This window comes from Sphingomonas sp. P4_D12, from assembly GCF_056401895.1.
In genome coordinates, this window is the sequence record NZ_JBFUIL010000004.1 from 230,687 (window position 1) to 284,521 (window position 53,835).

The following is a 53,835-nucleotide window of genomic DNA, read 5'->3' on the forward strand; positions in this document are numbered from 1 at the left end:
ACCCAGACGGGCATCGTCGGTCGCTACTTCCGCGCGGGCGCGAACTTCAAGTTCTGATCCCGGCCGGTAGCCAAAACGATGGGGCCGCTCCAGCGATAGAGCGGCCCCTTTTTTGTCCGGTGATGGTGGGTCAGACGACCGTCAGCGTCAGCTTGCCGTCACCTTCATCGACCTTGACGGTCTGGCCGTCCTTGACTTCACCCGACAGGATCAGATCGGCGAGTGGGTCCTGCAGATAACGCTGGACCGCGCGTTTGAGCGGGCGGGCGCCATAGACCGGGTCGTAGCCCACGCGGCCGAGCCAGTCGCGCGCCGCCTGGGTCAGGTCGATCGCGATCTTGCGGTCGGCGAGCAGCTTGCCGACGCGCTCGACCTGGATGTCGACGATCGGCGCCATCTCGCTTTGCCCCAGCCGGTGGAACAGCACGATCTCGTCGAGCCGGTTGAGGAATTCCGGGCGGAAATGCCCGCGGACAATCTCCATCACTTGCGGCTCGACCGCCGACACGCTCTCGCCGTCGCCCAGGCTCGACAGATATTGGCTGCCGAGGTTGGAGGTCAGCACGATGATCGTGTTGGTGAAGTCGACCGTGCGGCCTTGGCCGTCGGTCAGGCGGCCGTCGTCGAGCACCTGGAGCAGGATGTTGAAGACATCGCCATGCGCCTTCTCGACCTCGTCGAACAGCACGACCTGATACGGCCGCCGGCGAACCGCTTCGGTTAGAACGCCGCCTTCCTCATAACCGACATAGCCCGGCGGTGCACCGATCAGGCGGGCGACCGAATGCTTCTCCATGAACTCGCTCATGTCGATCCGGACCATCGCCGCGCTGTCGTCGAACAGGAATTCGGCCAGCGCCTTGGTCAGCTCGGTTTTGCCCACGCCGGTCGGGCCGAGGAACAGGAAGCTGCCGAGCGGACGGTTGGGATCCTGCAACCCGGCGCGGGCACGGCGCACCGCGGTCGAGACGGCGCGCACGGCATCGGCCTGGCCGATCACACGTTTGCCGAGCTGCTGCTCCATCTGGAGCAACTTGGCGCGCTCGCCTTCCATCATCCGGTCGACCGGGATGCCGGTCCAGCGGCTGACGACGCCGGCAATGTCCTCGGCGGTGACTTCCTCGCGCAGCATCGCGCCGACGGTCGCGCCCTGCGCCGCCTCAAGCTGTTTTTCGAGCTGCGGGATGGTGCCGTAGGACAGCTCGCCCGCCTTGGCGAGATCGCCCGATCGCTGTGCCTGGTCGAGCGCGATGCGCGCGGCGTCGAGTTGCTCCTTGAGCTTGGCCTCGGCGCCGATCTTGTCCTTTTCGGCCTGCCAGCGCTGAGTCAGCTCGCTCGACTGCTGCTCGAGATTGGCGAGTTCGCCTTCGAGGTTGACGAGGCGATCCTTCGACGCCGCATCGGTCTCCTTCTTGAGCGCCTCACGCTCGATCTTGAGCTGGATGATACGGCGATCGAGCGTCTCGATCTCCTCCGGCTTGGACTCGACTTCCATGCGGATCCGGCTCGCCGCCTCGTCCATCAGGTCGATCGCCTTGTCGGGCAGGAAACGGTCGGTGATGTAGCGGTTGCTGAGCGTCGCCGCCGCGACCAGCGCGGCGTCGGTGATCCGCACGCCGTGGTGCAGCTCATATTTTTCCTTGAGCCCGCGCAGAATCGAGATCGTGTCCTCGACCGTCGGCTCGCCGACGAACACCGGCTGGAACCGCCGTTGCAGCGCCGGGTCCTTCTCGACATATTTGCGATATTCGTCGAGCGTGGTCGCCCCGACGCAATGCAGCTCGCCACGCGCCAGCGCCGGCTTCAACAGGTTCGACGCGTCCATTGCGCCATCGGTCTTGCCTGCGCCGATCAGCGTGTGCATCTCGTCGATGAACAGGATGATGTCGCCCTCGGCGCCCTTCACCTCGTCGAGCACGCCCTTCAGCCGCTCCTCGAACTCGCCGCGATATTTGGCGCCCGCGATCAGCGAGCCGAGATCGAGTGCCATCAGCCGCCGGTCCTTGAGCGTATCGGGCACGTCGCCATTAGCGATGCGCAGCGCCAGGCCCTCGGCGATCGCGGTCTTGCCGACGCCGGGCTCGCCGATCAGCGCTGGGTTGTTCTTGGTGCGGCGCGCCAGGATCTGGATCGTGCGGCGGATTTCCTCGTCGCGACCGATCACCGGGTCGAGCTTGCCGTCGCGCGCCGCTTGCGTCAGGTCGCGGGCGAATTTCTTGAGCGCGTCATAGCGGTCCTCGGCGCCTGCAGTATCGGCAGTGCGCCCGCCGCGTAGTTCGTTGATCGCCGCGTTGATGCCCTCAGGTGTCGCGCCGGACGCCTTGATCGCCTTGCCGGCAGCGGTGTTGAGGCTGAGCGCGAGCGCGACGAGCAGCCGCTCGACGGTGACGTAGCTGTCGCCCGCTTTCTGCGCGATCTGCTCGGCCTGATCGAGCACGCGCACCGCGTCGTTGTTGAGTCCCGGCTGACTCTGCGCCCCGGAGCCCGACACGGCGGGGATCTTGGCCAAAGCGAGATCGGTCTCGCTCGTCGCCTTTTTCGCGTCGCCGCCGGCTTTCTGAATCAAGCCCGCGGCAAGTCCCTGCTCGTCCTCCAGCAGCGCCTTCAACAGATGCTCGGGAGCGATCTGCTGATGGTTCATGCGGATCGCGACGGTGAGCGCGGATTGCAGGAATCCCTTGGCGCGGTCGGTAAATTTTTCGAGGTTCATTGGTGGTCCCTGATCGAATCTTGCCACGAATTTAGTGTTGCATCTTTGCAACACAAGACTGGCCGGCACAATTCGTAACTGCCCTGGCTTGCGATCGTCACGGGTCCGTCACGGACCTTTCTCCAGACTGCAACCCAAATGCCGCCATTGTGCAACGCAGCATGCCTAGGCGCGAGCCCAGTGGGAACGATCCACGTAGCCCAAAGGGAATGTCTCATGATCCGCATCGTATCCGCCTGTCTGCTGGCCGGCACCGCTTTGTCCTGGCCGCTCGCCGCCCAAGCCGCGGACAAGCCCGCCACCGACGACAAATCCGCGGCCGCGGCACCGGCGGCCGACGATAGCGCGCCTGCCGCAGCCGATGCGACCGACATCGTCGTCATCGGCCGCGGGGAATCGCGCCAGGTGCAGCGGATCGGCGCCGCGGATATCGACATCCTGGCCTCCGGCACCAGCCCGCTCAAGGCGATCTCGAAACTGCCCGGCGTGAATTTCCAGTCGGCCGACCCGTTCGGCGCTTATGAATGGTCGGAACGTGTCTCGATCCGGGGCTTCAACCAGAACCAATTGGGCTTCACGCTCGACGGCATCCCGCTCGGCGACGGCAGCTACGGCAACGTCAACGGCCTCCATATCAGCCGCGCGATCAGCTCGGAGAATATCGGCGAGACGCGGGTGTCGCAGGGCGCCGGGTCGATCGGGACGCAGGCGACCAACAATCTCGGCGGGACGGTCGAATTCTTCTCCTCCAACCCGACCGACACGTTCGGCGTCACGGCCAACGGCACTTATGGCAGCAACAATGCGGTTCGCGCCTTCTTCCGCCTCGACACCGGCACGCTGGGCGAAAACGGGCCGTCGGCCTATGTCTCCTACGCCTTTGCCGATACCGACAAGTGGAAGGGCTGGGGCTCGCAACGCCAGAGCCAGGTCAACGCCAAGTTCGTCGCGCCGGTCACGCCCGGCGTGCGGCTGGTCGGCACGTTCGATTTCTCGGCGCGGCGCGAGAATGACTATCAGGATATGTCGCTCGACATGATCCGCCGGTTGGGCTGGCGCTGGGACAATATCAGCAACGACTTCCCGCTGGCGGTCAAGGTCGCCGATGTCGGCGCGAACACCGGCTATACCGGCGCGCCCAAGCTCAATCCGGCGGCGGGAACGACCTGGCCGGCGCCGATCGCCAATGCCGACGATGCCTATTTCGACGCGGCGGGCCTGCGCAACGACTATCTCGCTTCGCTCGGCGCCGAAAGCAGCGGGGACTCGAAGATCAAGTGGAGCCTGAAGGGCTATTACCATTCGAACCACGGCCAGGGCATCTGGTTCACGCCGTACGTGCCCTCACCATCGGGTGTGCCGATCTCGGTCCGCACCACCGAATATGACATTCGGCGCAAGGGCGTGTTCGGCTCGGTCGGCGGCGATCTCGGCGCATTCGGCGAACTGACCGTCGGCGGCTGGTATGAGCGCAACGATTTCCGCCAGGCGCGCCGCTATTACGGGCTCGACAGCCTGACGGCCTCGACTCGCGACAGCCTGGATTTCCAGGATTACGCGTTCGCGACGCAATGGGATTTCCAATATCACACCGACACTGTGCAATATTATGTCGAGGACAAGCTGACGTTCGGCCGGCTGACGATCAATCTCGGTTGGAAGGGCTATGACGTTCGCGCCACCGCCACGCCGATCGTCGGGGGCGGACTGGCCCAGGGCAAGATCAAGACCACCGACTGGTTCCAGCCGCATGCCGGCTTCGTCTACAAGCTCGGCGGCCAGGCGGAAGTGTTCGGCGGCTTCACCGAAGTGACTCGCGCCTTCGTCGCCTCGGCCACCGGCGGTCCGTTCGCGACGACCCAAATCGGCTTCAACAATCTCGGCAATCTCAAGCCCGAGACATCGGACACCTATGAGCTTGGCGCGCGGGTGCGGTCGGGCCCGTTCACCGGATCGATCGCGGGCTATTATATCGATTTCCAGAACCGCCTGATCGCGTTCGCCAATGGCGCCGGGATCATTGGCAATCCGGCGATCCTGCAGAATGTCGGCTCGGTCCGCTCGTACGGCATCGAGGCGACGGGCCAGGTCAAGCTGCCCTACGGCTTCGGCCTGTTCGCGTCTTATGCGTATAACGACTCGACCTATCGCGATAACGTCTTCGACGCGAAGGGCGTGCTGGTCGCCAACACCGCGGACAAGACGGTGGTCGACGCGCCCAAGCACATCGCCTCGGGCGAGATCACCTATGACGGTCAGCTGTTCTTCGGGCGGATCGGCGCGAATTATATGTCGAAGCGCTACTTCACTTACGAGAACGATCAGTCGGTTCCCGGCCGCGTCCTGGTCGACGCGACGGTCGGCGTCCGCCTCAATATCGACGGCCGCAAGTTCGAATTGCAGGGCAATGCGACCAATCTGTTCGACAAGAAGTATATCGCCACGATCGGGTCGAACGGCTTCGGCAATCGCGCCGACAACCAGACGCTGTTGGTGGGGGCGCCGCAGCAATTTTTCGTCACGCTCAAGACCAAGTTCTGAACCTGGTTTTCGGGTGAAAAGGGGAGGGGCGCGTCCTTGTGGCGCGCCCTTTTTTTCTTCTAATTCCCTCTCCCATTGGGAGAGGGAGGGAGCCGCCGGAGGCGGCGGAAGGGTGAGGGCAGCCCATCCTTTATTTGCCCTCACCTTCCCACTCGGCTGCGCCGAGCGGGCCCCATCCTCTCCCAAAGGGAGAGGAATTTGTTCCCCGTGACAAACCCCGACGCTTCGCCCACATCTGCCGCACAACACCGGCGGGGAGCGCGGGGATTTGAGGATTCTGAAACGGATCGGTCTGGGTCTGGCCGTATTGCTCGTTCTAATCGCTATCGGCCTGGCGGGCTGGGAGCCACTGACAGCGGTCCGCGCCGAGGCGCCGCCGGCGCATCGTTACGACACGGTGATCGCGCGGGATAAGTTCGGCGTGCCGCACATCTTCGGGGCGACCGACCCCGATGTCGCTTACGGCATCGCTTATGCCCATGCCGAGGACGATTTCAGCACGCTGCAAGAGGTCGTCGCGATGGCGCGCGGGCGGCTCGGCGCGCTCGACGGCGCCGATGGGGCGAAGACCGATTACGTCCTCCACTTGCTCCATGCGCGCGAGACGGTCGACCGCGACTATCTGAAACAACCCGCCGACGTTCGCTTGCTGCTCGATGGTTATGCCTCGGGCCTCAATGCCTATGCCGCGCGGCATCCGGGTGAAGTGAAGCTGGCCAGGCTGTTCCCGGTCAATGGACAGGACATCGCCACCGGCTTCGTGATGCGATCGCCGTTCTTCTTCGGGCTCGATGCGACCTTGGGCGCATTGGTCGGCGATAAACCGCTGCCGAAGGAAAATGCGGGGCCGCAGCCGGACGCGCCGGACGTCACGCCGGTCGGTCCCGATGGCCGCGAGAACGGATCGAACGCCTTTGTCGTCGCGCCGAAAAGATCGTCGGACGGCTTCACCCGGCTCGTCTCCAATTCGCACCAGCCTTGGCGTGGCGCGGTCGCCTGGTACGAGCTCGTCGTCCATTCGAAGACCGGCTGGAATTTCGCCGGGGCGATGCTGCCGGGCGCGCCTTATCCGCTGCTCGGGCACAATGAGACTTTGGGCTGGACCAATACGGTCAATCGCCCGGACCTGATCGATACCTACAAACTCGTGCTCGACGGCGATGGCACGCATTACCGCTTCGACGGGCAGTGGCGGCCACTCGAGAAAGAGACGGTCTGGCTGCCGGTCAAACTGTGGGGACCGTTCGTTTTGCCGGTGCCCAAGGCGGTCTATCGCGCGGTGCAGGGACCGGTGGTCGAGACCAAATCGGGTGCCTATGCGATCCGTTATGCCGGTGCTGACCAGCTCAGGATGGTCGAGCAATATTACCGCCTCACGCGGGCCAAGACGTTCGACGACTGGCAACGCGCGATGGCGATCCAGGGCGTGCCGGCGACCAACTTCCTCTATGCCGACGCGGCCGGCAACATCGCTTATTTCTACAATGCCTCGTTCCTGAAGAGGAAACCGGGGTTCGATTATTCGAAAGTGCTGCCGGGCGACACCTCGGCCGATTACGCGCCGGGGACGGTCCCCTGGGCGATGGTGCCGCGCAACGTGAACCCGCGATCGGGTTTCCTGGTCAACGCCAATTCGACGCCGTTCCTGTCGGCGGGCGTGGGTTCAGAGATGAACCCGGCCGACTGGTCGCCGCTGCTGGGGATCGAGACCGACACGACCAACCGCGACAACCGCGCGCTCGAACTGATGAGCGCCAACTCCGCGATCAGCCAGGCCGATCTCGAGGCGATCAAGTTCGATACCGGGGTCAGCCATCGCGGCTGGACCGGCAAATGGTTCGCCGATCTGATCGCCGCCGATCCGAAAGGCGACAAGCAGGTGGCGGCGGCGCAGGCGTTGCTGCGGCAATGGGACTGGATGCTCGACGGCAAGGGACCGGCCGACGCGCTCGGTGCGCTGATGATGAAGGAGGGGCAGAAATGGCATTATAATCGCCAGCCCGAGGCCGATCCGCGCGCGACTTTGGTCGAGGCGACCGGCTATCTCCGCCGCGTGTTCGGCCGGCTCGACCCGCCGCTCGGCACGATGATACGGTTGCGCCAGGGCAAGGTCGACCTGCCGCTCGACGGCGGACCCGAAGTGTTGCGCGCCACCGCCAATTGGGACGAAGCGCCTGATGGCCGGCTCGCGGTCAAGCATGGCGACAGCTTCGTGATGTTCGTCCAATGGGACAAAGCCGGCCGCGTCTCGTCGCGATCGATCCAGCCGTTCGGGGCCGCGACGACACGACCCGACTCTCCGCATTATACCGACCAATCGGCCTTGTTCGTCGCGCACAAATTAAAACCAGTCTGGTTCTATCCGCGTGATCTCAAAGCAAATATCGAGCGTCTCTACCGCCCGTGACTTGCCAGTGACGCGAAGCCGACTTAGCCTCGCTTCATCCGATTTTCCTTTCCGATCGACCAGGGGCATCCATGACCATCAAGCTTTTCGCGCTTTCCGGCGTCGCGTTGCTCGCGATCGCCATTCCCGATCTTGCCGCCGCACAGACCAAGCCCGCCGCCGCCAAAGCCGCCAAGCGCGCCACGCTGCCGCCGGCCGCGCCAGTCAGCGTACTCGCCAAGTCGGTCGACATTCCCTTCACCGAGTTCACGCTCAAGAACGGTTTGCGCGTCATCGTCCATACCGATCGCAAGGCGCCGGTGGTGGCGGTCAGTGTGTGGTACAATGTCGGGTCGAAGATGGAGCCCGCCGGCAAGACCGGGTTCGCCCATCTGTTCGAGCATCTGATGTTCAACGGCAGCGAGAATGCGCCGGGCGATTTCTTCGTGCCCTTGAAGAATGTCGGCGCGACCGATTTCAACGGCACCACCTATTTCGACCGTACCAATTATTTCGAAACGGTGCCGACCCCGGCGCTCGAGCGCGCTTTGTTCCTCGAGAGCGATCGCATGGGCTATCTGACCGGCGCGATCACCCAGGCCGTGCTCGACGAGCAGCGTGGCGTCGTCCAGAACGAGAAGCGCCAGGGCGACAACGAGCCCTATGGCCTGTTCGAATATCGCCAGCTGACCGGCCTGTTTCCCAAGGGACACCCCTATGAGCATTCGACGATCGGCTCGATGGCCGATCTCGACAGCGCCAGCCTCGCCGACGTGAAGGGCTGGTTCAAGGAGCATTACGGCCCGAACAACGCCGTGCTGGTGCTTGCCGGCGATATCGATGCCGCTGCCGCCAGGCCGCTGGTCGAGAAATATTTCGGCGGCATCCCGGCGGGCCCCAAGACGGTGCTGCCCGATGCGCCGGTACCGACTTTGCCGACCGCGAAATACGAAGTGATGAAGGATCGCGTCGCGGCCACCCGGATCACCCGGTCCTGGGCGGTGCCCGGCCTCAACGACCCCGACAGCGTCGGGCTCGACGTCGCGGCGGGCGTGCTCGGCGGGGGCGGCAGCTCGCGGCTCTATGACGCGCTGGTGCGCAAGGAGAAGCTCGCGGTGCGGGTCAGCGCGGGCAATCAGAGCTTCAGCCAGGTCGGCATTTTCGAGATCAATGTCGATGTGCGCCCGGGCGTCGACGCCGCGGCGGTCGCCAAGCGGCTCGACGGGATCGTCGCCGATTTCCTGGCGACCGGCCCAACCGCTGACGAAGTGCAGCGCTTTCAAGTGCGCAGCATCGCCGGACGCGTGAAGGGGCTGGAATCGGTCGGCGGATTCGGCGGCAAGGCCGTCACCCTGGCCGAAGGCGCGCTCTATTCGGACGATCCCGCGCATTACAAAAAGGAGATGGCCGAGCTTGCCGTCGAGACTCCGGCCAAGGTCAAGGCTGTCGCCGGCAAATGGCTCCGCCGCCCGGTCTATGGCGTCGACATCGTGCCGGGCCCGCGCGATGCCTATGAAGAGGCGGCGGTGCCCAAGCCGGTCGCGGTCAAAGCCGCCGACGAACCCGCCGCCAAGGGCACGCGCGGCGCGCTGCCGGACGTCGGATCGATCGCCAACCTGACCTTCCCCAAGGTGGAGCGGGCCAAGCTGGCGAACGGCGTGACGCTGATTTACGCGCAGCGCACCGCGACCCCGGTGACGCGGATCATGGCCAATTTCGACGCCGGCGTCGCCGCCGACGTGCCGACCGCGCTCGGGACGCAGCAACTCACCCTGGCGGCGATGAGCTCGGGCACGACCAGCCTCGATTCGCTCGATTATGCCGAAGCGCAGGAGCGGCTGGGCGCCAACATCACTGCCGGGATCGACAGCGACAGCACGGCCTTTTCGATCGACATGCCCAGCCCCAACCTGAAGCCAGGGGTGGCCTTGTTCGCCGATGTGCTGCGCAACCCAGCGTTCGCGCCCGCCGAGATCGATCGCCTGCGCAACCAGCAGCTCGCCGGGATCGCATCGGAACTGACCAACGCTAATGCTCTGGCCGGCCGCGCCATGGGCCGCCTGATCTACGGCCCGCAATCGCCTTACGCCAAGTCGTTCGGTGGCGGCGACGCCAATGCGGTCGCCAAGCTGACTCGCGACGATTTGATCGCTTTCCGCCAGGCATGGCTGCGCCCCGACAAGGCGACCCTGTTCGTGATCAGCGACCGCCCGCTCGATGAGGTCAAGACGGCGCTCGATACGGCCCTTGGCGACTGGACCGTGGACGGCGCGGCCGGGACCAAGAACGATGTCGTCAAGGTCGCGCCCGCGGCGCCGAAAATCCTGCTGGTCGATCGCCCGGATTCTCCGCAATCGGTGATCTATGGCGGCATCCCGACCAGCCTGGTCGGGACCGATGAGCTGCTCCCGGTCAACACCGCCAATGACGGGTTGGGCGGCGGTTTCCTCGGCCGGATCAACATGGACCTGCGTGAAGACAAGCACTGGACCTATGGCGCCAGCGGCCGTTTCTCCCGCGCGCAGGGCGCGACGCCCTTCATCATTTCGGCGGGCGTCCAGGCGGATCGCACCGGTGATTCGATCGTCGCGGCGATGAGCGACGTCACCTCCTATGTCGGCGACAAGCCGATGACCCAGGAGGAATATGATCGCGCGATCGCCGGGGCGACTCGCTCGCTGTCGGGCAGCTTCGAGAGCTCGCGTGCGGTGATGGGCGCGATGGTGTCGAACTTTATCTACAAACGGCCGGACGATTATTACGCGACCATCGCCGACCGATATCGCGCGCTGACTTTGCCCCAACTCCGTAGCGTCATCACGCAGGCGATCGACCCCAAGAAGGTGGTCTGGGTCGTGGTCGGCGATGCCAAGACGGTCAGGCCCCAGCTTGACAAGGTCGGGCTGCCTGTCGAGGTCGTGCCTGCGGCGTCGCTGGGCGCGCGCTGACGGAATTCACGGGAGAGAATAGATGGCAGTCGATGGCGTGTACGAGACGGTCGTTAAGTCGCCGATGGGCGACCAGAAGGCGACGCTGACGGTCAAGGCGGACGGCGGCAGCTGGACCGGCACTCAGGTCGGCGCGATGGGCACCGCGGAGATCACCGACGGCGTGGTCGACGGCAACACGATCAAATGGTCGATGAACATCACCGTGCCGATGCCGATGACCTTGACCAACGAAGCGACGGTCGACGGCGACACGATCACCGGATCGGTTACCGCCGGCGCGTTCGGCAGCTTCCCGCTGACCGGCACGCGCGTGGGCTAATGGAGTTGGCCCACGGTCCGCGCAGCGGACGCGGGCCGGCGGCCGGCGCGGCTTAGCCGCGACCGACGACGCGGAATTAACTTCCGCGCCGCTGCCTGGATAGAAGGCCCGTCTCCGTGTGGGGGCGGGCCTTTTCGCTGCCGGGCCGTCTCGATTGTTGGCAAGGTAATGGCCGCATTCAGCCGTCTACCGAGACCCGCCGAATTCGCTTGAATCGCTTTGTGCCGATCTGACGATATCGTCGCTTTCCGGCCCCGCCCGGCGGCGGGGCCGGGCGATATTCAGCGTGCGGCCGATTCGGCCGCTCCAAGCTTCGCCGGCGCGAGGGGCATGCTGTAGGAGATATTGTAGGGGACATATGCGCCATCGACAGTGCCGGTTACTTTATTTCCGCGCACGATCAGTTCGAAGCGGTTTCCCGTCGGGAAACGGCCACGGAGGATCACCATGCCAGCCTTTTCGGTCTTGGTGTAGGTATAGGTTTCACCATCGCGCTGGAAGGTGATCTCGGTCGGCTTTTCGCCGGCGAAGGCGGGAGCGGCGGTGACAAGAAGCAACGCGGCCGAAGCGAAGAACGTTTTGGTCATGATCTTTCCTTTCGTATGTCGAAAGCCAGATCAGCATCCCCGCCACCGCCAGTCATATTGCAGTGCAGCAAAATGCCAATCGCAAAGATTGCGCGAACGGTTGCACAATATGAACGCGGGTATGCGTTGGTCGCGAAGCCGTGCGGAGCGCCAAGCCGTACCGCGCGCACGACGAGCGGCGCGCGCTTCATCGCAATTGGTTTGTCGGTCCTCCCGGCACACTGATATTCTTAACCCGAGTGTGGGAGGGAATAGCGTCATGAAGATTAGCCCGTTGATCTGCGGGGCCATCGTCGCCGCAATGGTGCCGGCCGCCGCCTTGGCCGACGATCCGCGCGATCCGGCGATGCGCAACGCGGAAGCACGGGCGCGCGACAGCGCGATAACCCGCCAGTTGAACCGCCAGGAAAATGCGCGAGTCCTCAAGCGCGGCGTGACATGGCGGGTGGTGCGTGGGGCCGGACGCGACGAGGCCGACGACGGCGACTATGCTGCCGCTGCGCAAGACCATGAGCGGGATATGTCGGAGTACCGCCGCAGCCGCGCCCGGTACGAGCGGGAGATGGCCGCATGGCGCCGGGCCGTGGCCGCGTGTGATGCGGGCGACTATGCCGCCTGCGACAATTGATATCTGATATCCGGGCGTGAGTGGCTGACTCTGCCCTCTAATGGCAGAACGTTAGAGGGCCGGGAAACCACCACGCATCGAGGAAGCGGCCTCAGTCAGCATAAGCAAGGTTGCGAACAGCGCTAAAGGCGCCAGGTGGGCGAATTCGCGATGACGCAACACGGTCAACACCGCAGCAGCGATGATGACGGCGCCGAAGACCAAGCCCGTCCCTCGAGTGGCAGGAAAGGCGATCAGGATCGCGACCACCATTTCCAACCCGCCGGTAACGCGGCACCACCATCGCGGGTAACCCCAACGGACGAAGCTTTTCTGCGTCGCGGGCAAGCCGATCGCATTGACTAAGCCGGCACCGAAGAACGCGATGACGGCCAGCCAGATCGAGAGAAGGTCGAGCATATCAGGCGGCTCCCATGATCAAGGGGATCGCCGCCAGGACCATCAGCGCAGCGGTTAGGCCGTGGATGCCAAGGGCCCTGTTAGTAGAGCCTTTCGCAGCAAGGATGAGCGCCATATCGCCTGCCGGGATCATCGCCTCGATCAACAAGACGATGCCGACCGTTTGGGGCGTGCACCATGCCATCATGGCCAGCACGACCAGCCCCGAAGCGACGTCGCGCGAACCTTTGAGGCGAAGCCACCACGCAACGTTCGTGCCCTGTTCGGGAAGCGGGAGGCCGAAGCTCTCTGTCGCGGCCCTGGGCCGGGCGAGATACATGATGCCGATCGCGATGATCCCGATCGCGACCAGCAACGCCACGCCATTTGAGAACCAATGCATCTGCGTCTCCTTGTGTATCGGTAGATAATCTAGCATTGCTAGTAAATCAAGCCATGCTATGACCATCGCCGCCGCACAGGAGGTTGAGTTGGGCATTTCGGAGAGAAAAGGCCGGGAACGGGTCGAGCGCGAGCAGCGCATCGTCGCGTCGGCACGCTCGATTGCCGAAGCCGAGGGATGGGCTGCCGTCACGATCCGCCGTCTCGCGGAGGAGGTCGAATACAGCCAACCGGTCCTCTACTCGCATTTCGAGAACAGGGACGCGATTGTGGCGGCAGTCGCCGTCGAGGGTTTCCGGGAAATGGCGATAGCGCTTCAACAAGCGGCGCGACGACCGGCCGGCCGTGGGGCCGCTTTGCGCGATGTAGCGATAGCCTATCTCGCCTTCGCTCGCGAGCATCCAGCCGTTTACGAAGCGATGTTTGCGATGCGAACCAACCTGCATTTCGCGGAGGCCGACACCAAATCGGAATTGAGGGACGGGTTTGCGGCGTTGATGGCCGTGGTCGCGCCGTCAAGCAGCGATGCCGAGATCGCCACCGAGACATTCTGGGCAGCCCTTCATGGGCTAGCCGAGCTCGAACGTTCGGGTCGTATCAGGCCAAGCGCACGTAGCGAGCGGATTACGCTCCTCTGCGGACTTTTCGAGCGCTGAGCCGAAGGCAGTCATCGGCGACCGCCGATCCGCATAACCAGCTCATCACGATTCAAAAGTTGCACGCGAAACGACTCCACGCCACGATCCTTGGGCATTTGGCGGGGGAAAGAAGCATGCGCTGGCGGCTGGCATTGACGATCGGGCTGGCGGCGCTCGCCGCTTCCGGCGGAACCGCCCAAACCTATGACGACCGCCCGACAAAGGCGGTCCCCGCAAACTACGGCTTCAACTACGATCGCCGCGTGGTCGAGATCCCGATGCGCGACGGGACCAAGCTGCACACCGTCATCCTGACGCCCAAGGGCGCGACCGATGCGCCTATCCTGCTGACCCGCACGCCGTACAGTGCCGAGGTGCTGACCACCAATCGCAAGAGCGGCGATCTCGCGACCACGCTCTACGGTTACGACAATGCGACCGACGTCATCGTCGATGGCGGCTATATCCGCGTCATCCAGGACATTCGCGGCAAATACGGCTCGGGCGGCACCTTCGTGATGAACCGCGCTTTGGTCGGCACGGCGGAGAATCCGACCAAGGTCGATGATGCGACCGATTGCTATGACACGATCGACTGGCTGGTGAAGAACCTGAAGGCGTCGAACGGCAAGGTCGGCATCCTCGGCATCAGCTATGACGGCTACGAGCCGCTCGCGGCATTGGTGAATCCGCATCCGGCGCTCAAGGTGTCGGTGCCGATGAACCCGATGGTCGACGGCTGGATGGGCGACGACTGGTTCCATAACGGCGCGTTCCGCCAGATGAACATGGACTATATCTGGGAGCAGGAAGCGACGCGCGACAACAGCTCGCCTTGGATAAGCTCGAGCGACGACATCTACGATTTCTACATGCGCGCGGGGTCGGCGGGCGAACTCGGCAAGCGCATGGGGCTGGAGCAGATCGGCTTCTGGAAAAGTATCCTGGCGCACCCCGCTTACGACAAGTTCTGGCAGGACCGCGCGATGGATGCGTACCTCGCCAGGCAGCCGCTCAAGGTGCCGGTGATGCTGGTCCATTCGTTATGGGATCAGGAGGATAGCTACGGCGCGCTGGCGGTCTATCGCGCGCTCGAGCCCAAGGACGCCAATAACGACATGGTCTATCTGTCGATGGGGCCGTGGCACCACGGGCAGGAGATCGAAGATGCCGACACGCTCGGTCAGATGCGCTGGGGACAGGATACCGGCACCTGGTGGCGCCGGAACGTGCTGGCGCCGTTCCTCGCGCATTACCTCAAAGGCGCACCGATGGACGTCGCGCCGGTCACCGCGTTCGAGAGCGGGACCAACGAATGGCGGCGCTTCCAGTCCTGGCCGAAGGACGCGGGGGAGGGCGATCGACTATATCTGAAGCCTGGAGCCGCCTTGGGCTTCGACGCGGCGGCAAGTGGCGAGGAAACCGCCGATTATGTCTCCGATCCGGCGCATCCGGTGCTGTTCCGCAACCGTCCGGTCCAGGCGGTGGGCTATGACAACAACCCCTGGCCCAATTGGCTCGCCGATGATCAGCGCGCGGTATCGAGCCGGCCCGACGTGCTGACCTTCACCAGCGAGGCGCTGACCCAGCCGCTCAAGATTTCGGGGCGGCCAATGGTCAAGCTGACCGCCTCGACCAGCGGCACCGATAGCGACTGGGTAGTCAAACTGATCGACGTCTGGCCCGACCAGGTGCCCGGACGGCCGGGGTTCGGCGGCTATCAATTCGCGGTCGGCATGGACATCTTCCGCGGGCGATACCGCGAGAGCTTCTCCGCGCCCAAAGCGCTGACGCCCAATGCGCCGCTCCAATACAGTTTCGCGCTGCCCGCGGCGAACCATGTGTTCCTGCCCGGGCACCGGATCATGGTGCAGGTGCAATCGAGCTGGTTTCCGCTCTACGACCGCAATCCGCAGAGTTTCGTGCCGAACATCTTCCTCGCCAAGCCGGCTGATTATGTGAAGGCGACGCAGCGGGTGTGGGTGTCTGGGCCGAGCGAAAGCTACGTCGCGCTGCCGGTGGTGAAGTGAGGAGGGAAACAATGTTCGATCGGCGTCAGGTCCTGAAAGCGAGTGCCGCCCTGGCTGCGCTATCCGCCGCACCGGCGTGGGCGCGGCCAGCCGGGTCTGCGCTCGATGCGCTGTTCGACAGTTTCTTTTCCGAGGGGCTCAAGCAGCGCCCTGAATCGGCGACCCTGCTCGGCTTCGACAAGGGCGCGAACGCCGCGCTTCGCTCGAAACTGTCCGATGGATCGTCGGCAGGGCAAGCGGCGTCGAAGGCGCTGACACAGAGCCAGCTCAAGCGGCTCGCGGCTGTCGATGTCGCTGCGCTCAGTCCGGCGGAAAAGGTCAGCTACGACGTCGTCCTCTACACTCGAAAAGCCGCGGCGGCGGCGCAGGCCTTCGATTTCGGCGGCGGGCGTTCGCCTTATGTGATCAGCCAGCAAGACGGGGCCTATCAGTCGACGCCCAATTTCCTCGATACCAAGCATCCGATCGATAACGCTTCCGACGCCGACGCCTATCTCTCGCGGCTGGCGGCGTTCGGGAAGCAGCTCGACGACGACACCGCGCAGATGAAGCATGACGTGGCGGCGAGCGTGGTCCCGCCGGACTTCCTGATCGGCAAGACGCTGACGCAATTGACCGCGATGCGCGTGCCGGCGGCGCAGGCGACTGTCGTCGCGTCGATCCAGCGCCGTGCCGCCGCCAAAGGCCTCGACGCGCATTACGGCAAGGACGCCGCCAGGATCTACGATGAGCACATCCTGCCGGCGATCGACCGCCAGATCGCGGCGGTGAAGGGCGTGCAGGGCAAGGCGACGCACGACGCCGGGGTGTGGAAGCTGAAAGAGGGCGACGCCTTCTACCGCATGGCGCTCGAAGGCTCGACCACGACGCGGCTGTCGCCCGAGGAAGTCCACCAATTCGGGCTCGACCAGGCCAAGGCGATCGGCGACCGTATCGCGCAATTGATGGACAAGGCCGGCGTTCCGGCGGGGCCGCTCGGCCAGCGATTGGCGAGCATCTATAAGCTGCCGGGGCAGGTCTATCCCAATACCGATGAGGGCAAGGCGCAGGCGATCGCGTTTTGCAACGGCCGGCTCGACGCGATCCGCGGCCGCTTGCCCGAGGTGTTCAAACGCATGCCGACCTACAAATTCGAAGTGCGGCGCGTTCCCAAGGAGATCGAGGCAGGTGCCGCGTCGGCCTATAGCCAGGGCCCGGCGATCGACGGATCGCGGCCGGGGCTGGTCTATTTCAACCTGCACGATTCGGCGGAATGGCCCAAATTCATGCTGCCGACCGTGGTCTATCATGAAGGCCTGCCCGGGCATCAGTTCGAGGGCGGGCTTGCACTATCGAACGCCAGCCTGCCGCTGATCCGCAAGTCGATCGGCTTTTCGGGTTATGCCGAGGGCTGGGCACTCTACGCCGAGCAAGTCGCGGCCGAGCTCGGCATGTATGACGGCGATCCTTTGGGAGAGATCGGGTATCTGAAAGAGGCACTGTTTCGCGCGCACCGCTGCATCATCGATACCGGGCTGCACCATTTCAAATGGAGCCGCGAAAAGGCGATCGCGCTGTTCGTCGACGGTCAGGGCGAGGCGCCGGGCTTCGCCGACCGCGAGATCGACCGCTATTGCGCCAGTCCCGGCCAGGCGTGCAGCTACAAGCTTGGCCATTCGAGTATCGTCAAACTACGCGACCGGGCCAAGGCGGCGCAAGGCGACAAGTTCGACATCAAGGAATTCCACGAAGCGGTGCTGGCGAACGGCCGCGTGCCGCTGGAGATATTGGAGCAATTGGTCGGGAATTGGATCGGGGTGTGACCTAAAAATCCTCCCCGGCACGGGGAGGAATTTGAAGGATCAGTCCCGCTTCAACCGCGTCACATGCCCCATCTTGCGCCCCGGCCGGGCATTGCCCTTGCCATAGAGGTGCAGATGCGCGCCCGGCTCGGCCAGGATCGTCGCCCAGTCATCCGCCTCGGCGCCGATCAGATTGACCATCTCGACCGCTGGGGCGGTCAGCGCGGTATCGCCGAGCGGCAGGCCGCAGATCGCGCGGATATGGTTCTCGAATTGCGAGGCGACCGCGCCCTCGATCGTCCAATGCCCCGAATTGTGCACGCGCGGCGCCATTTCGTTGAACACCGGTCCCTCGGCGGTGGCGAAGAATTCACAGGCGATCACGCCGACATAGCCGAGCTGGTCGGCGATCCGCCCGGTCAGCGCCGCGGCGACTCCCCATTGGTTGGCGATCTCGGCCGGCGCCGGCAGCGACGAGCGCGCCAGGATGCCAAGCTTATGCTCGTTCCATGGCGGCGGATAGCTGACCATCGATCCATCATGTCCGCGGGCGAGGATGATCGAGAATTCGTGGGTGAAATTGACGAAACCTTCCAGGATCGCGGGACGCTGGCCGATATCGCTCCACGCCGCCTCGGCCGCGTCGCGTGCCGCGATCCGCACCTGGCCCTTGCCGTCATAGCCGAGCCGCAGCGTCTTGAGGATCGCCGGCGTGCCGATCTCGTCGAGTGCCGCGTGCAACTCGTCGAGGCTGGCGACGCGCCGCCACGGCGCGGTACGCCCGCCGATCGTGTCGACGAACGCTTTCTCGCTCGCGCGGTCCTGGGCGATGCCGAGCGCTTGCGGGGCCGGGTGGACCGGCACTTGGGTCGCCAGATAGGTGACCGGCTCGATCGCGATATTCTCGAATTCGTAGGTCACGACGTCACAGCGCGCCGCCATTTCATCGAGCACGATGCGGCTGTGATAATCGGCGCGAGTGAAGCTGGAGGCGGTCTGCGCCGCGACGCTTTCGGCGTCGGGGGCGAGGATGTGGGTGCGATAGCCGAGCTCGGCCGCGGCCGAGGCCAGCATGCGCCCGAGCTGGCCGCCGCCCAGAATGCCGATCGTCGAACCGGGGGGAAGCGCGGTCATTCGGGATCGATCGCGACGCTGTCGGTCTGTCTCGCGCGCCACGCCTTGAGCCGCTCGGTCAGCGCCTCATCGCTCGTCGCGAGGATCGCCGCGGCGAGCAGTCCCGCGTTGATCGCCCCGGCCTTGCCGATCGCTAGCGTACCGACGGGCACGCCGCCCGGCATCTGGACGATCGAATAGAGGCTGTCGGCGCCCTTCAGCGCCTTCGACTCCACCGGCACGCCAAGTACCGGCAAATGCGTCATCGATGCCGCCATGCCCGGCAGATGCGCGGCCCCACCGGCGCCCGCGATGATTACCTTCAGGCCGCGATCGGCGGCACTGGTGGCGTAATCGTAAAGTCGCTGCGGCGTGCGATGCGCGCTGACCACCTTGGTCTCATGCGGCACGCCGAGTTCTTCGAGCTTCTCGGCAGCATGACGCATCGTCTCCCAGTCGGAAGTCGAGCCCATGATGATGCCGACGAGCGGTTGCATCCGCCGCCCCTAGCCAAGGGGGGCGGGCAGGGCAACCGCCCGCGCTCAAACCGTGACTACAGCGCGTCCCTGCAGCCGCGGGTCAGATGCACGCCGCGCAGGAATCCGCGCCGGGCGAAACCGGCCTGGGTTGCCGCGGCGAGGCGGCGGTCGGCAGCGGCGGCGCCCGATACTTCGCGCACTACCCCGCGAAACGGGATCAGCGAATTGACGACCGCCCCGCCCGCCGCCTTGCCGACACTCATCTTGTCGTTGGGACCGCCCGCGCTGTAGTCCGGGCCGAGCGCCGCATCGAGCACGCGCACCGCATCGGCGATCTGTCGGCATGTCTTCAGGCCGGCGAGCGAATAGGGCGCATTCGATGCTTCGACCAGCGACGGCGGAATCTTGTTCTTGGCGATGCCGACATCCTTGGCCGGCTGGCTGACCACGTCCTTGGTATCGTCGATAGTCTCTTTCCGCTTCTCGTCGCGCGTCGATTGCGGCGCCGGATCGGCGGCGGCCGGCGCCGTGGTGGTGACGGGAGCGGCGGGCGCTGTGCTCTGCGCCAACGCCAAGGGTGACAGCAACACCGCGCCGGCGACGCCCAGCGCCGCGATAAATATCTTCCGATGGCCACCCGCTTGCATCTGATTTCTCCATTCGGGCGATCGCCCGATCGTTACGCTTGGAGAAGAAACGCGCGTCGCGGGCGGTCGATCCCTCCGCCGCGGCTCAATCGGCAGTGGTCGGATCGATCACATTGCGCACCTCGGCGATCGAATTGGCCGGAAAACCCGCAGTCTCGGCATGCTGGCGGATCAGGTCGGCGGATGGCGCGCGATAGATGCAGTAGATCTTGTCATCGGTGACGTAGCTGTGAACCCACTGAATCTCGGGGCCGAGGTCGCGCAGCACGCTGCACGAAGTCTGCGACGCGCCCTTGAGGTCGGCGGCGCTGGCACCGCCGATTCCCGGCATATCCCGTTCGATGACGAATTGCGGCATGGCGATTCTCCCAATGACCAACCGGAGGCTGCGCCTTCGCCGGGGCGGGGGATAGGAAAAATGCGTCTGCGCTGTCGATATCGGCCTTGCCAGTTCGTCGACTATAATGGGCGAGGCAATCACGCGGCGATGGCGCCGCGGCTCGACCCAGGAGTTTTCCGATGCGTTTCATGTCCATCGTCACCTCGCCGCGGTCGGAGACATACGGCAATCCGACGCCCGAGCTTCTCGAAGCCATGGGCAAGCTCGCCGACCGCGAGATCAAGGCCGGCCGCATGATCGACAATGGCGGGCTGATGCCGATCGAGCAGGGCGCTCGCATCACTATCAGGAACGGCGAGTTGAGCGTGCTCGACGGCCCGTTCGTCGAGGCCAAGGAAGTCATTGGCGGCTACGCGATTTCCGAGTTTGCGAGCAAGGAAGAGGCAGTCGCACTGGCGGTCGAGTTCATGCAGCTCCACAAGGATCATATGCCCGGCTGGGAAGGCACATGCGAAGTCCGCGCGTTCGCCGGTCCGCCCACGGCTTGATCGGGTTGCGACCTTTGCGGCGGGGGGGGGGGGGGGGGGGCGCGACGTGCCGCTGGCCGAGGAGCTGACCCAGGACGCATTGCTCGCCGCGATCGAGCGCTGGCCGCTGACGGGCGTGCCCGAACGGCCGGGGGCCTGGCTGATGACGACCGCCCGGCGGTTGGCGGTCGATCACATCCGGCGATTGCCGATGCTCGACCGCAATCACGCATTCCTCCTGCATGAGCTGGAGCAGGAGCAAGCGGAGACGCCCGATTACGACGCATTTCTCGACGATGATATCGGCGACGAGATGCTGCGGCTGATCTTCACCGCCTGCCATCCGCTTCTGCCCCATGATGCGCGGCCCGCGCTGGCATTGCGGATGGTCTGCGGCCTGACCACGGCCGAGATCGCGCGAGCATTCCTGGTCTCTGAGGCGACCGTTGCGCAGCGGATCGTCCGCGCCAAGCGAACTTTGTCCGACTCGGGTCTCGCCTATGAGACGCCGCGCGGCGATGAGCTGACCGAGCGATTGTCGTCGGTGCTCGAAGTCATCTATCTGATCTTCAACGAAGGCTATACCGCGGCGCGCGGCGATGATTGGTTGCGCCCCGACCTGTGCAGCGAGGCGTTGCGGCTGGCGCGCGTGGTCGTCGCCATCGCTCCGCACCAGCCCGAAGCGCACGGACTGCTCGCCTTGATGGAACTCAACGCCTCGCGCACCGCGGCCCGGATCGATCCGGCCGGTGAGCCGGTCCTGCTGCTCGATCAGGATCGCACTTTATGGGATCGCGCCCAGATTCAGCGCGGGATGCGATCACTGGCACAGGCCGAGGAATTGGGTGGTATAAACGGGTTCTACACGCTGCAGGCGGCGATCGTCGCCTGCCATGCGCGCACCGCGCGTGCCGCCGAAACCGACTGGCTGCGCATCGCATTGCTCTATGCAGAATTGTCCGCGGTTACCCGATCGCCGATCGTCGAACTCAACCGCGCGATCGCCGTCGGCATGGCGGAGGGGCCTGCCTCGGGGCTCGCCATCCTCGACCGCATCGCCGATGCGCCCGAGCTGAAAGGCTATCATTTGCTGCCGAGCGTGCGCGGCGATTTGTTGCGGCGGCTGGGGCGTCACGAGGAGGCTCGGGCGGCATTCGAAGCGGCCGCCGCGCTCGCCGGCAACCGGCGCGAACGCGACTTGCTCAACCGGCGCGCACGCGAACAGGATTGACGGCGCTGGCCACGTGCCCGGCTGCGCGTCACCGCTCGCTGAGATAATAGCGGTCGGTCGCGGCAAGCTGGTCATCCAGCTGGTAGACGATCGGCTGGCCAGTCGGGATTTCCAGCCCAGTGATCTCATCGTCGGGAATGTTCGACAGATGCTTGACCAAAGCGCGCAGCGAATTGCCGTGGGCGGAGATCAGCACGCGCTGCCCGTCCTTGAGCGCGGGAGCGATGCGCCCTTCCCAATAGGGCAGCACGCGTGCGATCGTGTCCTTCAGGCTCTCGGTGTTCGGGATAGCGATGCCGGCATAGCGGCGATCCTTCGACAGATCGTACTCACTGCCCGCTTCCAGTGGCGGCGGCGGAATGTCGAAGCTACGGCGCCAGATATGGACCTGCTCGTCGCCATGCTTGGCAGCGGTCTCGGCCTTGTTGAGGCCAGTCAGGCCGCCATAATGGCGTTCGTTCAACCGCCAATCCTTCTCGACCGGTAGCCACAGCCGACCCATCGCCTCGAGCGCGAGGTCGAGCGTCTTGATCGCGCGCGTCTGGAGCGAGGTGAAGCACATGTCGAAATCGAGGTCCTTGGCTGCCATCAACTCGCCGGCCAGCCGCGCTTCCTCGGCGCCCTTTTCGGTCACGTCGACGTCCCACCAGCCGGTGAAGCGGTTTTCGAGGTTCCAGGCCGACTGGCCGTGGCGGATCAGGACGAGCATGGGCACGAAGCTACTCCTTGCGGGGGATCGGGCGGCTCTGTAGCGCTTCGGGCCGTAACGGCAAACCGGGAGAGCGAGTCATGGCGATCGTGCGGCAACCCATGGTGTATGACGGCCCGGGCGGCCCGTTCGAAGGCGTGTTCGCCTATGACGATGAGGTCGAGACCGCGCGGCCGGGGGTGATGGTCGTGCCCAACGTGCTGGGCCAGAAGGAATCGGACAGCGTCACCGCCGAGAATATCGCCAAGCTCGGCTATGTCGGCTTCGTCGCCGACGTGTTCGGGCAGGGGCGGCGCAAGACCTTCGCCTCGGAAAATCCAGCCGAATATATGAACGAGCTCAACGCCGATCGCGGGCTGCTCCGCGAGCGGTTGAAGGCGTCGCTCGATGTGCTCAAGGGTTTCCAATTGGTCGATCCGGCGCGGACCGCGGTCTATGGTTATTGCTTCGGCGGCAAATGCGCACTCGACGTGGCCCGCGCTGGGTTCGACGTGCTCGGGGTGGTGTCGTTCCACGGCGTCTACGACAAGCCCGATTATGCCAGCGTTACCCCGATCAAGGCCAAGGTCCTGGTTTGTCACGGCTGGGAAGACCCGATCGCGCCGCCCGACGTGATGGTTGGTCTTGGCAAGGAATTGAGCGAGGGCGAGGCCGACTGGCAGATCCAGGCTTACGGGACTGCCGGCCACGCCTTCACCGATATCGATCGCAAGGGCGGCGCGGCGCCGAGCCGTCCCGGCGTCGCTTATGAGGAACGCGCCGATCGTCGCAGCTGGAAGGCGGCCAGCAACTTCCTCGCGGAACTGTTCGGCTAGCAAGAGAGGGCGCCGACCCCCGCCAGCGCACCTGCCCGCGATCAAACGCCGTCGATCACCTCGGCGATCGTTTCCAGGCACGCTACCGCCAGGACCTTGCACCGATCCGGCGACCAGCCGAATTCGGGGTCGGGATTGGGGTCGTGGTCCTTGAACGGCATTTCCAGGGTCATCGATACCGCCCCGAACCGCTCGGCGAGCTGGTTGGTCGACATGGTCAGATTGGCCTTGCCCGGGGCGGACTTCTCATAGCCTTTGGCGGTCTGGAATTCGGGCGTGCGCGCCGCGAGGCGCCGGCCGAAATCGTAGAATTTCTCGCCGAACGCGTCCGTCCAGCTCGGAATGCCTTCATAGCCGGCCAGGAAATTGGCCGGGATCGCCTCGTCGCCATGGACGTCCATCGCGAGCTTGACGCCGGTGCGGTCCATCTCGTCGCGGACCAGTTTGACCTCCGGACTCTTCTCCATCGAGGGCTCGTGCCATTCGCGGTTGAGGTTGATGCCGGCGGCATTGGTCCGAAGGTGCCCGCGGAAGGTGCCGTCCGGGTTCATGTTGGGGACGACATAGAATGTGCATTTGGCCTTGATCGCGTCAGCGGCAGGGCTGGTCAGCCATTCCAGCGCGCCTTCCATCCACCATTCGGCCATGCTCTCGCCCGGATGCTGGCGCGCGTAGAGCCAGACCGGCTTGTCGCCCGCGCCGATCGTCAGCAGGTCGATCGCGCGGCCGTCGAGCGTGTGGCCAAGCTCGCGATGCGTCATGCCGGGCTTCGCGGCATATTCGGCGATCAAATCCTCGTGCCGCTCCATCGTGTAGGGCGCGAAATAGGCGAACCACGCGACCTGCGCGTCCGATTGCCAGTCGAATTCGAGCACGCCGTTGTCGTAGCGCGTGGGGATCATCCGCCACTGGACGCGGTCGGTCGAGGCGCGTGCCTTATAGCCCGGCCAGCCGAACGGATAAGCCGATTGCCCCGCATTCAGGATGCGGAAGGTCAGCTTGCGCCCGGCGGCATTGGCGACGCGGAACGAGAACCATTGATAGAAATCGGACAGATGGTCCTTGGCGATTTCCAGGTCGACGCGGTCGCTCTTGATGTCGACGACGCGGATATTGCCGCCGTCGAACGCGGCGGTGATGGCAGGAAGGGAATCGGTCATTTGACCTCGATAGTCCGGCCCGACTCGCCAGGGAACCCGGTGAAAAGCGCAGTTGCGAGTTTGGGGGCGAGCTTGTCCGCCACGGCATTGCCGACCACGCCGATCGCGCGCGATTGGGCGCGGCCTTCCCACACGCCGAGATCGCCCTGGCGCTGGTTGATCTTGACCGACAGCATGCTGAGCGCGTCCTCGCGGTCCCGCCCGCGCCCGATCGGGAACGAGACGCCGCCGCCCAGGCCGACGCCACCGCCGCCACCATTGCCGCTCCATGTCCCGCCACCCAGGCCGATCCTGAACGGCGAGCGCTCGCGCACAGGGCGAGCCTCGATATGGAAGCCGATCTTGGCGACATAGACGCTCTTCGATCCGTCGGGGACCAGGGTATAGCCTTGCTTGGCCAAGGCATCGCCGACCGCCAGGGCATAGGCCTGATATTCGGGACCATTATCGATGCCCTCATCGGGCACCAGGGCGATCGTCCCGCGGCCGACCTCATCGGCGCGATAGCGAGTCACTTCGGTGGGGAAGGAGGCGGGCGCGGTCGCGCACCCCGCCACCATCAGGGCTGCCGTCAGCAGGATCGCTTTACGCATTCACTCTTCTCCACCATCGCGTTGCACCGGTATGTTGCCTTCTAGAGTCTGTTTCAGCAAAGCTGAAACGGTCGCGGCACCGGCCCGCTCCCCCACCCGACCTCCCAATCAGTTTATTCTATGGCTTAAAGAAGCGAATCGATCATGAAGATCCGCAATTCACTGAAGTCGCTCAAGGACCGGCATCGCGATAACCGCGTGATCCGCCGCCGTGGCCGCACCTATGTCATCAACAAGACCAACCGCCGCTTCAAGGCCCGCCAGGGCTAAGCTGCGGACGGCTTTCGCTGTCGTCGTTCGCGACGCTGGCGATATGTTGGACGACCGGAACCTCGAGTTCCTGACGAGCGCCTGATCGACGAGATCGGGCGCTCTTCGCGTTTCTGCGGCTTGGCTCTAGGCTGAGAACCAGATAAACCGCTGTTCGAAAAGCGATCTATTTCCAAGTTCGTCATCCCAGCGAAAGCTGGGATCTCAAGCGGCATCGCGTCACCGCCAGAGACCAACATCGGGTCGGATCGTCCCCCGGACGATCCTTGAGCATGCGGGGCATGCTCAACCCGATGTTCTTTCGCTGGGGTGACGGGAGTTGTCGGGGTGAGGGCGGAGAGACCCGCCGAGGCGCCTCAACTATACCCCTTCAACTCGTCGCCCATGATCCGCACGACGTGGAGCACGTTGGTCGATCCCGGCGTCTTGAACGGCACGCCGGCCATCACGATCACGCGGTCGCCCGCTTCGGCCAGGTGATGGCGCAGCACCATGCGCTTGGCCTTGGCGACCATTTCCTCGAACGAATCGACGTCGCGCGTGTGGACGGCATAGGCGCCCCATAACAGGCCCGATCGCCGCGCCGTCTCCATCTTGGGCGTCAGCACCATGATCGGCACGCCGGGGCGCTCGCGCGCGATTCGCCGTGCGGTCGAGCCCGAGCTGGTGAAACAGACGATGATCTTGGCGTCTATCGTCCGCGCGATGTTCTTGGCCGATTCGGACAGAGCGTCGGCGGTGGTCGGGTCCGAGCGGATCACCGTGAAATGGATACGGTCGCCATGCGCCGGATCGCTTTCGACCGCTTCGCCGATCGCGTTCATCATCGCGACCGATTCGATCGGCCATTTGCCCGCCGCCGATTCGGCCGACAGCATGATCGCGTCGGCGCCGTCATAGATCGCGGTGGCCACGTCGGAGACTTCGGCGCGGGTCGGCGAGGGCGATTCGATCATCGATTCGAGCATCTGCGTCGCGACCACCACCGGCTTGCCCTGGCGGCGCGCGGCCTCGACGATCCGCTTCTGCAGCGGCGGCACGGTCTGCGGCGGCAATTCGACGCCAAGGTCGCCGCGCGCCACCATCACGCCGTCGCACGCCTCGATGATCTCCTCGAGCCGCTCGATCGCGGCGGGCTTTTCGATCTTGGCGAGCAATGCCGCCTTGCCGCCGATCAGCTTACGCGCTTCCATCAGATCCTCGGGGCGTTGCACGAAGCTGAGCGCAATCCAGTCGACATTCTGTTCGACCGCAAAGGCGAGGTCGCTGCGGTCCTTCTCGGTCAACGCTGCCATCGGTACGACCACGTCGGGGACGTTCAGCCCTTTATTGTTGCTGAGCGGGCCGCCGACCTCAACATTGGTGACGATGCGGTGGGCGTCATGCTCGATCACCCGCAGCACGAGCTTGCCGTCGTCGAGCAGCAAGCGCGCGCCCGCTTCCATCGCCGCGAAAATCTCCTTGTGCGGCAGTTCGACGCGCGTGGCATCGCCGGGGGTCTTGTCGCGGTCGAGCACGAACATCGAATCGGTCTTGAGCTCGACCCGCCCCTCGGCGAACTTGCCGACGCGCAATTTGGGCCCCTGAAGGTCGGCCAGGATCGTGGTCGGCCGGCCATATTTCTTCTCGAGTCCGCGGATCGCCTCGATCACGGCGACCTTAGATGCCTGGTCGCCATGGCTCATGTTGACGCGGAACGCGTCGGCGCCCGCTTCGAACAGCTTGCCGATCATCTCGGGCGTATTGCTCGCCGGGCCCAATGTCGCGAGAACGCGGACCTTGCGCGAGCGAGGAGCGATGGCCTTGGTCATCCTGGGGAGGTTCCTCTGCTTGTCGAGGGCTGGCTCTAGTCCCTATCTCGGGAGGATCAACCGTGGAGCGTATAATGGATAAGCTCGATCAACTCGATGACGCATCGGCAGCTGCGGCGTTTCGCCGGCTGGTGCGTCTGCTCCGACACCGCGAGGATGCGCAGAATATCGACCTGATGGGGCTTGCCGGCTTCTGCCGCAATTGCCTGTCCGACTGGGTCGGGGAGGCCGCCGGCCTGTCCAGGGCAGAGGCGCGCGAGATCGTCTATGGCGAGCCTTATGACGGCTGGAAGGCGCGGCAGCCCGGGGCGACGCCCGAGCAGTTGCGGCGGATGGATGAGAGCATGGCGAAGAACGCCGCGCTCGACCAAGCGCTCGAGGATAGTTTCCCGGCGAGTGACCCGCCGGCGATGACCGAGCCGAATCGATAGGTATCCGGTCGAATAGCGGTTGAGGGTCCGGCCTCGACCGCTTAGACGGCGGCGCAAGCGCGCTGGCCGCGCCAATGCGATATCGCAATCCATTCGAACAGGCGGGGCATGGCGCTCGCCTCACAGTGAGGACTTATGGCTGAAGAACGTGTGGCTGAAGAACGTGGCGAGGGCATGGGTGGCGGACGCGTCGCGGCGGACGAGCTTCGGTTGCTGATCGAACGCGCCGAGCGCCTGGAAGAAGAGAAGAAGGGTATCGCCGACGACATCAAGGACGTGATGGCCGAGGCGAAGAGCCGTGGCTATGACGTCAAGGCGATCCGCAAGATCCTGGCGATCCGCAAGAAGAAGCGTGAGGAATATCAGGAGGAAGAGGCGATCCTGGAGACCTATCTGCACGCGCTGGGCATGCTCTGATCGACCTGATCCGATCGGATGACGAGGACGGCGGCGCTTGCGTCGCCGTTTTTCGTATGGGCGCATTTGGCGCTCGCCCGCGAACTGAGGCAGAGACGCCGCAATGAAATCTCCGGCAACCCATGACGCGATCATCCTCGGCGCCGGTGCCGCGGGGATGATGGCGGCTGCGGTCGCGGGGCAGGCGGGGCGGCGCGTGCTGCTCGCCGATCATGCCGACGCGCCGGGTAAGAAAATCCTGATCTCGGGCGGCGGGCGGTGCAATTTCACCAACATCCACACCGCGCCCGATTGCTATCTGTCGGCCAATCCGCATTTCGCGCGCTCGGCGCTGTCCCGTTACACGCCTGCCGACTTCATCGAGCTGGTCGAGCGCTATCATATCGCCTGGCACGAGAAGACGCTGGGTCAATTGTTCTGCGACGGCTCGGCCAAGCAGGTCGTCGCGATGCTGCTCGATCAATGTGAGCAGGGTGGGGTCGAGCTGAGTCTGGCGCGCGCCGCGAGCGAGATTGGCCATGCCGATGGGCTGTTCAGCGTCGGGCTTGGCAATCGCACGGTATCTGCGCCGAAGCTGGTGATCGCGACCGGCGGGTCATCGATTCCGAAAATGGGTGCAACCGGCCTCGCCTATGACGTTGCGCGACGATTCGGATTGAAAGTGATCGAGCCGCGACCGGCGTTGGTGCCGCTCACCCTGGGCGGCGATGATGTGCTGTTCCGTGATCTGTCGGGGGTTGCGACCGAGGTCGTGGCGAGCGCGGGGCAGGGGCGCTTTCGTGAGGCTGCGTTGTTCACCCATCGCGGATTGTCGGGGCCGGCGATCCTGCAAGTCTCGTCTTATTGGCGAAGCGGCGAGGCGGTGGCGATCGACTTCCTCCCCGATCGCGATGCCGGCTGGCTGCTCGCCGAGAAACGCGCGCGACCGCGAGCGACGGTGCGATCGGCCCTGGGACAGGCATTGCCTGACCGCCTCGCAGAAACGCTGGCGGAGCGGCTCGCGCTTTCCGGCAATCTCGCCGACCTGCCCGACAAGGCGCTTGCAGCTGCCGAGGCGCACCTCGCCGGCTGGACTTTCCGTCCCAACGGCACCGAGGGATTCGCCAAGGCCGAAGTCACGATCGGCGGCATCGCGACCGACGGCCTGTCGCAGAAAACGATGGAAGCGAAGGCTGTAGCTGGGCTCCATTTCATTGGCGAAGCTGTCGACGTCACCGGCTGGCTCGGCGGCTACAATTTCCAATGGGCCTGGGCCTCGGCCGTTGCCTGTGGGGAAGCGCTCTAAAAGTTTGTTTACGCGAAGGCGCGAAGATGCTGGAGGTGCGGCAGGCGCGGAGCGCCTTTTCGAATCTCCGTGTGTCTACCGAACGATGGGCGGGCCCCAACATCTTTGCGCCTCTGCGCCTCTGCGCGAACCAATTCCAACCCACCGCTTTGACCACGCACGCCACCCGGTTTAGAGACCCCGCCAAACGCCAATGAGGACCCAATGGCAGGCCATTCCAAGTTCAAGAACATCATGCATCGCAAGGGCGCGCAGGATAAGAAGCGCTCGGGCATGTTTTCCAAGCTCAGCCGCGAAATCACCGTCGCCGCGAAAATGGGTCTGCCCGACCCTGATATGAACCCGCGCCTGCGCGCCGCCGTCAACGCGGCCAAGGCGCAGTCGATGCCCAAGGACAATATCCAGCGCTCGATCGACAAAGCGAGCCGGGGCGATGCCGAGAATTACGAGGAAATCCGGTACGAAGGCTTCGGCCCGGGCGGCGTGTCGCTGATCATCGAGGCGCTGACCGACAATCGCAACCGCACCGCGACCAATGTGCGCACCGCGGTCAGCAAGAATGGCGGCAATCTCGGCGCATCGGGCTCGGTCAGCCACGCGTTCGACCGCATGGGCCTGATCACCTATCCGGCCAAGGCGGGCGATGCCGACAAGGTGTTCGAGGCGGCGCTCGAAGCCGGTGCCGAGGACGTGAGCTCGTCGGAGGACGGGCACGAAATCTGGACGTCCAACGAATCGCTTCACGAAGTCGCCAAGGCGCTGGAGCCGGTGCTGGGCGAGGCCGAAAGCGCCAAGTTGGCCTGGCGTCCGCAGACCATGGTCGATGTCAGCGAAGGCGACGCCGCAACCCTGTTCAAGCTGATCGACGCGCTCGACGACGATGACGACGTCCAGACCGTGTGGGGCAATTACGAAGTCTCCGACGCGGTGATGGAGAAACTGGGTTGAACCAATTTCCCTCTCCCGACGGGAGAGGGAAGGAGCCCGCTCGCGAAGCGAGTGGGAAGGGTGAGGGCAGTTATGCCACAGCACCTGCCCTCACCCTTCCGCCGCTTCGCGGCTCCCTCCCTCTCGCAGAGAGAGAGGGATTTTGATCATCCTCGGCCTCGACCCCGGCCTCGGCACGACCGGCTGGGGCGTGATCCGGGCCGAGGGCAACCGCTTGTCGCACCTGGCCAACGGGCAGTTGAAGACCGACGCCAAGGAAAACCTGCCGCGGCGGTTGGCGCATCTCGACGCGATGCTCGCGGCGCTGATCGCCGATCACGCGCCCGACGCGGCGGCGGTCGAAGAGGTGTTCGTCAACATGAACCCGCAATCGACGCTTAAGCTCGGCCAGGCACGCGGCGTCGTGCTGCTCGGCGCCGCACGGGTCGGGATCGATGTCGGCGAATATGCCGCGCGGCTGGTCAAAAAGGCAGTGGTCGGCGTCGGCAATGCCGAAAAGGCGCAGGTCCACGCCATGGTTGCGCGGCTGCTGCCCGGGGTGAAGATCGCCGGCGCCGACGCCGCTGATGCGCTGGCGGTAGCGATCTGCCACGCGCACCACCTCGCGAGCGCGCGACGACTGATCAACCTTGACCGCTAGTTAAAGATTTCCGCAGCGTCGACGGGCTTTAAGTCGATCCGTCCCAAGGCGCGAACGCCGCGAATACCGTTGACCACGCCAATCAGCAGGATGGCGTCGATCAGGATGCCTACGACCGCAAGCGTCATGATCTTCATCACCAACTCGACCGCCAGCAAGACGGCGGCGACCGAGCCCCACACGATGCCCTTGCCCGCGCGCAGTCGAAGCGCGGCGGCGCCAAACAACACGACCTCGACGGCTGCCCCAGCGAGGCCCGCCACGAGAGGCATGGGCAGGCTCGCCCCGTTCGACGTCACGCCGATGACGATTAATCCAATCAGCCCAAGCCCAGCCGCAATGAGGCAGGCGAACCCGCCGAGCTGCGCTGCGCTCAACGCACCATCCTCCGTCGTCAGGTCGACGTTCCACATTGCCATGCGAATTCCCCCCTATTGCCCAAGGTGATAGTAACAGGAGCGGCTCGTTGGTCTAGAGCGGGTTAACGGCGCGCTGTCTCGATTTTGCTTTCCCGCGCAGTCACGTTCTGGTTATGTCCTCCGCCATGATCGCACACCTCCGTGGCCGCCTCGAAGCGACCGGCATCGACCATGCGGTGATCGACGTCGGCGGCGTCGGTTATCTGGTCGGCGCCTCGGCCAAGACGCTCGCGGCGATCGGCCCGATCGGCGAGGCCGCGACCTTGTTCACCGAGATGCTGGTCGCCGAGGATTCGATCCGGCTGGTCGGTTTCGCCCGCCCCGACGAACGCGACTGGTTTCGCTTGCTGACCGGCGTCCAGGGAGTCGGGGCTCGTGTCGCGTTGGCGATCCTGTCGGTGCTCGAGCCGGTCGAGATCGCGAAAGCGGTAGCTGCGCAAGATAAGGCGATGGTGGCGCGCGCCAATGGCGTCGGACCGAAACTCGCCGAGCGCATCGTCCGCGAGTTGAAGGACAAGGTCGGCGGCGTGATTCCCGGCAGCCTGACCCCGGTCACGGCGGCGATGGGCGCAGCGCAGGACGCGGTGTCGGCGCTGCTCAACCTAGGATTCCGCCCTGCCGAGGCCAATGCCGCGGTCGGAGCGGCGGAAGAGGAACTGGGCGCCGGCGCCGGGCTGGATGCGTTGGTGCGGCTGGCGTTGAGGAAGGCGGCGAAATGACGGACGAGACGACGGTACGCCGCGCCACCTGCGCTTGTGGCCAACTCGCGATCGAGTGCGTTGGCGAACCGGTGCGCGTCTCGGTGTGCCATTGCCTCGACTGCAAGCGACGATCAGGCAGCGCATTCGCGATGCAGGCGCGGTTCCCCAACGATCGCGTCACCATTTCGGGGCAGTCGAAACAATGGACGCGGACCGGCGATGAGGGCGGCAAGGGCGTGATGGATTTCTGTCCCGATTGCGGCTCGACCTTGTTCTACCGGGTCGAGTTCGATCCCGATATGGTCGCCGTGGCGGTCGGCGGCTTTGGCGATCCGAATTTTCCAACGCCGATTTATTCGGTTTACGAGACGCGCAAGCATCGCTGGCTCGAGATTGTCGGAGACGGCATCGAGCATTACGAATGACCGCCTATGTCATTTCAAGGGTGACGATGAAGCCCGGCCCCGCGCTCGAGGCGTATCGGCGGCTGGCGGCGGCGTCGATCGCGCGGCATGGTGGTCGGTATCTGGCGCGCGGCGGAGCGATGACCGTGCTCGAAGGCGAGTGGCGCGCGGGAGCTGTATTGCTGGCTTTCCCGAGCGTGAGGGCGGCACGTGCCTGGTATTCCTCTCCCGATTATGCCGAAGCGCTGGCGCATCGCGACGACGCCGTCGAGCGCGACTTGGTCCTGGTCGATGGGATCGATTCCTGACCGCGGCGCGGTAGAGCGTGCCCGGCGCGTGACGATCAGTTTATTGATGTAGCGAAACAATTATTCGGCCGGGCGATCAGGGTCTAGGCTGTCGCTCCCGAACGATGGGAGGACGTATGAAGCGACTTCTGTTGGCTACCAGCGCGTTCCTGCTGATTTTACCCGATATCAGTGCAGCCTTTGCTCAGGTGGGGCCGAAACTGCCCCCCGGCGCGACGACCAAGCCGGGCCGTCCCGGCGGTCCGCAGATCCAGCCGCCGCGGCCACAGCCGCCCAAGCCACGGCCTCCACGGCCACGCCCACCGGGTCCGGGCAATGGCGGCGGTGTCGTTCGCCCGCCACGGCCTCCGCGCCCGCCGGTGACCAAGCCGATGCCGCCGCTGCCGCGGCCGCCCAAGCCCGGCAAACCGCATCGCCCCGGCGCCGGCCGCCCGCCCAATTTCCGGCCGATCCACCGGCCGGGCTGGATCTATCCGCCGGGCTGGCATTATCGCCGCTGGACGATCGGCCTGCTGCTCCCCGCCATCTTCGTCGGCCATCATTATTATTACGACGATTGGTGGCAGATGGGCCTCGAGCCGCCGCCTCGCGGCTATCGTTGGGTGCGCTATGGCCCCGATCTGCTGTTGGTCAATGTCCGCACGCGCCGGGTCGCCGACGTGATCTACGGCGCATTCTACTGACCGCGTGACAAAAGGGGGCGTGAACAGGTAGGGAACGTTCGATGGACGAACCCGCCCGCCTGATCACGCCCCAGCGTCAAGCCGAGGATGTCGACGCGGCGCTGCGTCCCAAGACGCTCGACGAGTTCGTCGGGCAAAAGGCGGCGCGCGAGAATCTGCGCGTGTTCATTGCCGCGGCCAAGGCGCGCGGCGATGCGCTCGATCATGTCCTGTTCTTTGGGCCGCCGGGGTTGGGCAAGACCACGCTCGCGCAGATCATCGCGCGCGAAATGGGGGTTGGCTTTCGCGCGACCAGCGGCCCGGTCATCGCCAAATCGGGCGACCTTGCCGCGTTGCTGACCAATCTCGAGGACGGCGACGTCCTGTTCATCGATGAGATCCACCGGCTCCAGCCCGCGGTCGAGGAAGTACTCTATCCGGCGATGGAGGATCGCGCGCTGGACCTGATGATTGGTGAGGGGCCATCAGCACGCAGCGTGCGGATCGACCTCCCGAAATTCACCCTGGTCGGGGCGACGACGCGGCAAGGATTGCTGACGACGCCGCTACGCGACCGTTTCGGCATCCCGGTGCGGCTCAATTTCTACACGGTCGATGAGTTGGAAGCGGTGGTGACGCGGGCGGCGCGCTTGCTCGGCCTCCATGTCTCGGCCGATGGCGCGCAGGAGATTGCGCGGCGTGCACGAGGGACGCCGCGCATCGCCGGGCGGCTGCTGCGCCGGGTGCGCGACTTCGCCAATGTCGCGGGACGCGAGACGGTCGATGCCGTCGCCGCCGACGCCGCGCTCAACCGGCTCGAAGTCGACAAGCTCGGGCTCGATGCGATGGACCGCCGCTATTTGATGATGATCGCCGACATCTATCGCGGCGGCCCGGTCGGCGTGGAGACGCTCGCGGCTGGTTTGAGCGAGCCGCGCGACACGATCGAAGAAGTCGTCGAGCCCTATATGATCCAGCTTGGCCTGATCGCGCGCACCGCACGCGGACGGTGTCTCAACCCATCCGGTTGGAAGCATCTCGGCCTGAATCCGGCCGCCGGCGCACAGGATGGTCTGTTCGATCAGCCGATGAAATAGACGATCGCCGCAGCGCCGCCGCCAAAGATCGCGGCAACGACCATCCCCAGGATGCCGGCAATCGCGCTGCCTCCGCGCCGCTTGGCGAATGCTGAGCGTTGGCCCGGTTTGGCCAATTTGAGTTCGATATAGCCCGCAATCGTTCCCCCGATCGCGGTGGCGATTAGCGATACCAAGGCGCCGAGCGGCGATCGGCCCACCGTCGCGATCGCGATCGGCAGCAAGGCGGCGATGGGTGCCGCCATCAGCAAGGCAGCGGCGAGCTTGGCCTGATCGACGCGCTGTTTGTGGACCGGCGCCACCGCGATCAATTCGGGCGCATCCTCGCCCGACACGGCCAGCCAGGCAAAGCTGCCGGTGAGCTGGGTCGCTACCAGCACGCTGGCAAAAGCGAGGCCGGGCGCGATCAGCCCGCCACCGCCGCGAAACGCCACCAGCATCAGCGGGATCAGATAGACCAGGCGCAGGATGATCTGGAACACCAGGCCGGGATCGCGCGCGAGCAGACGCCATTCCTTGGCGAGGACCGACCGGAACAAGCCGGCATGGAACAATCGAGCGCTCGCCTTGCCGGTCGGCCGCGTCCGGCTCAACCGCATTCCTGCATCCTGATAGCCGCTCAGGAACAGGCGCTGCAGCACCGCGCCGGTGCCCGCGAACAGCGCGACGCCGATCGCCAGCAGGATCGCGAGCGACACCGGATCGCCGAACGCGGCATGGCCAGGCACGCCGCTCCATCCTGTCTCGCCCCATCCCCAGGCGCGTAGATCCTGGAAGATCACGACAAAGGACGACTGCCGGCCCTGGGCGCCATGCGACAGCTGGCTGAAGAGGAACAGGGCGCCGCCCAGCACGGCCGCGGCAACCTGACCGACCGTGCGCGCGGCGCGGGGGCCGGCGATGCTGGCGAGCGCGAGGGTGATGGCGATGCCGATCGCGGCGGCGGTCAGTGCCAACGCCACCAGCAGCGCGACGACCCCGAGCAGATGCGGATGACCCAGGATCGCGATCGGCACGACCACCGGCAGCAACAGTCCGGCATAGGTCAACACGATCGCGCCGGCGATTGCCGCCAGCTTGGCTAACAATACGATGCGGCCCTCGATCGGTGCGGTCATCAGCAAATCGAGGTCGCGGCTTTCGTACAAGGTCTGCTGGCTGCCCAGGATCGCCTGCGTCGTCATGAACGACAAGGCGACGACCGACGCAGCCAGGATTCCAATCCCGATCTCCGCGCGATAGTCGATCGGCACGCCCATCACGAAGTACGCGAACGTTGTGCCGGCCACGAGGTAGAGGCCGAGCAATACGAGGGCGAGCACCTGACGCTTGCCGCCGCGTCTGCGACTGCGCCAGGCGAGCCGCAATTCGTGCCAAGCCAGCCAGGCAAAGCTTCCGGGAGCCAATCGGGTCACGCCCCGCTCGTCAGCCGGATAAAGGTGTCTTCAAGCGTCATGCCCTCGGTCCCGGCGCGATCGCGCAATTCGTCGAGCGTGCCTTCCGCGAGCAATTTGCCGCTGCCGATAATGCCGATGCGATCGGCCATGCGCTCGGCGACTTCGAGGATGTGAGTGGTGACGATCACCGTCTTGCCGCGATCGACCTGTTCGCGCAGCGCGTCCTTGACCGCGCGCGCCATCGCGGCGTCGAGCCCGGTCAGCGGCTCGTCGAGGATCAGCAGCTTGGGATCGTGGATCAGGGCGGCCGCCAACGCGACCTTCTGCTTCATGCCGCGCGAAAAGCTCTCGCACCTGGTGTCGCGCTGTTCCCACAGATCGAGCCAATGAAGCAGCCGTTCGGCTTCTTCCGACGCGACATGCGGATCCATCCGCCACAACCCGGCAACGAAAGCGAGATATTCGAGCGGGCTCAATTTGTCGTAGAGCATCGGCTCATCGGGCAGCCAGGCGGTGATCGCCTTGGCCGCGATCGGATCGGCCAGCGCATTCACCCCGAAAATCTCAATGCTTCCCGCATCGGGCCGGGTCAGGCCGGTGACCATCCTGAGCGTGGTCGTCTTGCCCGCGCCGTTCGGGCCGAGCAGTGCATAAAGCTGGCCCGCCGCGATATCGAGGTCGAGGCCAGTGATGACGGGTTTGTCGAACGCCTTGGCAAGGCCGCGAATCCGAAGGGCTTCTGTCATTGGGGGCGGTTTAGCCTGACATCACGCCTCGTCCAGCGCGAACAAACTTTCGACCGGCTTGCCGATCGCGGCGGCGAGTTTGAGCGCCAGGATCGTCGAAGGAACGAACACGCCGTTCTCGACCGTGTTGATCGTCTTGCGGCTGACCCCGATGCGCTCCGCCAGTTCGGCCTGCGTCCAGCCGAGCCGCGCGCGCTCGTCGCGCAGACTGTTGGTCAGTCCACTGCTCACGACTTGAGTGCGCGCCGCTCGAGCATGCCGAAACGGATCCACGCCGCGGCAATGCCAGCGCTCATCATCACGTGGATCACGTCGCGCGCGCTCATCGGCTCGAACAGGGAGAGGATGTAGAGCGCGATGGCCGCGACCATCGTCGCGAGGAAGCCGTAACGAAACCCTTCGGCGCGGTGTATTTGGGCGCTTTCGTCGTTGATCAAGGCGCGGACATTGGCGCCGCGGAACCAGCCACCGCCCGTCGCAAACGCGATCAGCAACACGATTGAGAGTAGCGGCCAAGCGCTGACCGCGACGTGATCGACAAGTCGCGACCCGTCACCCAGGCGGCGGCCGCTGAAATAACTTGCTTGTTGGGCGAGAAAGATTGTCGCCATGGCTGGCATCATCCGCGCACGACGGTGCACTAGTCGGTCGGCGATTTCGGCATCGGTCATCTTGAACACCCCCTCGGAATGTAACCTATACTACTCATGTAACCTGAGGGTTACATCGACGCAAGGGGCAAAATCGGGGACGAATGGGTTTGCCTCACCGCTTCGGACCGCTAGGGACTTAACCATGACGGCAACCGGTATCGACCAGCCGGTCGAAGGACGCTTCGACGGACGCGAGCACCGATTCCCGGTGCGCGTCTATTTCGAGGACACCGATCTGTCGGGCGTGGTCTATCATGCCAATTACCTGCGCTACATGGAGCGGGCGCGGTCGGACATGCTGCGGCTGGTCGGGATCGACCAGCGCGCGACGATGGAAGCCGGGGAGGGCGCCTATGCGGTGTCCGATATGGCGATCAAATTTCGCCGTCCGGCGAAACTTGACGACGCGTTGGTGGTTGTTTCGCGACTGATACGGGTTCGCGCCGCGGCGGTGCATATTCATCAGAGAGTCATACGGGGACCTGAATTACTGGCAGAGGAGGACGTGACCGCAGCATTGGTCGCGCCCGACGGACGCCCGAAACGCCAGCCGGCAAGCTGGGCGTCGGCCTATGCAGGGCTGATCTGGACACCCGAAGAACAAGGGGACTGAAGACGTAATGCATTGGAGTTTGGACCTTTCCCCCGGATCGACCTCACCGCTCGCGCTGCTGCTGCATGCCGACATCGTCGTCCAGATCGTCATGGCCGGACTGCTGCTCGCCAGCATCTGGACCTGGGCGATCATCATCGGCTTCTCGACCAAGGTCGGCGCGACCCGGCGCAAGATCGACAAATTCGAAAAGGATTTCTGGAAAGCGGAGGATATCGACGCTTTCTACAAACTGCACGGTGATGACGAATTGCCGGTGGCGCGCGTGTTCGCGGCCGGCGTGTCCGAATGGCGCCGCTCGACCGCCGGCGGCGTGGTCGATCGCGAAGGTATCCGCGAGCGCCTCGCCACCGCGATGGGATCGGCCGTGGCGGGGGAGGCGGACAAGCTCGCCGACCGGCTCAACATCCTGGCCACGGTCGGGTCGGTGGCGCCTTTCGTCGGCCTGTTCGGCACCGTCTGGGGCATCATGTCGAGCTTCACCGGCATCGCCGCGGCGCAGAATACCAGCCTGGCGGTGGTCGCTCCCGGTATCGCCGAGGCGTTGTTCGCGACCGCGATCGGTCTGTTCGCGGCGATCCCCGCGGTCATCGCCTACAACCGCTTCAGCCATGGCGTGAACCGGATCGAGGCGCGGCTGATCCGCTTCGCCGATGGGTTCCATACGACCTTGAGCCGCCAGTTGGAGGCGAAAAGGTGAATAGGGCGATGTGCCTGTTCCCCTCCCGTTTACGGGAGGGGCTAGGGGAGGGCGTGTCCGTTCCCGCTACAGACACGCCCTCCCCCAACTTCTCCCGCAAGCGGGAGGGGCGATAACGTGGCCATGAATCTCCCCTCCAGCCGCGCTAAGGGACGGCGCGCGCCGATGGCGGACATCAACGTCACGCCGTTGGTCGACGTCATGCTGGTGCTGCTGATCATCTTCATGGTCACCGCGCCGCTGATGACCGCGGGCGTACCGGTTAACCTGCCCGACAGCCGCGCCAAGGCGCTCGACCAGGATCAGAAGCCGGTCGATATCGCGGTCGATCGCGACGGCACGATCCATATCGGCGATGACGCCGTGACGATCGAGGAGCTACCCGATCGCCTTTCGGTGATCGCCAGCGAACGCCGCCAGGGCGACAAGCCGCCGCAGATCTTCCTGCGCGCCGACAAGGCGCTCGATTATGGCCGGGTGATGGAAGTGATGGGCGAGCTCAACCGCGCCGGCCTCAACCGCGTCGCTTTGGTGTCCAACGCCAAGGAGCGCCGGTGAGCGGCATCGCCGTTTCTCCTATCCTGCGCCCCATCCCCCAGGAGCGCGACGACCGGTTGTGGATCGCGATCGGCGTGTCGCTGCTCGCGCATCTCGTCTTGTTCACGATCCTGTCGCTGCTGCCGCCATCCCCTCCGCCGCCGCCGGTCGCACCGATGGACGTGACGATCGCCGACGATGTCGGGCTGAAGGCCGGCGCGCCCAATACGACGGTCGACCCCGCCGAGAGCAAGGCGCCCGATATCGGCAATCCCGAGGATTCGGCGCCCCCCGCGCCCGCCGAGGAAAAGGCCGAGCCGGCGCCGCCCAAGCCGCAGCCCGAGGCCGCGCCGCCGCCCAAGCCCTCAGCGGTCGCCAAGCCCGAGCCCAAGAAGCCGGCGCCGCCCGCGCCCAAGGCTGCACCCAAGGCGCTGCCCAAACCTGCCGTCGCGGCACCGGCCAAGCCCGCGGTCAAGCCAGGCAAGGGCACGGGGAGCACGGCCAATGCGGTTAAGCCCAAGGCGCGCGGCCTCAATTTCGGCTCGGACTATTTCAAGGGCGCGACCAACAAGCCGAGCCCCGCCACCGGTACCGCGCCCAAATCGGCGACGATGAGCCAGGCGGCGCTCATGGATATCGGCTCTAAGATCAAACAGCGGGTGCAGCCTTGCGCTGATCGACAGGTCAATCCGGCGCCGGGATATGCCGAAGACATTACTGTGCTCATCAATCTGAAGTTTAATCGTGACGGATCGTTGGCCGGCCGGCCACGCATCATCGGTCACCGCGGCGTTACCGATCAGAACAACCGTTACGTTTCCGCGGTCGATGACCGTGCGATTGCGACGTTTATGGGCTGCGCGCCGATAACCGGCCTACCGCAAGAGCTCTACGACGTTCCGCGCGGTTGGAGCGATTTCAATACAACCTATAAACTCCCCGGCTGAGGACAAGACAATGCGACGATTTCCCCTGCTCCTGACGGCGCTTGGCGCAGCGATCGCCTTGCCAACCGCGGCTTACGCGCAGGTGGCGCCGCCCGCTCCGTCACCGACTCCCACCCCGACACCAGCGCCGGATGACAAACTGGTGGTCGATATTGTCGGCGGCATCTCCGCGCCGATGGGGATCGCCATCCCGACGCTGCCGACGCCCGAGGCGGTGTCGACCGCGGCGGGCCCGACCGATCAGCTCGGTAAGCAATTGTCCGACGTCATCACCGCGGATCTCAAGAATTCAGGGCTGTTCAAGCCGCTCCCCCCCGGCCAGTTGATGCCGGTGCCATACGCGCAGGCGACCGCGCCCGATTTCGGCGGCTGGACGTCGCGCGGCGCGACCGCATTGGTCCAGGGCTATGTCCGCGCCAACGGCAACGGCACGGTGACGGTTGGCTGCTATCTCTACGATACCGCGGCGCAGCGTGAGCTGGCGCGTCAAGGTTATGTGCTCAGCGTCAACGAATGGCGTCGCGCCGCGCACAAATGCGCCGACATGGTCTATACAAAGCTGACCGGCGAAGGGCCCTATTTCGACAGCCGCGTCGTCTACGTCTCGGAGACCGGGCCCAAGGGCAAGCGGATCAAGCGGTTGGCGGTGATGGACCAGGATGGGTTCAACGGCCGTTTCCTGACCAACGGCCAGACGATCGTGCTGACCCCGCAGCTGTCGCCCGACCAGCGCCGCGTCGCCTATCTGTCGTATCTCGACAAGAAGCCGACCATCTATGTGCTCGACCTCGGCTCGGGCAAGCAGCGCCGGCTGGTTGATAATGTCAGCCTGGCGCTGGCACCGCGCTGGTCGCCCGATGGCCGCTGGATCCTCTATTCGATGTCGCAGGCGGGCAATACCGACCTCTACAAGATCCCCGCCGATGGTGGCGCGTCGCAGCGCCTGACCAATGCGCCGGGCATCGACACCGGCGGCAGCTGGTCGCCGGACGGCAGCAAGATCGTGTTCGAAAGCGATCGTTCGGGCGCGCAGCAACTCTATGTGATGAACGCCGACGGATCGTCGCAGCAGCGGATCAGCTTCGGCTCGGGCCGTTATGCGACCCCGGCCTGGAGCCCGCGTGGCGACCTGATCGCCTTCACCAAGATCGGCGGCGGCTTCCATGTCGGAATCATGTCGCCCTCGGGCGGCGGCGAGAAGATGCTGACAGACGGCTGGCAGGACGAAGCGCCGAGCTGGGCGCCCAATGGCCGCGTCATCATGTTCTTCCGCTCTACCGAAGGCGGAAGCGGTGTCGCGGACTTGTGGTCGGTCGATCTGACCGGCGTCAACGAGCGCCGCCTGCCTACCCCGTTCGACGGATCGGATCCGAGCTGGGGACCCATTCGCAAGGACTAACGTTTCGTATCCGGACCGAATACGCCCCCCAGGCATTTAACAGCCAAAAGTTAGGGAGAACCAACGATGGCACGCATGACGACCAAGCTGATCCTGCTCGCGACACTCGTCGCGGCCGCAGGCTGTGCCCATAAACGCCCACCGGTCCTGCCGCCCGCCGCGGGCGACCAGCCGACGGGGTCGACCGGCAACGGCGATGCCGGATCGATCGTCCCCGGCTCGGCCGAGGATTTCAAGCGTTCGGTGATGAGCGACACGATCCACTTCGCGCTCGACCAGTATGACATCGACGCGACCTCGCGCTCGATCCTCGACAGCCAGGCTGCCTGGCTGATGAAATGGCCCGACCGCCGCATCACGATCGAGGGGCATGCCGATGAACGCGGCACGCGCGAATATAACCTCGCGCTCGGCGATCGCCGCGCCAACGCCGCCAAGAACTATCTCGCGGCGCGCGGCGTCAACGCGGCGCGGATCAACACGATCAGCTATGGCAAGGAACGCCCGATCGCGCTCGGCTCGGACGAGGCAAGCTGGGCCCAGAACCGCCGCGCGGTGACCATCGTCCTGCAATAGCAACGCACGACATTTCGATTGTGAACGAGGCCGGGGAGCGATCCCCGGCCTTTTTCGCTGTCATGCTTCCCATTTATCCAGCGCGCGGCGATAGGCGGCTTCCTTCGTCGATCGCTCCTTCTCCAGTCTGTCGATGTCGGTCTCTCGCACCCTGGCGAGCTTGCGCCGTTTCTCCTGCAGGGCAGCCAGCTGATCGTCGATATCGGCGAGGTCACGGTCATACTCCTCGCGGGCGGCGCTCAACGCTTGCTCCGCCGTTTCCAACGGCTTGCGATCGGGCGGCGGCTTGCGTTTGGCAGGCTTGCGCTCGGGCGTCGATTTCGGGTCGCCGGCGGGCCGTTTCGCCGACCCGGCTGCCTTGCGATGCTCCGCGGCCGATCCCCTCGGCCGCTTGATCACCTCACCCGGGCTGGCGAGCGGCTCCTTGGTCAGCTTGGGATCGGTGACCAGTTCCGCCGCGCCGCGCGTGAACAGATTCTTCTCGGTACCCCAGGCCTTGAGCGCGGCCTTCATGCTCGGTGCCGCGACATAGGCGTCGTGGAAGCCGATCGGAGTGCGATAGACCTTCAGCTTGGGCATAGCGCATGGCCAACGCAGCGCGCGCGAGTTCGTGCCGAGGCGCCGGTCACCAGGTCATCGAATCCGCTTGCGACTCACTCGAAACCGATATAAATATGATATCATCTTTAACGGGAGGGTCCCATGGCTATCCAGGCCTCGGATGCGAATGTGAATGGTATCGGACTGACCTTGTCGCGCGAGCGTCCGGCGGCGACGTCGAGCGGCTATCTGATGCTGCTCGTGCTGCTGATCGCATTGGTCACGGCAATCTACGGCGGGACGACGGTCGACAATAATGCCGCGCTTGGTGCGCTGCTGATCGTCGGCGGGACGATCGTCTTCGCCTTCGTGCTGTGCGGCTTCTACATGCTCCAGCCCAATCAGGCGGTGGCCGTCACCCTGTTCGGCAGCTACCAGGGCACCGACCGCAAGACCGGTTTGCGCTGGCTGCTGCCGTGGCTCGGCCGCAAGAAGATCTCGGTCCGCGCCAACAACATCATTTCCGACAAGATCAAGGTCAACGACCTGCGCGGCAACCCGATCGAGATCGCGGCGCAAGTCGTGTGGCGCGTGACCGATACCGCCCAAGCATTGTTCGACGTCAACGACTATAAAGCGTTCGTGATGGTCCAGATCGAGGCCGCGGTACGCACGATCGGGTCGCGCTATCCCTATGACGATTTCGCGCACCAGGAAGTGACCCTGCGCGGCAATCACGACCAGGTGGGTGTCGAGCTTCGCCAGGAACTGATCGCGCGGCTGGTGATGGCCGGGATTACGGTCGACGAATGCGGCTTCACTCACCTTGCCTATGCGCAGGAGATCGCCGGCGCGATGCTTCGCCGGCAGCAGGCGCAGGCGGTCGTCGCCGCGCGCCAGACCCTGGTCGAAGGCGCGGTCGGCATGGTCGAGATGGCGCTCGACCTGTTGAGCAAGAAAGGTGTGGTCGAGCTTGATGACGAACGCCGCGCGGCGATGGTGTCGAACCTGATGGTCGTGCTGTGCGGCGAGCGCGATACGCAGCCGGTCGTCAACACGGGCTCGCTCTACCAGTAAGGCGGCACGATGAGCGCTCCTCCCAAGAAGGCGTTTCCACTGCGCCTCGATCCCGCGCTGTACGCGGCGATCGAGCGCGCGGCGGCGAGCGACCTCAGGAGCGTCAATGCCCAGGTCGAATGTCTGTTGCGTGAGGCGCTTGCGCGGCGCGGGGTGAAGCTGGCGGATCCGGTGCGGCCCAAGCGAGGCCGCCCGCCCAAGCAAGGAGATCAGGAATGATCGGACGGATGACGAGCCGCGAGCGGCTGCCGATCCTGTTGGCGCTGTCGGTACTGGCGCTCGGCGTCGGTATCTCAATGGTGCTGGCATGAGCGAGGGCGACTGGTTCGCGCCCAAGAAGCTCGGCGTGGGCGCCGGCCTGCCGATCAAGTGGCAGGGATGGGCGATCACGATTGGCTATTCGCTGACCGTGATCGTTGCCGCGGGAACCTTGGTGCCGCGTCATCCGGTGATCGCGATCGGCGTTATCGTGCCGCTGACCCTGGCCTTCATGGTGGTCTGCGCCCAGCACACGCGCGGGGGGTGGAAATGGCGCTGGAAAGGGGAAGAATAGGATGAAACGCGTCGCCTTCGCCGCCGCCGCTTTGCTTGCGACCGCCGCGGCACCCGCGGGTGTCGAGGTCACCGTTGCCGGGCCACAGGGTGCGCTCGCGGGGACGTTGCTCGATCCCGGCAAGGATGCGCCAGCCGTGCTGATGATTCCAGGCTCGGGCCCGACCGATCGCGACGGTAACAATCCGCTCGGCGTGAAGGGCGGCGTCTATCGCCAGCTGGCCGAGGCGTTGGCGGCGAAGAAGGTCGCGACACTCCGCATCGACAAGCGCGGCATGTTCGGCAGCAAGGCGGCGATTGCCAATGCTAATGCCGTGACGATCGGCGATTACGCCGCTGACGCGCATGCTTGGGTCGACATGGTGCGCGCGAAGACAGGGCGCCGATGTGTCTGGCTGCTCGGTCATAGCGAAGGCGCGCTGGTAGCGCTGCAGGCGGCGCAGAACCCAACCGGCATTTGTGGTCTGGTCCTGGTCGCCGGGGCGGGCCGTCCGCTCGGCGAAGTGATCCGCGCGCAATTGCGAGCCAACCCGGCCAATGCGCCCTTGCTGCCGCAAGGCGAAGCCGCGCTTGACCAGCTTGAAGCCGGCAAGCGTGTTCCGGCAGCGGCCATTCCCGCGCCGCTCCAGCCGCTCTTCAACGAGCGCGTTCAGGGCTATCTGATCGACATGTTCCAGCACGACCCCGCCAAGCTGATCGCCGCGGTGAAGCTGCCGGTGTTGATCGTCCAGGGCGACAAAGACATCCAGGTCTCGGTGTCCGATGCCGAGCTTCTCAAGCGTGCGCAACCCGTAGCGACGCTGAAGCTGCTCCCGGGGATCAATCATGTGCTGAAGTCGGTGGCGAGCGACGACCGCGCCGCGAACGTCGCTACTTATGGCGATGCCAACCTCGCCATCTCGCCGGCCGTGCCCGACGCGATTGCGGCCTTCGTCAGCAAGTAGCTACTATCAGCCGAGCGCCTGGTTGAGCAATTTGGCCAGCCGCAGTCCGCCGCGCTCGACCTCGAGCCGCACGGTCGGCACCAGAGATGCGATCGTCGCATTGTCGAGTTTGACCCGCGTTGGCGTGGGTCCGCAGGGATCCCCGCCGATCGCGGTCCGATAGGTCACGTCGCGCGCGACCGCCCAGCTTTCGCGGCTCCAGTCGAGAACATTGCCCGCGGCGACCCTCTTGCGATCGGCGAGCGAATAACGATGCACCAGGCTCGGCCCGGTCGAGATCGCGCGTTCGGCGAGATAGCCGTCCCAGATCGAATGGAGGTTGAGCCGGCTGGCGGCATAGGTGCCGTACACCGCCTTCACGTCGTTGCCGCCTTTGTCGCCCTTCTCACCGGCATGGAGCGGTTGATGAAGGTCGCCGACGAAATGGATCAGGAAGACGAGCGCTTCGACACGTTGCTTGGTCGGGGTGCGGCGGTCCTTGAGCAATTTCACGTCGCGGACGATCTGCGCCGAAACGCAATTGCCGTCCTTGCACACGCTCTCGACGTCGAACGGCGAGCAGATGTTGACGTCCTGATAGTGCCAGGCGTTGGTGTAGCCGAACTTCTGCTTGCCGTTCTCGTCCTTGATCCCCTTGATGCAATCCGCCCAGATCGCGGCGTCGTCGAGCGTCCCGGCGTTGCATTGCGGCGTGCCGAGCAGCTTTTGCTGGCGGAGCAATCGGGTGATCTCCCGCCGGGCCTTGGGTGTGATGTTGGCCCAGGCGATCTCGGCGACGGTCTGATGGCCATATTCCCAATAGGCATTGGCGGGAGAGGCGAGGACGAGCGCAGCCAGCGCGGCGGCGACGGGGAGGAGGCGCTTCATGGGTGATGCCTTACGCCGGGCGTTGGGCGGTTCCAATGGTTTTGGAGGGCGCGCGTGCCTCTCATCCATCGTCACCCCGGCCTTGTGCCGGGGTCCACCCTTCCACCACCGAGATGAGGCGTTGTTGCGCGGTGGATGCCGGGACAAGCCAGGCATGACGGTTGCGGATGATCAGCCCTCATCCTCGTACAGCGCCACTTTCCGGCTCCCATCCGACGTCGCGCGCCCACGATACATGCTTGCCGTGGTGAAGCTCCAGGCCATGCCGCCGTCGGTCGCGGTGACGATCACGCCGCCGGTGCCGCCGAGCGCTTTCACCTCGGCCATCACGGTGTCGGCCGCCGCCTGCAGGCTTTCGCCGAGGAAGCGGACGCGCGCGTTGATCTGGAAGGCGACGCTTTCGCGGATGAAGAACTCGCCCGCGCCGGTGCACGACACCGCGGCGCCGCGATCGTCGGCATAGGTGCCGGCACCGATCAGCGGCGAATCGCCGATCCGCCCCCAGCGCTTGCCGGTCACCCCGCCGGTGGAGGTCGCCGCGGCAATATGCCCGGCCTGGTCGACCGCCACCGCGCCGACCGTGCCGTATTTCATGTCGACGTCGAACTTTCCGCCGTTCGACAGCAATTCGTCGAGCTGGCGCCGCCGTTCGGGAGTCGCGAACCACTCGGCGTCGGCTTGATCGAGCCCATGTTCACGGCTGAACGCGTCGGCGCCTTCGCGGCCGAGCAGGACGTGCGCGCTTTGCTCCATCACCGCGCGCGCCAGGGTCACCGGATTCCGGGTCGCGGTGACACCGGCGACCGATCCGGCGCGCAGGGTCGCGCCCTCCATGATCGCGGCGTCGAGTTCGTTCTTGCCCTCGAACGTGAAAGCGGCGCCGCGCCCGGCGTTGAAATGCGGATCGTCCTCGAGCACGCGGACCGCCGCCTCGACCGCGTCGAGCGATGCGCCACCCGCCGTCAGGATCGCGCTGCCCGCATCGAGCGCGGCGTTCAGCGCGGCGCGAACCCCAATGTCGGTCTCAGGCCGGGTCTGGCTGCGCTCGATCGCGCCCGCGCCGCCATGGATCACCAGCGACCAGGGTGTTGGGCTTGTCGTCATGGCGGCGAGCGGTAGCCTTGGCGGAGCGCCGCCGCAATCCGATCAACGGCCGCAGCCAGTTCACTTCGCGCCCGAGCAGGTAAAAAGCCCAGCAACCCGCGATTGTCGCCGGCACCAGGATGAGGAATTCGCCGAGCGCGCCAATCCCCAACGGACGCAGCCAATATTCGACCACGACGATGATTGTCTGATGGATCAGGTAGAAGGGGAACACCGCCTCGGTCAGTGTCGGGCGCCACGCGCCGTCGCGGTTCCAGAAACGCTCGGCGATTCCGATCAAGGCCGCGACCGCCGCCCAGCATTGGATCTGGTGCGCGACTAGCATCTGGTCGCCCAGCCATTGCGGCGGGACGAGGTCGCCGGGATAGACGATCTCGACCGCCGCGCCGAACGCATAGCTCAGCATCGCGATCAGCGCCGCCGGTTTCCACCAGCGCACCAACGCGGCGAGCACCTTGGGCGACCGCGCGAGGGCGAAGCCGAACAGGAAGGCGGGGAAATAGGCGAGATGCGCGACGCCGTCGTGGATCAGGTCCTGGGTGTCGGTCCAGCGGTGGAAGATGACGACCTGGCTCAGCACCAGATAGACCATCGGCAGTACCAGCGCGCGCCAGCCGCCGAACGCCGCGTCGAACCAGGCCTGCAACCGGGCCGGGCGGGGGATCAGGAGCAGTAGCGACAGCGCGGCGGTATAGGTCCACAGATAGCCGACGAACCACAAATGGTTCCAGGTCGGCAGGAACACACCGTCAATCGCCCGGAAGCGGAAATAATCCCGGGTCAGGAACGTCCCGAAACCCTGGGCATAGCCATGTTGGGTCACCAGCTCGACCCAGCTTTGCGGCGGCACCATCACGGTGATGCCGAAAAGGAGCGGGATGAGCAGGCGGCTCGACCGGCTCGACATGAACTTGGCGACGCCGCCCGATTTGGCGAGCAGTGCGCGGCTGGCATAGCCCGAAACGACGAACAACAAGGTAAGCCGCCACGGATTGGTCAGCAACATCACGACCGACAGCCACTCGACCGGCTGGGCGGTCTTCACGTGGAAACCCCAGGGCGTGAACACCATTGCGGTATGATACAGGATCAGCAGGGCAAAGGCGCCCACGCGAAGCCAGTCCATTCCGTAATGTCGAACCATGCCAGTCCATGTAGCGATTGAGGGCGCGATGACTACCCATCGCACCCTCAGGAGTTCCGCTTAGACGGTCAAACGGGGCTCAAGCGACGTCGGGTCGAGCGCGAACGGTCTCCGTCCAGTCGGCCGAGCCAGCCGGTTTTGCGGCCTTGGCGCGTGCCTTGAGGCCGATCAGCGGGCGCAGCAGGTTCACGTCGCGCCCTATCAGGTAGAAGGCCCAACATCCCGCGATCGTCGCCGGCACCAGGATGAGGAATTCGCCGGCCGCGCCGATGCTGAGCGGCTTCACCCAGAATTCGACCAGGACGATCACCGTCTGGTGGATGATGTAGAAGGGGAAGGTCGCCTCGGCGAGCGTCGTGCGCCAGCGATGGTCGCGATTGAGGAAGCGTTCGGCCACGCCGACCAGTGCGGCGATGGCCACCCAGGTGTCGATCTCGCGCGCCAACCGGAAGACGATCGTCACGTTGTGCGTCGGGAAACTGAAATCTGGATAAGCGACCAGCAGCCCGGCGATCACCGCGTAGCAGCCGATCGCGGCCGCCGCCGACGCCGTCCACCAGCGCGCCAGCCCGTCCATCACCACCCGCGATCCGGCCAGACCGAAACCGAACAGGAAAGCGGGAAAATATTGCAGATGCGCCAGGCCGTCGTTGAACAGATCGTGCGTATCGTCGTCGCGGTGGAACAGCCAATATTGCGTGACCAGCAGGAACACGACCGGCACCCAGACCGCGCGGCTGCCGCCGAGCAAGCGATCGAACATCGCCTGCAGCTTGCCCGCGCCGGGAACCAGCATCAGGAGCATGAGCGCGAGCGTGTAGACCCAGAGATAGACGACGAACCACAGATGATTCCAGGTCGGCATGACGATCCCGTCGAGCTTGCCGAAGCGGAAATAATCATGGGTCAGGAACCAGAGATAACTCTGCCCATAGCCATGCTTGCCGACCAGCTCGACCCAGGTCTGCGGCGGGACGATCACCGCCATGCCGAACACGAGCGGGATCAGCAGCCGCGAACTGCGATTGCCCAGGAAGCGGCGGATGCTGGGCGATTTCGACCACAAGGCGCGGCTGGCATAACCCGATACGACGAACAGCAAGGTAAGCCGCCAGGGGTTGGTCAGCAGCATCGGGATCTCGACCCAGTCCATCGGCTGCGCGGTCTTGATGTGAAAGCCCCAGGGCACGAAGACCATGCCGATATGATAGAGGATCAGCAGCGCGAACGCGCCGATCCTCAGCCAGTCCATTCCGTAATGCCGTTCCATTGCTCGCCTCCATTCCTTGCGATGCGGTGACGGCTAGTCGGGGCCTGTCGGGACCGGTATCGGAGAGGGGCAAAAGGCGGCTTCACGGGGACGATCGAAATAGTGGCTGGGACGAGCGGCGGGTGGCGCGGGATGAACGGGACGCAGCGCAAGCTGGCGCTTGGGTTGGCCGCCGGCTTCCTCACGATCGTCACCCTCATCATGATCGCCAATGCCGAATCGTCGATCGCCGATCTCCAGGCGTCTGGCGCGCATATCCGGCCCGATCTGGTCTGGTCGTGGGAATGGACCAGCATGCTGGCGTGGCTCAGCGTCTATCCATTGCTGTGGGTCGCGGTCGCGAGGGTCAGGCCGCCCCGTTTCCCCTGGCCGGCGGTGATCGCGATATTGCTGATCGGCAGCCTGATCGCGTCTGGTTGGCATATCGCGGTGATGGTGGTGCTGCGGCGGATCTATTATGATGCCGTGGGGCAGGGGCCATATCACTTTTTCGGCATCGTCGACGATCGCTTGCTCTACGAATTCCGCAAGGATTTCGCGACCTACCTCCAGTTCGTCATTATCGCCGCGGTTGGGCAATGGCTGATCGCACGCGCCGCGACACCGCCATCCGCGGCGCCCGCCGCTCCCCGGACGCTGGCGGTGCCGGACGGGGCGGTCACCCATGTCGTGCCGGTCGATGAGATCGAGTCGATCGCCTCGGCGGGCAATTATGTCGAGATCGCCTGGGGGCCGCGCACGCTATTGCATCGGGCCACGCTGGCGGCGGTCGAAGCCGAGCTGGGCGAGGCGTTCCTGCGCATCCATCGCAGCCGGCTGGTGCGGCGCGCGGCGATCCGCCGGATAGAGACCGACAAATCGGGCGACTTCACCGTTGAACTGGCGTCGGGCGCGATGCTACGCGGAAGCCGGCGCTACCGTCCGGCGGACTGATCTCGGGCTGAGTCCGATCAGCGGGCGCAGCCAGTCGACTTCGCGTCCGATCAGATAGAAGCTGACCGCGAACGAGAAGGTGCCGGTCAGGATCAGCGCGAACTCGACGAAGGGGTTGAGGTTGAGCGGCAATGTGTACCAGGCGAGCAGGACGATCGCCGGATGGTGCGCTATGTAGAGCGGAAATACCGCCTCGGCCAACGTCGCGCGCCATTTGTGATCGTGATTGAGGAAGCGCGTCGCGACCTGGAACAACACCAGCATCATGCTCCACGCCATCGCCAGCCGCGCCGCGCGGTCGAGCACCATGATCGCGTGCGGCGGGACATTGTGCCCTTCATAGGCGAGCTCGATGCAGACCACGATGATCCCGGCGATCAGCGCGACCGCCGCCGCCGGCCATTGCAGCCGCGCGATCGTCGGCCATAATTTGCTCTCACCCGCCAGTGCGAAGCCGAACAGGAAGATCGGGAAATAGGCGAAATGGGCGTTCCAGTCGGTGAACAGGCCCTGCTTTTCGGGGAAGACGAACATGACCGAAAGCTTGAGCATCACCAGCACGGCGATCGGCGCCCAGAGCAGCCGCGTGCCGGACGCCAGGCGGTCCGTGGCGCGGGTCAGCCGCTCGGCATTCCAGCCCGGGACGAGCAACAGCGCCGCGAGCGCCATCGTATAGGCCCAGAGATAGACGACGAACCACAGATGCTCCCAGCTCGGGAAGCCATGGCCATAGACCGGGGTGACGCTCCAATAATCGGTCAGCCAGAAATGGAGCAGGCTGCCCGGATAGCCTTGCTCGCGCGCCCTGATCCACATTTCGGGCGGGATCAGCGTGACCATCGCGAACGCCCAGGGAATCAGCAGCCGGCGATTGCGCGATTCGGTGAAGGCGCGGACCTCGCCCGACTTGGCGAAGAGCTTGCGGCTGGCATAGCCCGACACTGCGAATAGCAGCGGCAGACGCCACGGCGTCAGCAACGCCATCGGCGCGGTCAGCTCGTGATACGTGACCGGCGATTTGATCACCCAGTCCCAGGTCGAGAAGACCATGGCGACATGGTACACGATCAGCAGGCCGAAGGCGCCGATCCTGAGCCAGTCCAGGCCATAATGTCGTCGCTGGGGAATCATTGACGCCGTTCGTGTCCGAGTTGATCCAGCTCATAGCGGACCTGCCCTGACCAAAAGGTTATCGCGCTCGAAACCTCGGTTGCTCAAAATGGGTGGTGCGGGTGCTTTATAATCCGGAATCATCGTCTTGTTGGCGGATGACTTTTCGACGCCCGAGCCGGGTCGATCCCAGCGCCCCCCAACTCCCCTCCCTGCAAGGGAGGGGCGGGGGTGGGTGCGCGCGTCTGCGCGCTTACAAAGACTCTCCACCCCACCGCCAAAACAGCGACGAGCGAGGCATCGAGCCTCGCCCGTCGCTCAACCCACCCCCTACCCCTCCCTTGCAGGGAGGGGAGATCTGACGTGTCGATCCGCCTTAGAGCACTAGGTTTCGCGGACGCGCGCCGCTATATGGCGGGCGACCCAAGAGGATTTCGAATGTCAGTTCGTCCCTGGCGCGATATCACGCGCCGCAAGAGCCGCCAGATCATGGTCGGTAACGTCCCGGTCGGCGGCGATGCGCCTGTCACCGTCCAGACGATGACCAATACGCCGACCAGCGACCCGAAGGCGACGATCGACCAGATCCGGCGCTGCGAGGATGCCGGCGTCGATATCATCCGCGTGTCGTGCCCCGACGTCGAGTCGACCGCGGCACTCAAGCAGATCGTCCGCGCCTCGCGCGTGCCGATCGTCGCCGACATCCATTTCCATTATAAACGCGCGCTCGAGGCAGCCGATGCCGGCGCCGCGTGCCTGCGCATCAACCCCGGCAATATCGGATCGGCCGAGCGAGTGAACGAAGTGGTCGCCGCGGCCAAGGCCAATGGCTGCGCGATCCGCATCGGGGTCAATGCCGGCAGCCTCGAACGCGATTTGCTCGAGAAATATGGCGAGCCCTGCCCTGATGCCCTGGTCGAAAGCGCGCTCGATCACATCAAATTGCTCCAGGACCGCGACTTCCACGAATTCAAGGTCGCGGTGAAGGCAAGCGATCTGTTCCTCGCGGTCGCCGCCTATCAACAGCTCGCCGAAGCGGTCGATTGCCCGCTCCATCTCGGCATCACCGAAGCCGGCGGGTTCGTCGGCGGCACGGTCAAGTCGGCGATCGGGATCGGCAGCCTGCTGTGGTACGGGATCGGCGACACGATCCGCGTCTCGCTCTCGGCCGAACCCGAGGACGAGGTGCGCGTCGGGTTCGAAATTCTCAAGGCGCTGGGCATCCGCAATCGCGGCGTCCGCGTCGTGTCGTGCCCGAGCTGCGCGCGCCAGGGTTTCGACGTCATCCGCACCGTCCAGGCGCTGGAGGAACGGCTCCAGCATATCCGCACACCGATGTCGCTGTCGGTTCTTGGCTGCGTGGTCAACGGGCCGGGCGAAGCGCGCGAAACCGATATCGGCATCACCGGCGGCGGCAACGGCAAACACATGGTCTATCTGTCGGGCGTGACCGATCACCATGTCCAGGACGCCGACATGATCGAGCATATCGTCAAGCTGGTCGAGGCCAAGGCAGCCGAGATCGACGCCGCCGACGAGGCGAAAGCGGCGTGAGGATCGTTCGCTGCGTCATTGCAGCGGCAATCGTTTTCGCCGCGCCGTCGCTAGCCGCGGACAGCGCAGCGCCGGTGAGCGTCTCGCCCCATCCCGAGGCACGCCCGTTCGGCGATCCCGATCGTGCCGGCCGTGACGTCGCCGATGCGATGGCGCGCGCCAAAACTAATGGCCATCGCGTGATCCTCGTGTTCGGCGCGAATTGGTGCCACGATAGCCGCGCGCTGGCCGGTTGGTTCGCCAGCCCGCGCTTCGCCGCGATGCTGGCGCCGCGCTACGAAATCGTCTGGATCGATGTCGGGCAGAAGGACCACAATCTCGATCTCGCACGCCGCTTCGGGCTCGACGGGATCAAGGGAACACCGACCGTGCTGATGCTCGATTCCGCCGGCAAGCCGCTCAATCTCAAGGACGCACCGCGCTGGCACGACGCCTCGACGCGCAGCGAGGACAAGATTTACCGCTATTTCGCCCGCTAATACGCGACAGGAGGGCACATGACCGACGGACGCTTTCGCCTGGCGCAATTGATGGTCGGTCTAGTGGCGGTCTTCGCGATCGGGTTCGGCGGATACATGCTCGCCCAGCCGCTCCTCTGGTATCGCGCGCTGCCGACTGTGGTGTTCACCGGTCCATTCAACCAGCATTTCGTCCGCGATATCGGTGCGGCCTATCTGACATGCGGTCTGCTGCTCGGTTGGGCGATGCTCGATCTGCGCGTGCGGCGGCTGGCGGTGCTGGCGGGGGCATTGTGGCTGAGCCTGCACGCGCTGGTCCATTTGTACGAAGTGATCACCGGTATTTGCGGCGTGGC

General features: G+C 65.0%; 60 protein-coding genes (2 of these 60 only partly in view). 37 read left to right on the top strand and 23 right to left on the bottom strand.

Annotation, left to right across the window (positions count from 1 at the left end; translation table 11 throughout):
• A protein-coding gene (locus AC1DSD_RS09330; protein WP_478029754.1) for a TonB-dependent receptor plug domain-containing protein crosses the window boundary here: on the top strand, positions 1 to 57 show its final stretch. The gene continues 2,907 nt to the left of window position 1, outside the view; 57 of the gene's 2,964 nt are visible here — the last part of the coding sequence; its start codon lies off the left edge, out of view; its stop codon occupies positions 55 to 57.
• A gap of 73 nt (positions 58 to 130) precedes the next feature.
• On the opposite strand, the gene clpB is transcribed toward AC1DSD_RS09330, so the two are convergent.
• On the bottom strand, positions 131 to 2,710 hold the full coding sequence (gene clpB, locus AC1DSD_RS09335; protein ID WP_478029755.1) for an ATP-dependent chaperone ClpB: 2,580 nt from the start codon (positions 2,708 to 2,710) through the stop codon (positions 131 to 133).
• Between the two features lie 216 nt (positions 2,711 to 2,926).
• Here clpB and AC1DSD_RS09340 point away from each other — a divergent pair, with 216 nt between their 5' ends.
• The 4 genes from AC1DSD_RS09340 (at position 2,927) to AC1DSD_RS09355 (ending at position 10,907) form a co-directional block, all read left to right on the top strand.
• A complete protein-coding gene (locus AC1DSD_RS09340) occupies positions 2,927 to 5,251 on the top strand; it encodes a TonB-dependent receptor (RefSeq protein ID WP_478029756.1) in 2,325 nt (774 codons plus the stop codon).
• A 268-nt stretch (positions 5,252 to 5,519) separates the two neighbouring features.
• The gene (locus AC1DSD_RS09345; protein WP_478029757.1) at positions 5,520 to 7,658 is read left to right on the top strand and encodes a penicillin acylase family protein; all 2,139 of its coding nucleotides are present in this window, start codon (positions 5,520 to 5,522) and stop codon (positions 7,656 to 7,658) included.
• A 71-nt stretch (positions 7,659 to 7,729) separates the two neighbouring features.
• Positions 7,730 to 10,585 carry a M16 family metallopeptidase gene (locus AC1DSD_RS09350; protein WP_478029758.1) on the top strand — a complete coding sequence of 952 codons (2,856 nt, stop codon included), beginning with the start codon at positions 7,730 to 7,732 and terminating at the stop codon, positions 10,583 to 10,585.
• Positions 10,586 to 10,607: 22 nt separating this feature from the next.
• Positions 10,608 to 10,907 carry a hypothetical protein gene (locus AC1DSD_RS09355; RefSeq protein ID WP_478029759.1) on the top strand — a complete coding sequence of 100 codons (300 nt, stop codon included), beginning with the start codon at positions 10,608 to 10,610 and terminating at the stop codon, positions 10,905 to 10,907.
• A gap of 281 nt (positions 10,908 to 11,188) precedes the next feature.
• Here AC1DSD_RS09355 and AC1DSD_RS09360 read toward each other — a convergent pair whose 3' ends face one another.
• Positions 11,189 to 11,494, bottom strand: a complete 306-nt coding sequence (locus AC1DSD_RS09360) for a hypothetical protein (RefSeq protein ID WP_478029760.1) — start codon at positions 11,492 to 11,494, stop codon at positions 11,189 to 11,191.
• A gap of 259 nt (positions 11,495 to 11,753) precedes the next feature.
• On the opposite strand from AC1DSD_RS09360, the gene AC1DSD_RS09365 reads away from it, so the two are divergent.
• Entirely contained in the window at positions 11,754 to 12,122 is a 369-nt protein-coding gene (locus AC1DSD_RS09365) for a hypothetical protein (RefSeq protein ID WP_478029761.1), read from the top strand.
• A 51-nt stretch (positions 12,123 to 12,173) separates the two neighbouring features.
• Here the strand turns inward: AC1DSD_RS09365 and AC1DSD_RS09370 are convergent, their stop codons facing one another.
• Both AC1DSD_RS09370 and AC1DSD_RS09375 read right to left on the bottom strand, forming a co-directional pair.
• Complete coding sequence (locus AC1DSD_RS09370) at positions 12,174 to 12,521, bottom strand: DoxX family protein (protein ID WP_478029762.1); 348 nt, start codon at positions 12,519 to 12,521, stop codon at positions 12,174 to 12,176.
• A gap of 1 nt (position 12,522) precedes the next feature.
• Positions 12,523 to 12,903, bottom strand: coding sequence for a DUF4267 domain-containing protein (locus tag AC1DSD_RS09375; RefSeq protein ID WP_478029763.1), 381 nt, complete (start codon positions 12,901 to 12,903; stop codon positions 12,523 to 12,525).
• 58 nt (positions 12,904 to 12,961) lie between these two features.
• On the opposite strand from AC1DSD_RS09375, the gene AC1DSD_RS09380 reads away from it, so the two are divergent.
• The 3 genes from AC1DSD_RS09380 (at position 12,962) to AC1DSD_RS09390 (ending at position 17,372) form a co-directional block, all read left to right on the top strand.
• The gene (locus AC1DSD_RS09380; RefSeq protein ID WP_478029764.1) at positions 12,962 to 13,558 is read left to right on the top strand and encodes a TetR/AcrR family transcriptional regulator; all 597 of its coding nucleotides are present in this window, start codon (positions 12,962 to 12,964) and stop codon (positions 13,556 to 13,558) included.
• Between the two features lie 116 nt (positions 13,559 to 13,674).
• A complete protein-coding gene (locus AC1DSD_RS09385) occupies positions 13,675 to 15,570 on the top strand; it encodes a CocE/NonD family hydrolase (protein ID WP_478029765.1) in 1,896 nt (631 codons plus the stop codon).
• Positions 15,571 to 15,581: 11 nt separating this feature from the next.
• On the top strand, positions 15,582 to 17,372 hold the full coding sequence (locus tag AC1DSD_RS09390; RefSeq protein WP_478029766.1) for a DUF885 domain-containing protein: 1,791 nt from the start codon (positions 15,582 to 15,584) through the stop codon (positions 17,370 to 17,372).
• Positions 17,373 to 17,411: 39 nt separating this feature from the next.
• Here the strand turns inward: AC1DSD_RS09390 and AC1DSD_RS09395 are convergent, their stop codons facing one another.
• The 4 genes from AC1DSD_RS09395 to AC1DSD_RS09410 all read right to left on the bottom strand — a co-directional run bounded on the left by AC1DSD_RS09395 (position 17,412) and on the right by AC1DSD_RS09410 (position 19,948).
• Positions 17,412 to 18,485 carry a 5-(carboxyamino)imidazole ribonucleotide synthase gene (locus AC1DSD_RS09395; protein ID WP_478029767.1) on the bottom strand — a complete coding sequence of 358 codons (1,074 nt, stop codon included), beginning with the start codon at positions 18,483 to 18,485 and terminating at the stop codon, positions 17,412 to 17,414.
• Positions 18,482 to 18,961 carry a 5-(carboxyamino)imidazole ribonucleotide mutase gene (purE, locus tag AC1DSD_RS09400; RefSeq protein WP_478029768.1) on the bottom strand — a complete coding sequence of 160 codons (480 nt, stop codon included), beginning with the start codon at positions 18,959 to 18,961 and terminating at the stop codon, positions 18,482 to 18,484. Before purE ends, AC1DSD_RS09395 begins: the two co-directional genes overlap by 4 nt.
• A gap of 56 nt (positions 18,962 to 19,017) precedes the next feature.
• Positions 19,018 to 19,590 (bottom strand): hypothetical protein, encoded by a 573-nt coding sequence (locus tag AC1DSD_RS09405; RefSeq protein ID WP_478029769.1) that lies wholly within the window; start codon positions 19,588 to 19,590, stop codon positions 19,018 to 19,020.
• 85 nt (positions 19,591 to 19,675) lie between these two features.
• A complete protein-coding gene (locus AC1DSD_RS09410; protein WP_066827486.1) occupies positions 19,676 to 19,948 on the bottom strand; it encodes a DUF4242 domain-containing protein in 273 nt (90 codons plus the stop codon).
• A 161-nt stretch (positions 19,949 to 20,109) separates the two neighbouring features.
• Here AC1DSD_RS09410 and AC1DSD_RS09415 point away from each other — a divergent pair, with 161 nt between their 5' ends.
• Together AC1DSD_RS09415 and AC1DSD_RS09420 are read left to right on the top strand one after the other, a co-directional pair.
• Complete coding sequence (locus tag AC1DSD_RS09415; protein ID WP_066827498.1) at positions 20,110 to 20,478, top strand: YciI family protein; 369 nt, start codon at positions 20,110 to 20,112, stop codon at positions 20,476 to 20,478.
• A 46-nt stretch (positions 20,479 to 20,524) separates the two neighbouring features.
• A complete protein-coding gene (locus AC1DSD_RS09420) occupies positions 20,525 to 21,688 on the top strand; it encodes an RNA polymerase sigma factor (protein WP_478029770.1) in 1,164 nt (387 codons plus the stop codon).
• Between the two features lie 28 nt (positions 21,689 to 21,716).
• On the opposite strand, the gene gpmA is transcribed toward AC1DSD_RS09420, so the two are convergent.
• Positions 21,717 to 22,403, bottom strand: coding sequence for a 2,3-diphosphoglycerate-dependent phosphoglycerate mutase (gene gpmA, locus AC1DSD_RS09425; protein ID WP_478029771.1), 687 nt, complete (start codon positions 22,401 to 22,403; stop codon positions 21,717 to 21,719).
• A 74-nt stretch (positions 22,404 to 22,477) separates the two neighbouring features.
• Between gpmA and AC1DSD_RS09430 the strand changes: the two genes are divergently transcribed.
• A complete protein-coding gene (locus AC1DSD_RS09430; protein WP_478029772.1) occupies positions 22,478 to 23,212 on the top strand; it encodes a dienelactone hydrolase family protein in 735 nt (244 codons plus the stop codon).
• A 41-nt stretch (positions 23,213 to 23,253) separates the two neighbouring features.
• Here AC1DSD_RS09430 and AC1DSD_RS09435 read toward each other — a convergent pair whose 3' ends face one another.
• A complete protein-coding gene (locus tag AC1DSD_RS09435; protein ID WP_478029773.1) occupies positions 23,254 to 24,372 on the bottom strand; it encodes a M14 family metallopeptidase in 1,119 nt (372 codons plus the stop codon).
• On the bottom strand, positions 24,369 to 24,965 hold the full coding sequence (locus tag AC1DSD_RS09440) for a DUF4136 domain-containing protein (protein WP_478029774.1): 597 nt from the start codon (positions 24,963 to 24,965) through the stop codon (positions 24,369 to 24,371). Before AC1DSD_RS09440 ends, AC1DSD_RS09435 begins: the two co-directional genes overlap by 4 nt.
• A 144-nt stretch (positions 24,966 to 25,109) precedes the next feature.
• Here AC1DSD_RS09440 and ykgO point away from each other — a divergent pair, with 144 nt between their 5' ends.
• On the top strand, positions 25,110 to 25,235 hold the full coding sequence (ykgO, locus tag AC1DSD_RS09445) for a type B 50S ribosomal protein L36 (RefSeq protein WP_003046794.1): 126 nt from the start codon (positions 25,110 to 25,112) through the stop codon (positions 25,233 to 25,235).
• A 356-nt stretch (positions 25,236 to 25,591) separates the two neighbouring features.
• Here the strand turns inward: ykgO and pyk are convergent, their stop codons facing one another.
• The gene (gene pyk / locus AC1DSD_RS09450; protein WP_478029775.1) at positions 25,592 to 27,046 is read right to left on the bottom strand and encodes a pyruvate kinase; all 1,455 of its coding nucleotides are present in this window, start codon (positions 27,044 to 27,046) and stop codon (positions 25,592 to 25,594) included.
• Positions 27,047 to 27,120: 74 nt separating this feature from the next.
• On the opposite strand from pyk, the gene AC1DSD_RS09455 reads away from it, so the two are divergent.
• The 5 genes from AC1DSD_RS09455 to ruvC all read left to right on the top strand — a co-directional run bounded on the left by AC1DSD_RS09455 (position 27,121) and on the right by ruvC (position 30,767).
• Positions 27,121 to 27,477 carry a DUF1244 domain-containing protein gene (locus AC1DSD_RS09455; protein ID WP_478029776.1) on the top strand — a complete coding sequence of 119 codons (357 nt, stop codon included), beginning with the start codon at positions 27,121 to 27,123 and terminating at the stop codon, positions 27,475 to 27,477.
• 174 nt (positions 27,478 to 27,651) lie between these two features.
• Positions 27,652 to 27,894, top strand: coding sequence for a DUF2312 domain-containing protein (locus AC1DSD_RS09460; RefSeq protein WP_218016277.1), 243 nt, complete (start codon positions 27,652 to 27,654; stop codon positions 27,892 to 27,894).
• Between the two features lie 103 nt (positions 27,895 to 27,997).
• Positions 27,998 to 29,179 (top strand): BaiN/RdsA family NAD(P)/FAD-dependent oxidoreductase, encoded by a 1,182-nt coding sequence (locus AC1DSD_RS09465; RefSeq protein ID WP_478029777.1) that lies wholly within the window; start codon positions 27,998 to 28,000, stop codon positions 29,177 to 29,179.
• 204 nt (positions 29,180 to 29,383) lie between these two features.
• Complete coding sequence (locus tag AC1DSD_RS09470; RefSeq protein ID WP_478029778.1) at positions 29,384 to 30,127, top strand: YebC/PmpR family DNA-binding transcriptional regulator; 744 nt, start codon at positions 29,384 to 29,386, stop codon at positions 30,125 to 30,127.
• 142 nt (positions 30,128 to 30,269) lie between these two features.
• Complete coding sequence (gene ruvC, locus AC1DSD_RS09475) at positions 30,270 to 30,767, top strand: crossover junction endodeoxyribonuclease RuvC (RefSeq protein WP_478029779.1); 498 nt, start codon at positions 30,270 to 30,272, stop codon at positions 30,765 to 30,767.
• Here ruvC and AC1DSD_RS09480 read toward each other — a convergent pair.
• Positions 30,764 to 31,186 carry a hypothetical protein gene (locus tag AC1DSD_RS09480; protein WP_478029780.1) on the bottom strand — a complete coding sequence of 141 codons (423 nt, stop codon included), beginning with the start codon at positions 31,184 to 31,186 and terminating at the stop codon, positions 30,764 to 30,766. The two genes, ruvC and AC1DSD_RS09480, sit on opposite strands and share 4 nt — an antisense overlap.
• Positions 31,187 to 31,311: 125 nt before the next feature.
• Between AC1DSD_RS09480 and ruvA the strand changes: the two genes are divergently transcribed.
• The 5 genes from ruvA (at position 31,312) to ruvB (ending at position 34,358) form a co-directional block, all read left to right on the top strand.
• Complete coding sequence (gene ruvA / locus AC1DSD_RS09485) at positions 31,312 to 31,905, top strand: Holliday junction branch migration protein RuvA (protein ID WP_478029781.1); 594 nt, start codon at positions 31,312 to 31,314, stop codon at positions 31,903 to 31,905.
• Positions 31,902 to 32,312: a GFA family protein gene (locus AC1DSD_RS09490; RefSeq protein WP_478029782.1), complete on the top strand. Its 411-nt coding sequence runs from the start codon at positions 31,902 to 31,904 to the stop codon at positions 32,310 to 32,312. The genes ruvA and AC1DSD_RS09490 overlap by 4 nt, the downstream gene beginning before the upstream one ends.
• Positions 32,309 to 32,599, top strand: coding sequence for a DUF1330 domain-containing protein (locus AC1DSD_RS09495; protein WP_478029783.1), 291 nt, complete (start codon positions 32,309 to 32,311; stop codon positions 32,597 to 32,599). Before AC1DSD_RS09490 ends, AC1DSD_RS09495 begins: the two co-directional genes overlap by 4 nt.
• A gap of 116 nt (positions 32,600 to 32,715) precedes the next feature.
• The gene (locus tag AC1DSD_RS09500) at positions 32,716 to 33,282 is read left to right on the top strand and encodes an RcnB family protein (RefSeq protein ID WP_478029784.1); all 567 of its coding nucleotides are present in this window, start codon (positions 32,716 to 32,718) and stop codon (positions 33,280 to 33,282) included.
• 41 nt (positions 33,283 to 33,323) lie between these two features.
• Positions 33,324 to 34,358 (top strand): Holliday junction branch migration DNA helicase RuvB, encoded by a 1,035-nt coding sequence (ruvB, locus tag AC1DSD_RS09505; RefSeq protein WP_478029785.1) that lies wholly within the window; start codon positions 33,324 to 33,326, stop codon positions 34,356 to 34,358.
• Here ruvB and AC1DSD_RS09510 read toward each other — a convergent pair.
• Genes AC1DSD_RS09510 through AC1DSD_RS09525 form a run of 4 tightly spaced genes read right to left on the bottom strand, consistent with a single transcriptional unit; the run spans position 34,343 to position 37,172 of the window.
• Positions 34,343 to 35,773 (bottom strand): hypothetical protein, encoded by a 1,431-nt coding sequence (locus AC1DSD_RS09510; RefSeq protein WP_478029786.1) that lies wholly within the window; start codon positions 35,771 to 35,773, stop codon positions 34,343 to 34,345. The genes ruvB and AC1DSD_RS09510 overlap by 16 nt on opposite strands.
• Positions 35,770 to 36,501, bottom strand: coding sequence for an ABC transporter ATP-binding protein (locus AC1DSD_RS09515; protein WP_478029787.1), 732 nt, complete (start codon positions 36,499 to 36,501; stop codon positions 35,770 to 35,772). Before AC1DSD_RS09515 ends, AC1DSD_RS09510 begins: the two co-directional genes overlap by 4 nt.
• Before the next feature lie 21 nt (positions 36,502 to 36,522).
• The gene (locus tag AC1DSD_RS09520; protein ID WP_478029788.1) at positions 36,523 to 36,732 is read right to left on the bottom strand and encodes a helix-turn-helix transcriptional regulator; all 210 of its coding nucleotides are present in this window, start codon (positions 36,730 to 36,732) and stop codon (positions 36,523 to 36,525) included.
• The gene (locus AC1DSD_RS09525; RefSeq protein ID WP_478029789.1) at positions 36,729 to 37,172 is read right to left on the bottom strand and encodes a hypothetical protein; all 444 of its coding nucleotides are present in this window, start codon (positions 37,170 to 37,172) and stop codon (positions 36,729 to 36,731) included. Before AC1DSD_RS09525 ends, AC1DSD_RS09520 begins: the two co-directional genes overlap by 4 nt.
• 124 nt (positions 37,173 to 37,296) lie before the next feature.
• Between AC1DSD_RS09525 and AC1DSD_RS09530 the strand changes: the two genes are divergently transcribed.
• The 6 genes from AC1DSD_RS09530 to pal all read left to right on the top strand — a co-directional run bounded on the left by AC1DSD_RS09530 (position 37,297) and on the right by pal (position 41,926).
• Complete coding sequence (locus AC1DSD_RS09530; RefSeq protein WP_478029790.1) at positions 37,297 to 37,767, top strand: YbgC/FadM family acyl-CoA thioesterase; 471 nt, start codon at positions 37,297 to 37,299, stop codon at positions 37,765 to 37,767.
• Positions 37,768 to 37,774: 7 nt separating this feature from the next.
• The gene (gene tolQ, locus AC1DSD_RS09535; RefSeq protein WP_478029791.1) at positions 37,775 to 38,467 is read left to right on the top strand and encodes a protein TolQ; all 693 of its coding nucleotides are present in this window, start codon (positions 37,775 to 37,777) and stop codon (positions 38,465 to 38,467) included.
• Between the two features lie 117 nt (positions 38,468 to 38,584).
• Positions 38,585 to 39,025 (top strand): protein TolR, encoded by a 441-nt coding sequence (gene tolR, locus AC1DSD_RS09540; protein ID WP_478029792.1) that lies wholly within the window; start codon positions 38,585 to 38,587, stop codon positions 39,023 to 39,025.
• Positions 39,022 to 39,951 (top strand): cell envelope biogenesis protein TolA, encoded by a 930-nt coding sequence (locus tag AC1DSD_RS09545; RefSeq protein WP_478029793.1) that lies wholly within the window; start codon positions 39,022 to 39,024, stop codon positions 39,949 to 39,951. The genes tolR and AC1DSD_RS09545 overlap by 4 nt, the downstream gene beginning before the upstream one ends.
• Before the next feature lie 10 nt (positions 39,952 to 39,961).
• A complete protein-coding gene (tolB, locus tag AC1DSD_RS09550) occupies positions 39,962 to 41,350 on the top strand; it encodes a Tol-Pal system beta propeller repeat protein TolB (RefSeq protein ID WP_478029794.1) in 1,389 nt (462 codons plus the stop codon).
• 66 nt (positions 41,351 to 41,416) lie between these two features.
• Positions 41,417 to 41,926 carry a peptidoglycan-associated lipoprotein Pal gene (gene pal, locus AC1DSD_RS09555; RefSeq protein ID WP_478029795.1) on the top strand — a complete coding sequence of 170 codons (510 nt, stop codon included), beginning with the start codon at positions 41,417 to 41,419 and terminating at the stop codon, positions 41,924 to 41,926.
• Positions 41,927 to 41,986: 60 nt separating this feature from the next.
• Here the strand turns inward: pal and AC1DSD_RS09560 are convergent, their stop codons facing one another.
• Entirely contained in the window at positions 41,987 to 42,505 is a 519-nt protein-coding gene (locus AC1DSD_RS09560; RefSeq protein WP_478029796.1) for a hypothetical protein, read from the bottom strand.
• Between the two features lie 123 nt (positions 42,506 to 42,628).
• Between AC1DSD_RS09560 and AC1DSD_RS09565 the strand changes: the two genes are divergently transcribed.
• The 4 genes from AC1DSD_RS09565 to AC1DSD_RS09580 all read left to right on the top strand — a co-directional run bounded on the left by AC1DSD_RS09565 (position 42,629) and on the right by AC1DSD_RS09580 (position 45,039).
• Complete coding sequence (locus tag AC1DSD_RS09565) at positions 42,629 to 43,543, top strand: SPFH domain-containing protein (protein ID WP_478029797.1); 915 nt, start codon at positions 42,629 to 42,631, stop codon at positions 43,541 to 43,543.
• A 9-nt stretch (positions 43,544 to 43,552) separates the two neighbouring features.
• Entirely contained in the window at positions 43,553 to 43,762 is a 210-nt protein-coding gene (locus tag AC1DSD_RS09570) for a type II toxin-antitoxin system antitoxin (RefSeq protein WP_478029798.1), read from the top strand.
• Positions 43,763 to 43,850: 88 nt separating this feature from the next.
• Complete coding sequence (locus AC1DSD_RS09575) at positions 43,851 to 44,096, top strand: hypothetical protein (protein ID WP_478029799.1); 246 nt, start codon at positions 43,851 to 43,853, stop codon at positions 44,094 to 44,096.
• Between the two features lies 1 nt (position 44,097).
• Complete coding sequence (locus tag AC1DSD_RS09580) at positions 44,098 to 45,039, top strand: alpha/beta hydrolase (RefSeq protein ID WP_478029800.1); 942 nt, start codon at positions 44,098 to 44,100, stop codon at positions 45,037 to 45,039.
• Positions 45,040 to 45,045: 6 nt separating this feature from the next.
• Here AC1DSD_RS09580 and AC1DSD_RS09585 read toward each other — a convergent pair whose 3' ends face one another.
• The 4 genes from AC1DSD_RS09585 to AC1DSD_RS09600 all read right to left on the bottom strand — a co-directional run bounded on the left by AC1DSD_RS09585 (position 45,046) and on the right by AC1DSD_RS09600 (position 49,424).
• Entirely contained in the window at positions 45,046 to 45,906 is an 861-nt protein-coding gene (locus tag AC1DSD_RS09585; protein ID WP_478029801.1) for a S1/P1 nuclease, read from the bottom strand.
• 171 nt (positions 45,907 to 46,077) lie between these two features.
• Positions 46,078 to 47,010 carry an isoaspartyl peptidase/L-asparaginase family protein gene (locus AC1DSD_RS09590; protein ID WP_478029802.1) on the bottom strand — a complete coding sequence of 311 codons (933 nt, stop codon included), beginning with the start codon at positions 47,008 to 47,010 and terminating at the stop codon, positions 46,078 to 46,080.
• Complete coding sequence (locus AC1DSD_RS09595; RefSeq protein WP_478029803.1) at positions 46,931 to 48,136, bottom strand: acyltransferase family protein; 1,206 nt, start codon at positions 48,134 to 48,136, stop codon at positions 46,931 to 46,933. Before AC1DSD_RS09595 ends, AC1DSD_RS09590 begins: the two co-directional genes overlap by 80 nt.
• A gap of 97 nt (positions 48,137 to 48,233) precedes the next feature.
• On the bottom strand, positions 48,234 to 49,424 hold the full coding sequence (locus AC1DSD_RS09600; RefSeq protein WP_478029804.1) for an acyltransferase family protein: 1,191 nt from the start codon (positions 49,422 to 49,424) through the stop codon (positions 48,234 to 48,236).
• Positions 49,425 to 49,526: 102 nt separating this feature from the next.
• On the opposite strand from AC1DSD_RS09600, the gene AC1DSD_RS09605 reads away from it, so the two are divergent.
• Positions 49,527 to 50,357, top strand: coding sequence for a LytTR family DNA-binding domain-containing protein (locus AC1DSD_RS09605; RefSeq protein WP_478029805.1), 831 nt, complete (start codon positions 49,527 to 49,529; stop codon positions 50,355 to 50,357).
• On the opposite strand, the gene AC1DSD_RS09610 is transcribed toward AC1DSD_RS09605, so the two are convergent.
• Positions 50,322 to 51,488: an acyltransferase family protein gene (locus AC1DSD_RS09610; RefSeq protein ID WP_478029806.1), complete on the bottom strand. Its 1,167-nt coding sequence runs from the start codon at positions 51,486 to 51,488 to the stop codon at positions 50,322 to 50,324. The genes AC1DSD_RS09605 and AC1DSD_RS09610 overlap by 36 nt on opposite strands.
• Positions 51,489 to 51,905: 417 nt before the next feature.
• Here AC1DSD_RS09610 and ispG point away from each other — a divergent pair, with 417 nt between their 5' ends.
• The 3 genes in view from ispG to AC1DSD_RS09625 are tightly spaced (at most 18 nt apart) and all read left to right on the top strand, a layout consistent with a single transcriptional unit that may run on beyond the window.
• Positions 51,906 to 53,021, top strand: a complete 1,116-nt coding sequence (ispG, locus tag AC1DSD_RS09615; RefSeq protein WP_478029807.1) for a flavodoxin-dependent (E)-4-hydroxy-3-methylbut-2-enyl-diphosphate synthase — start codon at positions 51,906 to 51,908, stop codon at positions 53,019 to 53,021.
• Complete coding sequence (locus AC1DSD_RS09620; RefSeq protein ID WP_478029808.1) at positions 53,018 to 53,500, top strand: thioredoxin family protein; 483 nt, start codon at positions 53,018 to 53,020, stop codon at positions 53,498 to 53,500. Before ispG ends, AC1DSD_RS09620 begins: the two co-directional genes overlap by 4 nt.
• A gap of 18 nt (positions 53,501 to 53,518) precedes the next feature.
• Positions 53,519 to 53,835, top strand: partial view of a hypothetical protein gene (locus AC1DSD_RS09625; protein ID WP_478029809.1) — the 5' portion only. It continues 79 nt past the right edge of the window; only the first 317 of its 396 coding nucleotides appear in the window; it begins with the start codon at positions 53,519 to 53,521; the stop codon falls past the right edge of the window.

Bases quoted from the DNA above. Each gene is read 5' to 3' on its own strand.
- ruvB (WP_478029785.1), top strand. From the start codon at position 33,324: ATGGACGAACCCGCCCGCCTGATCACGCCCCAGCGTCAAGCCGAGGAT.
- tolB (WP_478029794.1), top strand. From the start codon at position 39,962: ATGCGACGATTTCCCCTGCTCCTGACGGCGCTTGGCGCAGCGATCGCC.
- AC1DSD_RS09430 (WP_478029772.1), top strand. From the start codon at position 22,478: ATGGCGATCGTGCGGCAACCCATGGTGTATGACGGCCCGGGCGGCCCG.
- ruvA (WP_478029781.1), top strand. From the start codon at position 31,312: ATGATCGCACACCTCCGTGGCCGCCTCGAAGCGACCGGCATCGACCAT.
- AC1DSD_RS09560 (WP_478029796.1), bottom strand. From the start codon at position 42,505: ATGCCCAAGCTGAAGGTCTATCGCACTCCGATCGGCTTCCACGACGCC.
- AC1DSD_RS09595 (WP_478029803.1), bottom strand. From the start codon at position 48,136: ATGGACTGGCTTCGCGTGGGCGCCTTTGCCCTGCTGATCCTGTATCAT.
- purE (WP_478029768.1), bottom strand. From the start codon at position 18,961: ATGCAACCGCTCGTCGGCATCATCATGGGCTCGACTTCCGACTGGGAG.
- AC1DSD_RS09365 (WP_478029761.1), top strand. From the start codon at position 11,754: ATGAAGATTAGCCCGTTGATCTGCGGGGCCATCGTCGCCGCAATGGTG.
- AC1DSD_RS09495 (WP_478029783.1), top strand. From the start codon at position 32,309: ATGACCGCCTATGTCATTTCAAGGGTGACGATGAAGCCCGGCCCCGCG.
- AC1DSD_RS09570 (WP_478029798.1), top strand. From the start codon at position 43,553: ATGAGCGCTCCTCCCAAGAAGGCGTTTCCACTGCGCCTCGATCCCGCG.
- AC1DSD_RS09580 (WP_478029800.1), top strand. From the start codon at position 44,098: ATGAAACGCGTCGCCTTCGCCGCCGCCGCTTTGCTTGCGACCGCCGCG.
- AC1DSD_RS09600 (WP_478029804.1), bottom strand. From the start codon at position 49,424: ATGGAACGGCATTACGGAATGGACTGGCTGAGGATCGGCGCGTTCGCG.
- AC1DSD_RS09565 (WP_478029797.1), top strand. From the start codon at position 42,629: ATGGCTATCCAGGCCTCGGATGCGAATGTGAATGGTATCGGACTGACC.
- AC1DSD_RS09385 (WP_478029765.1), top strand. From the start codon at position 13,675: ATGCGCTGGCGGCTGGCATTGACGATCGGGCTGGCGGCGCTCGCCGCT.
- AC1DSD_RS09500 (WP_478029784.1), top strand. From the start codon at position 32,716: ATGAAGCGACTTCTGTTGGCTACCAGCGCGTTCCTGCTGATTTTACCC.
- AC1DSD_RS09415 (WP_066827498.1), top strand. From the start codon at position 20,110: ATGCGTTTCATGTCCATCGTCACCTCGCCGCGGTCGGAGACATACGGC.
- AC1DSD_RS09590 (WP_478029802.1), bottom strand. From the start codon at position 47,010: ATGACGACAAGCCCAACACCCTGGTCGCTGGTGATCCATGGCGGCGCG.
- ispG (WP_478029807.1), top strand. From the start codon at position 51,906: ATGTCAGTTCGTCCCTGGCGCGATATCACGCGCCGCAAGAGCCGCCAG.
- AC1DSD_RS09530 (WP_478029790.1), top strand. From the start codon at position 37,297: ATGACGGCAACCGGTATCGACCAGCCGGTCGAAGGACGCTTCGACGGA.
- AC1DSD_RS09460 (WP_218016277.1), top strand. From the start codon at position 27,652: ATGGGTGGCGGACGCGTCGCGGCGGACGAGCTTCGGTTGCTGATCGAA.
- pyk (WP_478029775.1), bottom strand. From the start codon at position 27,046: ATGACCAAGGCCATCGCTCCTCGCTCGCGCAAGGTCCGCGTTCTCGCG.
- AC1DSD_RS09370 (WP_478029762.1), bottom strand. From the start codon at position 12,521: ATGCTCGACCTTCTCTCGATCTGGCTGGCCGTCATCGCGTTCTTCGGT.
- AC1DSD_RS09610 (WP_478029806.1), bottom strand. From the start codon at position 51,488: ATGATTCCCCAGCGACGACATTATGGCCTGGACTGGCTCAGGATCGGC.
- AC1DSD_RS09390 (WP_478029766.1), top strand. From the start codon at position 15,582: ATGTTCGATCGGCGTCAGGTCCTGAAAGCGAGTGCCGCCCTGGCTGCG.
- AC1DSD_RS09575 (WP_478029799.1), top strand. From the start codon at position 43,851: ATGAGCGAGGGCGACTGGTTCGCGCCCAAGAAGCTCGGCGTGGGCGCC.
- AC1DSD_RS09405 (WP_478029769.1), bottom strand. From the start codon at position 19,590: ATGCAAGCGGGTGGCCATCGGAAGATATTTATCGCGGCGCTGGGCGTC.
- AC1DSD_RS09455 (WP_478029776.1), top strand. From the start codon at position 27,121: ATGGATAAGCTCGATCAACTCGATGACGCATCGGCAGCTGCGGCGTTT.
- pal (WP_478029795.1), top strand. From the start codon at position 41,417: ATGGCACGCATGACGACCAAGCTGATCCTGCTCGCGACACTCGTCGCG.
- AC1DSD_RS09395 (WP_478029767.1), bottom strand. From the start codon at position 18,485: ATGACCGCGCTTCCCCCCGGTTCGACGATCGGCATTCTGGGCGGCGGC.
- AC1DSD_RS09360 (WP_478029760.1), bottom strand. From the start codon at position 11,494: ATGACCAAAACGTTCTTCGCTTCGGCCGCGTTGCTTCTTGTCACCGCC.
- AC1DSD_RS09470 (WP_478029778.1), top strand. From the start codon at position 29,384: ATGGCAGGCCATTCCAAGTTCAAGAACATCATGCATCGCAAGGGCGCG.
- AC1DSD_RS09410 (WP_066827486.1), bottom strand. From the start codon at position 19,948: ATGCCGCAATTCGTCATCGAACGGGATATGCCGGGAATCGGCGGTGCC.
- AC1DSD_RS09525 (WP_478029789.1), bottom strand. From the start codon at position 37,172: ATGACCGATGCCGAAATCGCCGACCGACTAGTGCACCGTCGTGCGCGG.
- AC1DSD_RS09375 (WP_478029763.1), bottom strand. From the start codon at position 12,903: ATGCATTGGTTCTCAAATGGCGTGGCGTTGCTGGTCGCGATCGGGATC.
- AC1DSD_RS09515 (WP_478029787.1), bottom strand. From the start codon at position 36,501: ATGACAGAAGCCCTTCGGATTCGCGGCCTTGCCAAGGCGTTCGACAAA.
- AC1DSD_RS09350 (WP_478029758.1), top strand. From the start codon at position 7,730: ATGACCATCAAGCTTTTCGCGCTTTCCGGCGTCGCGTTGCTCGCGATC.
- AC1DSD_RS09440 (WP_478029774.1), bottom strand. From the start codon at position 24,965: ATGCGTAAAGCGATCCTGCTGACGGCAGCCCTGATGGTGGCGGGGTGC.
- AC1DSD_RS09380 (WP_478029764.1), top strand. From the start codon at position 12,962: ATGACCATCGCCGCCGCACAGGAGGTTGAGTTGGGCATTTCGGAGAGA.
- clpB (WP_478029755.1), bottom strand. From the start codon at position 2,710: ATGAACCTCGAAAAATTTACCGACCGCGCCAAGGGATTCCTGCAATCC.
- AC1DSD_RS09340 (WP_478029756.1), top strand. From the start codon at position 2,927: ATGATCCGCATCGTATCCGCCTGTCTGCTGGCCGGCACCGCTTTGTCC.
- AC1DSD_RS09465 (WP_478029777.1), top strand. From the start codon at position 27,998: ATGAAATCTCCGGCAACCCATGACGCGATCATCCTCGGCGCCGGTGCC.
- AC1DSD_RS09355 (WP_478029759.1), top strand. From the start codon at position 10,608: ATGGCAGTCGATGGCGTGTACGAGACGGTCGTTAAGTCGCCGATGGGC.
- AC1DSD_RS09435 (WP_478029773.1), bottom strand. From the start codon at position 24,372: ATGACCGATTCCCTTCCTGCCATCACCGCCGCGTTCGACGGCGGCAAT.
- AC1DSD_RS09480 (WP_478029780.1), bottom strand. From the start codon at position 31,186: ATGGCAATGTGGAACGTCGACCTGACGACGGAGGATGGTGCGTTGAGC.
- AC1DSD_RS09490 (WP_478029782.1), top strand. From the start codon at position 31,902: ATGACGGACGAGACGACGGTACGCCGCGCCACCTGCGCTTGTGGCCAA.
- tolQ (WP_478029791.1), top strand. From the start codon at position 37,775: ATGCATTGGAGTTTGGACCTTTCCCCCGGATCGACCTCACCGCTCGCG.
- AC1DSD_RS09585 (WP_478029801.1), bottom strand. From the start codon at position 45,906: ATGAAGCGCCTCCTCCCCGTCGCCGCCGCGCTGGCTGCGCTCGTCCTC.
- ykgO (WP_003046794.1), top strand. From the start codon at position 25,110: ATGAAGATCCGCAATTCACTGAAGTCGCTCAAGGACCGGCATCGCGAT.